The organism is Pseudoxanthomonas sp. P4_B2 (assembly GCF_056402315.1).
In genome coordinates this window covers 115,343-171,809 of sequence record NZ_JBFUHQ010000007.1, presented here as the reverse complement: position 1 = coordinate 171,809, position 56,467 = coordinate 115,343, and the positions used below count along the sequence as shown (strand labels likewise).

General features: G+C 62.0%; 55 protein-coding genes (2 of these 55 cut by a window edge). 40 read left to right on the top strand and 15 right to left on the bottom strand.

Annotation, left to right across the window (positions count from 1 at the left end):
* The 3 genes from AC1DTQ_RS16730 to AC1DTQ_RS16720 all read left to right on the top strand — a co-directional run.
* On the top strand, window positions 1-304 hold the 3' portion of the coding sequence (locus tag AC1DTQ_RS16730; RefSeq protein WP_477851030.1) for a helix-turn-helix domain-containing protein. 26 nt of this gene lie to the left of the window's left edge; 304 of the gene's 330 nt are visible here — the last part of the coding sequence; the start codon falls outside the window, past its left edge; it ends in the stop codon at window positions 302-304.
* Complete coding sequence (locus tag AC1DTQ_RS16725) at window positions 301-1,587, top strand: type II toxin-antitoxin system HipA family toxin (RefSeq protein WP_477851029.1); 1,287 nt, start codon at window positions 301-303, stop codon at window positions 1,585-1,587. The genes AC1DTQ_RS16730 and AC1DTQ_RS16725 overlap by 4 nt, the downstream gene beginning before the upstream one ends.
* Window positions 1,588-1,896: 309 nt before the next feature.
* Window positions 1,897-2,334: a universal stress protein gene (locus AC1DTQ_RS16720; RefSeq protein WP_477851027.1), complete on the top strand. Its 438-nt coding sequence runs from the start codon at window positions 1,897-1,899 to the stop codon at window positions 2,332-2,334.
* 246 nt (window positions 2,335-2,580) lie between these two features.
* Here AC1DTQ_RS16720 and AC1DTQ_RS16715 read toward each other — a convergent pair whose 3' ends face one another.
* Entirely contained in the window at window positions 2,581-4,260 is a 1,680-nt protein-coding gene (locus AC1DTQ_RS16715) for an ABC1 kinase family protein (RefSeq protein WP_477851026.1), read from the bottom strand.
* A 155-nt stretch (window positions 4,261-4,415) separates the two neighbouring features.
* Between AC1DTQ_RS16715 and AC1DTQ_RS16710 the strand changes: the two genes are divergently transcribed.
* On the top strand, window positions 4,416-6,959 hold the full coding sequence (locus AC1DTQ_RS16710) for a cation-translocating P-type ATPase (protein ID WP_477851024.1): 2,544 nt from the start codon (window positions 4,416-4,418) through the stop codon (window positions 6,957-6,959).
* Here the strand turns inward: AC1DTQ_RS16710 and AC1DTQ_RS16705 are convergent.
* From AC1DTQ_RS16705 to AC1DTQ_RS16690, 4 genes are read right to left on the bottom strand one after another with little or no spacing between them, the layout of a single operon-like run.
* Window positions 6,956-8,083, bottom strand: a complete 1,128-nt coding sequence (locus AC1DTQ_RS16705; protein ID WP_477851023.1) for an acetate/propionate family kinase — start codon at window positions 8,081-8,083, stop codon at window positions 6,956-6,958. The two genes, AC1DTQ_RS16710 and AC1DTQ_RS16705, sit on opposite strands and share 4 nt — an antisense overlap.
* Window positions 8,080-10,569, bottom strand: coding sequence for a phosphoketolase family protein (locus AC1DTQ_RS16700; RefSeq protein ID WP_477851021.1), 2,490 nt, complete (start codon window positions 10,567-10,569; stop codon window positions 8,080-8,082). Before AC1DTQ_RS16700 ends, AC1DTQ_RS16705 begins: the two co-directional genes overlap by 4 nt.
* A 12-nt stretch (window positions 10,570-10,581) precedes the next feature.
* Window positions 10,582-11,472 (bottom strand): ribose-phosphate pyrophosphokinase, encoded by an 891-nt coding sequence (locus tag AC1DTQ_RS16695; protein ID WP_477851020.1) that lies wholly within the window; start codon window positions 11,470-11,472, stop codon window positions 10,582-10,584.
* A 5-nt stretch (window positions 11,473-11,477) separates the two neighbouring features.
* Window positions 11,478-13,013: a thymidine phosphorylase family protein gene (locus AC1DTQ_RS16690; RefSeq protein ID WP_477851019.1), complete on the bottom strand. Its 1,536-nt coding sequence runs from the start codon at window positions 13,011-13,013 to the stop codon at window positions 11,478-11,480.
* A gap of 377 nt (window positions 13,014-13,390) precedes the next feature.
* Between AC1DTQ_RS16690 and AC1DTQ_RS16685 the strand changes: the two genes are divergently transcribed.
* From AC1DTQ_RS16685 to AC1DTQ_RS16670, 4 genes are all read left to right on the top strand, one after another.
* The gene (locus tag AC1DTQ_RS16685) at window positions 13,391-14,008 is read left to right on the top strand and encodes an OmpW/AlkL family protein (RefSeq protein ID WP_477851018.1); all 618 of its coding nucleotides are present in this window, start codon (window positions 13,391-13,393) and stop codon (window positions 14,006-14,008) included.
* 313 nt (window positions 14,009-14,321) lie between these two features.
* Complete coding sequence (locus AC1DTQ_RS16680; RefSeq protein ID WP_477851017.1) at window positions 14,322-14,669, top strand: hypothetical protein; 348 nt, start codon at window positions 14,322-14,324, stop codon at window positions 14,667-14,669.
* Window positions 14,666-15,685: a zinc-dependent alcohol dehydrogenase family protein gene (locus AC1DTQ_RS16675; protein WP_477851016.1), complete on the top strand. Its 1,020-nt coding sequence runs from the start codon at window positions 14,666-14,668 to the stop codon at window positions 15,683-15,685. The genes AC1DTQ_RS16680 and AC1DTQ_RS16675 overlap by 4 nt, the downstream gene beginning before the upstream one ends.
* Before the next feature lie 160 nt (window positions 15,686-15,845).
* A complete protein-coding gene (locus AC1DTQ_RS16670) occupies window positions 15,846-16,622 on the top strand; it encodes an SDR family NAD(P)-dependent oxidoreductase (protein ID WP_477851015.1) in 777 nt (258 codons plus the stop codon).
* Between the two features lie 113 nt (window positions 16,623-16,735).
* On the opposite strand, the gene AC1DTQ_RS16665 is transcribed toward AC1DTQ_RS16670, so the two are convergent.
* The 3 genes from AC1DTQ_RS16665 to AC1DTQ_RS16655 form a co-directional block, all read right to left on the bottom strand.
* Entirely contained in the window at window positions 16,736-17,236 is a 501-nt protein-coding gene (locus tag AC1DTQ_RS16665) for a CDP-archaeol synthase (RefSeq protein ID WP_477851014.1), read from the bottom strand.
* 64 nt (window positions 17,237-17,300) lie between these two features.
* Window positions 17,301-17,438: a hypothetical protein gene (locus AC1DTQ_RS16660; RefSeq protein ID WP_477851013.1), complete on the bottom strand. Its 138-nt coding sequence runs from the start codon at window positions 17,436-17,438 to the stop codon at window positions 17,301-17,303.
* Window positions 17,439-17,448: 10 nt separating this feature from the next.
* Window positions 17,449-18,366 (bottom strand): universal stress protein, encoded by a 918-nt coding sequence (locus AC1DTQ_RS16655; RefSeq protein ID WP_477851012.1) that lies wholly within the window; start codon window positions 18,364-18,366, stop codon window positions 17,449-17,451.
* Window positions 18,367-18,401: 35 nt separating this feature from the next.
* Between AC1DTQ_RS16655 and AC1DTQ_RS16650 the strand changes: the two genes are divergently transcribed.
* The 3 genes from AC1DTQ_RS16650 (at window position 18,402) to AC1DTQ_RS16640 (ending at window position 21,640) form a co-directional block, all read left to right on the top strand.
* Window positions 18,402-19,793, top strand: a complete 1,392-nt coding sequence (locus tag AC1DTQ_RS16650; protein WP_477851011.1) for an MBL fold metallo-hydrolase — start codon at window positions 18,402-18,404, stop codon at window positions 19,791-19,793.
* Window positions 19,794-20,325: 532 nt separating this feature from the next.
* Entirely contained in the window at window positions 20,326-20,928 is a 603-nt protein-coding gene (locus AC1DTQ_RS16645; protein ID WP_477851010.1) for an N-acetyltransferase family protein, read from the top strand.
* A 46-nt stretch (window positions 20,929-20,974) separates the two neighbouring features.
* Window positions 20,975-21,640 carry a DUF2238 domain-containing protein gene (locus AC1DTQ_RS16640; protein ID WP_477851009.1) on the top strand — a complete coding sequence of 222 codons (666 nt, stop codon included), beginning with the start codon at window positions 20,975-20,977 and terminating at the stop codon, window positions 21,638-21,640.
* Here the strand turns inward: AC1DTQ_RS16640 and AC1DTQ_RS16635 are convergent.
* Both AC1DTQ_RS16635 and AC1DTQ_RS16630 read right to left on the bottom strand, forming a co-directional pair.
* On the bottom strand, window positions 21,630-22,916 hold the full coding sequence (locus tag AC1DTQ_RS16635) for an MgtC/SapB family protein (RefSeq protein ID WP_477851008.1): 1,287 nt from the start codon (window positions 22,914-22,916) through the stop codon (window positions 21,630-21,632). The genes AC1DTQ_RS16640 and AC1DTQ_RS16635 overlap by 11 nt on opposite strands.
* 183 nt (window positions 22,917-23,099) lie before the next feature.
* Complete coding sequence (locus tag AC1DTQ_RS16630; protein WP_477851007.1) at window positions 23,100-23,552, bottom strand: hypothetical protein; 453 nt, start codon at window positions 23,550-23,552, stop codon at window positions 23,100-23,102.
* 299 nt (window positions 23,553-23,851) lie between these two features.
* Here AC1DTQ_RS16630 and AC1DTQ_RS16625 point away from each other — a divergent pair, with 299 nt between their 5' ends.
* Window positions 23,852-24,598: a response regulator gene (locus AC1DTQ_RS16625; protein WP_477851006.1), complete on the top strand. Its 747-nt coding sequence runs from the start codon at window positions 23,852-23,854 to the stop codon at window positions 24,596-24,598.
* Between the two features lie 7 nt (window positions 24,599-24,605).
* A complete protein-coding gene (locus tag AC1DTQ_RS16620) occupies window positions 24,606-26,621 on the top strand; it encodes an ATP-binding protein (protein WP_477851004.1) in 2,016 nt (671 codons plus the stop codon).
* Here the strand turns inward: AC1DTQ_RS16620 and AC1DTQ_RS16615 are convergent.
* Entirely contained in the window at window positions 26,618-27,247 is a 630-nt protein-coding gene (locus tag AC1DTQ_RS16615; RefSeq protein ID WP_477851003.1) for a helix-turn-helix domain-containing protein, read from the bottom strand. The two genes, AC1DTQ_RS16620 and AC1DTQ_RS16615, sit on opposite strands and share 4 nt — an antisense overlap.
* Before the next feature lie 263 nt (window positions 27,248-27,510).
* Between AC1DTQ_RS16615 and AC1DTQ_RS16610 the strand changes: the two genes are divergently transcribed.
* Both AC1DTQ_RS16610 and AC1DTQ_RS16605 read left to right on the top strand, forming a co-directional pair.
* The gene (locus tag AC1DTQ_RS16610; protein ID WP_477851002.1) at window positions 27,511-28,512 is read left to right on the top strand and encodes a hypothetical protein; all 1,002 of its coding nucleotides are present in this window, start codon (window positions 27,511-27,513) and stop codon (window positions 28,510-28,512) included.
* 110 nt (window positions 28,513-28,622) lie between these two features.
* On the top strand, window positions 28,623-29,027 hold the full coding sequence (locus tag AC1DTQ_RS16605; RefSeq protein WP_477851000.1) for a low affinity iron permease family protein: 405 nt from the start codon (window positions 28,623-28,625) through the stop codon (window positions 29,025-29,027).
* Here the strand turns inward: AC1DTQ_RS16605 and AC1DTQ_RS16600 are convergent.
* Together AC1DTQ_RS16600 and AC1DTQ_RS16595 are read right to left on the bottom strand one after the other, a co-directional pair.
* Window positions 29,024-29,443 carry a hypothetical protein gene (locus AC1DTQ_RS16600; RefSeq protein ID WP_477850999.1) on the bottom strand — a complete coding sequence of 140 codons (420 nt, stop codon included), beginning with the start codon at window positions 29,441-29,443 and terminating at the stop codon, window positions 29,024-29,026. The genes AC1DTQ_RS16605 and AC1DTQ_RS16600 overlap by 4 nt on opposite strands.
* Window positions 29,443-30,288 carry a universal stress protein gene (locus AC1DTQ_RS16595; protein WP_477850997.1) on the bottom strand — a complete coding sequence of 282 codons (846 nt, stop codon included), beginning with the start codon at window positions 30,286-30,288 and terminating at the stop codon, window positions 29,443-29,445. The genes AC1DTQ_RS16600 and AC1DTQ_RS16595 overlap by 1 nt, the downstream gene beginning before the upstream one ends.
* 195 nt (window positions 30,289-30,483) lie before the next feature.
* Here AC1DTQ_RS16595 and AC1DTQ_RS16590 point away from each other — a divergent pair, with 195 nt between their 5' ends.
* The 11 genes from AC1DTQ_RS16590 to AC1DTQ_RS16540 all read left to right on the top strand — a co-directional run bounded on the left by AC1DTQ_RS16590 (window position 30,484) and on the right by AC1DTQ_RS16540 (window position 42,668).
* Window positions 30,484-31,140 carry a BON domain-containing protein gene (locus tag AC1DTQ_RS16590; RefSeq protein WP_477850996.1) on the top strand — a complete coding sequence of 219 codons (657 nt, stop codon included), beginning with the start codon at window positions 30,484-30,486 and terminating at the stop codon, window positions 31,138-31,140.
* 889 nt (window positions 31,141-32,029) lie between these two features.
* Window positions 32,030-32,335, top strand: a complete 306-nt coding sequence (locus AC1DTQ_RS16585) for a phosphate acyltransferase (protein ID WP_477850994.1) — start codon at window positions 32,030-32,032, stop codon at window positions 32,333-32,335.
* Window positions 32,336-32,647: 312 nt separating this feature from the next.
* Window positions 32,648-34,171, top strand: a complete 1,524-nt coding sequence (locus tag AC1DTQ_RS16580) for an aldehyde dehydrogenase family protein (protein WP_477850993.1) — start codon at window positions 32,648-32,650, stop codon at window positions 34,169-34,171.
* A gap of 52 nt (window positions 34,172-34,223) precedes the next feature.
* Window positions 34,224-34,625 carry a DUF779 domain-containing protein gene (locus AC1DTQ_RS16575; protein WP_477850992.1) on the top strand — a complete coding sequence of 134 codons (402 nt, stop codon included), beginning with the start codon at window positions 34,224-34,226 and terminating at the stop codon, window positions 34,623-34,625.
* Window positions 34,626-34,754: 129 nt separating this feature from the next.
* Window positions 34,755-35,780: an alcohol dehydrogenase AdhP gene (gene adhP, locus AC1DTQ_RS16570; protein ID WP_477850991.1), complete on the top strand. Its 1,026-nt coding sequence runs from the start codon at window positions 34,755-34,757 to the stop codon at window positions 35,778-35,780.
* A gap of 221 nt (window positions 35,781-36,001) precedes the next feature.
* A complete protein-coding gene (gene hemN, locus AC1DTQ_RS16565) occupies window positions 36,002-37,417 on the top strand; it encodes an oxygen-independent coproporphyrinogen III oxidase (RefSeq protein WP_477850990.1) in 1,416 nt (471 codons plus the stop codon).
* Window positions 37,418-37,436: 19 nt separating this feature from the next.
* Complete coding sequence (locus tag AC1DTQ_RS16560; RefSeq protein ID WP_477850989.1) at window positions 37,437-38,189, top strand: helix-turn-helix domain-containing protein; 753 nt, start codon at window positions 37,437-37,439, stop codon at window positions 38,187-38,189.
* 185 nt (window positions 38,190-38,374) lie between these two features.
* The gene (locus AC1DTQ_RS16555; protein WP_477850987.1) at window positions 38,375-40,711 is read left to right on the top strand and encodes a nitric-oxide reductase large subunit; all 2,337 of its coding nucleotides are present in this window, start codon (window positions 38,375-38,377) and stop codon (window positions 40,709-40,711) included.
* 70 nt (window positions 40,712-40,781) lie between these two features.
* Window positions 40,782-41,018, top strand: coding sequence for a hypothetical protein (locus AC1DTQ_RS16550; protein WP_477850986.1), 237 nt, complete (start codon window positions 40,782-40,784; stop codon window positions 41,016-41,018).
* A gap of 4 nt (window positions 41,019-41,022) precedes the next feature.
* The gene (locus AC1DTQ_RS16545; RefSeq protein WP_477850985.1) at window positions 41,023-42,249 is read left to right on the top strand and encodes an NnrS family protein; all 1,227 of its coding nucleotides are present in this window, start codon (window positions 41,023-41,025) and stop codon (window positions 42,247-42,249) included.
* 17 nt (window positions 42,250-42,266) lie between these two features.
* The gene (locus AC1DTQ_RS16540) at window positions 42,267-42,668 is read left to right on the top strand and encodes a SirB2 family protein (protein WP_477850984.1); all 402 of its coding nucleotides are present in this window, start codon (window positions 42,267-42,269) and stop codon (window positions 42,666-42,668) included.
* Between the two features lie 15 nt (window positions 42,669-42,683).
* Here AC1DTQ_RS16540 and AC1DTQ_RS16535 read toward each other — a convergent pair whose 3' ends face one another.
* Window positions 42,684-42,968 (bottom strand): DUF6522 family protein, encoded by a 285-nt coding sequence (locus AC1DTQ_RS16535; RefSeq protein WP_477850982.1) that lies wholly within the window; start codon window positions 42,966-42,968, stop codon window positions 42,684-42,686.
* A gap of 493 nt (window positions 42,969-43,461) precedes the next feature.
* On the opposite strand from AC1DTQ_RS16535, the gene nirK reads away from it, so the two are divergent.
* From nirK to AC1DTQ_RS16465, 14 genes are all read left to right on the top strand, one after another.
* The gene (gene nirK / locus AC1DTQ_RS16530; RefSeq protein WP_477850981.1) at window positions 43,462-44,970 is read left to right on the top strand and encodes a copper-containing nitrite reductase; all 1,509 of its coding nucleotides are present in this window, start codon (window positions 43,462-43,464) and stop codon (window positions 44,968-44,970) included.
* A gap of 3 nt (window positions 44,971-44,973) precedes the next feature.
* Window positions 44,974-45,744 (top strand): formylglycine-generating enzyme family protein, encoded by a 771-nt coding sequence (locus AC1DTQ_RS16525; RefSeq protein WP_477850979.1) that lies wholly within the window; start codon window positions 44,974-44,976, stop codon window positions 45,742-45,744.
* Entirely contained in the window at window positions 45,741-46,319 is a 579-nt protein-coding gene (locus AC1DTQ_RS16520; protein ID WP_477850977.1) for an SCO family protein, read from the top strand. Before AC1DTQ_RS16525 ends, AC1DTQ_RS16520 begins: the two co-directional genes overlap by 4 nt.
* A gap of 25 nt (window positions 46,320-46,344) precedes the next feature.
* Window positions 46,345-46,803 carry an azurin gene (gene azu / locus AC1DTQ_RS16515; RefSeq protein ID WP_477850976.1) on the top strand — a complete coding sequence of 153 codons (459 nt, stop codon included), beginning with the start codon at window positions 46,345-46,347 and terminating at the stop codon, window positions 46,801-46,803.
* Window positions 46,804-46,887: 84 nt separating this feature from the next.
* Entirely contained in the window at window positions 46,888-48,363 is a 1,476-nt protein-coding gene (ccoN, locus tag AC1DTQ_RS16510; RefSeq protein ID WP_477850974.1) for a cytochrome-c oxidase, cbb3-type subunit I, read from the top strand.
* A gap of 10 nt (window positions 48,364-48,373) precedes the next feature.
* Entirely contained in the window at window positions 48,374-48,988 is a 615-nt protein-coding gene (gene ccoO / locus AC1DTQ_RS16505; RefSeq protein ID WP_477850973.1) for a cytochrome-c oxidase, cbb3-type subunit II, read from the top strand.
* Between the two features lie 3 nt (window positions 48,989-48,991).
* A complete protein-coding gene (locus tag AC1DTQ_RS16500; RefSeq protein WP_477850971.1) occupies window positions 48,992-49,147 on the top strand; it encodes a cbb3-type cytochrome oxidase subunit 3 in 156 nt (51 codons plus the stop codon).
* Window positions 49,144-50,082 carry a cytochrome-c oxidase, cbb3-type subunit III gene (ccoP, locus tag AC1DTQ_RS16495; protein ID WP_477850969.1) on the top strand — a complete coding sequence of 313 codons (939 nt, stop codon included), beginning with the start codon at window positions 49,144-49,146 and terminating at the stop codon, window positions 50,080-50,082. Before AC1DTQ_RS16500 ends, ccoP begins: the two co-directional genes overlap by 4 nt.
* Window positions 50,079-50,375: a hypothetical protein gene (locus AC1DTQ_RS16490; protein WP_477850968.1), complete on the top strand. Its 297-nt coding sequence runs from the start codon at window positions 50,079-50,081 to the stop codon at window positions 50,373-50,375. Before ccoP ends, AC1DTQ_RS16490 begins: the two co-directional genes overlap by 4 nt.
* 9 nt (window positions 50,376-50,384) lie before the next feature.
* Window positions 50,385-51,935 carry a 4Fe-4S dicluster domain-containing protein gene (locus tag AC1DTQ_RS16485; RefSeq protein ID WP_477850966.1) on the top strand — a complete coding sequence of 517 codons (1,551 nt, stop codon included), beginning with the start codon at window positions 50,385-50,387 and terminating at the stop codon, window positions 51,933-51,935.
* Window positions 51,935-52,459: a FixH family protein gene (locus AC1DTQ_RS16480; RefSeq protein WP_477850965.1), complete on the top strand. Its 525-nt coding sequence runs from the start codon at window positions 51,935-51,937 to the stop codon at window positions 52,457-52,459. Before AC1DTQ_RS16485 ends, AC1DTQ_RS16480 begins: the two co-directional genes overlap by 1 nt.
* 32 nt (window positions 52,460-52,491) lie before the next feature.
* Complete coding sequence (locus tag AC1DTQ_RS16475; protein WP_477850964.1) at window positions 52,492-54,903, top strand: heavy metal translocating P-type ATPase; 2,412 nt, start codon at window positions 52,492-52,494, stop codon at window positions 54,901-54,903.
* The gene (ccoS, locus tag AC1DTQ_RS16470; RefSeq protein ID WP_477850963.1) at window positions 54,900-55,160 is read left to right on the top strand and encodes a cbb3-type cytochrome oxidase assembly protein CcoS; all 261 of its coding nucleotides are present in this window, start codon (window positions 54,900-54,902) and stop codon (window positions 55,158-55,160) included. The genes AC1DTQ_RS16475 and ccoS overlap by 4 nt, the downstream gene beginning before the upstream one ends.
* Window positions 55,150-55,875, top strand: a complete 726-nt coding sequence (locus tag AC1DTQ_RS16465; protein WP_477850962.1) for a sulfite exporter TauE/SafE family protein — start codon at window positions 55,150-55,152, stop codon at window positions 55,873-55,875. Before ccoS ends, AC1DTQ_RS16465 begins: the two co-directional genes overlap by 11 nt.
* 413 nt (window positions 55,876-56,288) lie before the next feature.
* Here AC1DTQ_RS16465 and AC1DTQ_RS16460 read toward each other — a convergent pair whose 3' ends face one another.
* Window positions 56,289-56,467: the final stretch of a GFA family protein gene (locus AC1DTQ_RS16460; protein WP_477850960.1), read on the bottom strand. Its footprint extends 214 nt past the window's final position; only the last 179 of its 393 coding nucleotides appear in the window; its start codon lies off the right edge, out of view — the gene reads right to left on this strand; the stop codon is at window positions 56,289-56,291.

Below are 56,467 nucleotides of genomic sequence, written 5' to 3'. Positions count from 1 at the left end.
GCCCCCCAGGGTCCGCCGCTCCCTGGCCAAGCTCGGCAAGGACCTCAAGGATGCCCGCCGCAAGCGCAGCCTGACCGTGGAAATGATGGTCGAGCGGGTCGGTGTTTCCAAGGCGACCTACCTGAAGGTCGAGAAAGGAGATCCCAGCGTATCCATGGGCGTGTACGCGATGACCTTGTTCACGCTCGGATTCTCTGCCGGCCTGGCCGAGATCGCCGACAGCCGCAGCGACGACACCGGGATGCTGATGGACAGCAGCCGCCTGCCGCAACGGGTACGACCCAAGAAAGCCAAATCGCTATGAGAAGGGTCCTCGACGTTTTCCTGGGCGAAACCGCCCTCCAGGTCGGCACCCTCCGATTCGAAGCCCAAGGCGCACGCCAAAGCGCGGGCTTTGAATATCACCCCGACTGGCTGGCAGCCGAAGACCGCTTCGCGCTCGAACCCGGGCTGCCCCTGGTTTCAGGCATGCAGTTCCATCAGCAGATCCGTGACGGCTCACTATTCCACGGCGCCATCGCTGACACCGAACCCGACGGCTGGGGTCGCAAGATCGTTCTGCGTGATTACGCCAAGCAGCGCCAGCGCGCGCGCGCGGAAGGGGGAGCAGCCGAATCCCCCGCATTGAACCACCTGGATTTCCTGCTCGCTGTCGACGACACCAGCCGGGTCGGAGCCCTGCGCTTTCGGGATGAGGACGGAACCTTCCAGCGGGCACCGGAACCCGACCGGCGCACCACCCCTCCCCTGATCGAACTTAACCAGCTCCTCAACGCCTCACGGGCCGTGGAGCAGCACACCGAAACAGCAGCCGACCTCGCATACCTGAGAGGCCGCGGCACCTCCTTGGGTGGCCTGCGCCCCAAGTGCACGGTGATAGATGAAGACGGAAGATTGTCCATCGGCAAATTCCCGAGCGTCCAGGACGACCGCCCCGTCACCAAAGGCGAGGTCCTGGCACTCCTGCTGGCGCGACAAAGCGGCATCAACGCCGCCGAGGCAAGACTCATCGATAGCGATGGAAGTCCGGTCGCACTCATCCGTCGATTCGATCGGCCGGATGACGGCGGCCGCCTGATGTATATCTCGGCAGCGACCATGCTCGGGGTGGACACCAGCGATGGCAGCGAGCACAGCTACACCGAAATCGTCGATGCCCTGAGACAGCATGGCGCCCAACCCCAGACCGATATCGAAGAACTCTGGCGACGCATCGCCTTCTCCATCCTCATCACCAACGTGGACGATCACCTGCACAACCACGGGTTCCTGCATACCCAGTTGGGCCAATGGACCCTGGCGCCGGCTTTCGACGTCAATCCTTTCCCCGAGCGCGTCCGCGAACTGAAAACCTGGCTATCCGAAGACACAGGACCGGCCGCATCCATCGAAGCACTCGTGTCGGTCGCGCCTTACTTCCGAATAGATCGTGACGCTGCCATACGGATCCTGGGTGAAGTGGAACAGGCGACCAGGCGATGGCGTCAGGTTGGCCACTCCATCGGCATGAGCAATCGCGAGCTTGACCAGTTCGTCGATGCCTTTGAGCACCGTGAACGCGACGTCGCTCGGAATATCATCGGCTGATGCCCCGCACTGGAAACTGGAGCCCGCCAATACACCAAGTGCCGCACCGCCTCGATCCCAGGTTGTTCGCCTGCCTGCCACAGCACAATTGACGCACGAAGCCAGCGTAGCCCCGGGTAAGCGAAGGGCACCCGGGGCGCCTCACACTGAAACTCCGCGTGTCCCGGGTGCGGCCTCTGACCTTTCCCGGGCTACTGGCCCGGCTGGCTCATCACTTGTAGCGAAGTTGACCTGGATCAAGTCCCTGACCGTCGGATATGCAATGTTGATGCCCAGCGGGCATTGAGCCGACTGTGAGGAGAACCGAGTATGTTCAAGCACATTCTATTGCCTACCGACGGCTCGGATCTGTCGTTGCGCGCGATCGAACGCGGCGTCGCACTGGCCAAGGCCATGGGCGCCCAGGTGACCGGCTTCCATGCGGCACCGCCGTTCCATGTCTTTGCTTACGAGACGCCGCAACTGGAATACACGCGCGAGCAATACCTGCGGGTGAGTGCGGAGCAGGCGGCGAACATGCTCGGCACGATCGAGGCCGCGGCCCGGACCGCTGGCGTTCCTTTTGAATCGGTGTCGACCGTCAGCGACCATCCTTACGAAGACATCCTGCAGACCGCTACCGAGCGGGGCTGCGACCTTATCGTGATGGCGTCGCACGGGCGTCGCGGCGTAAAGGGCCTGCTGTTGGGCAGCGAGACCCAGAAAGTGCTCACGCACGGCACCGTGCCGGTACTGGTCTATCGCTAGCCAGCGTAGCCCGGGTACGGGAATAAGGGGCAGGGTACGTTTTCTAAGTAAGGGAAAAGCTAAAGGGGACGAAGGCAATTAGGTCACCTAGTTGTCTCCGTCCCCTTTCTCGGCCACTTCCGACCCAGATAACGCGCGTCAGGCCAGGCCTGTTCGCGATCGTCAACCACTACCGCGACGCGACCATTTCAGCCAGAACCTTGCAACTCTCTGGAATCAGAATTGCCTTGTTCTTGGTAAAGCCAGTCATCGCCCTCCGCCGCTGCGGAAGATCGACCACAGCAACCATAGCCCCGCCAAGGAGGCGCCAACGAATCCAAGCAGCCCAAAGAATGGCAGACCCAGCAAAGTCGGTCCGCCCTTCACTGTCATGGCGATCGAAGAGCCGATGATGAGCGCCGCAATCACCAAGCCGCCTGCCAGGCGATTGGCCGAATGGCTCACCTGACGACCTAACTCGGGCAACTGATCCATTTGCAGATGCAGTCTGGCGTTGCCGCCACGGACCGAACGCAGGAGCCGTCGCAACTCCTGCGGTAGTGCAGTGAGCAAGCCAGTGGCTTCGATCAAAGCACGGGTGCCACGTCGCGCCACCGCCCGAGGACCGAGTTGTGCGGTCATTGCGCGACGCAGGAAAGGTTGCGCCTGACGTGCCATATCGAAATCCGGGTCGAGGCTGCGCCCCAATCCTTCCAATGTCAGACAGACCTTGATCAGCAAGGCGAGGTCGGCCGGAAGCGCAAGGCGGTGTGAACGCAGCAGTACGGTTACTTCCAGCAGCATGCCCGCCAGATCGAGTTGTCCCAGCGGCACGCCGTGGTAGCGGTCCACGAACGCGTCGATATCGGCAGTCAGTTGCGCCTCGTCGACGTCCGACTGCTGGGTCCATTCAAGCAGAACCTCGGTAACGCGCCCGGAATCATGCTCGACCAACCCGAACAATAAGTTCACAACTTCCGCACGGCGTGCCGGCGACAGCCGTCCCACCATGCCAAAGTCGATAATGGCAATGCGTCCATTAGGCAGCACGAATACATTGCCCGGATGGGGGTCGGCGTGGAAGAAGCCATCCTCCAGCATCATTTTCAGTACGGCTTGCGCCCCGGTACGTGCGATTTGCTTACGATCCACCCCCGCCGCGTCCAACCCAGCGATATCGGCAACGGGAATTCCGTCGACGAAGTCCTGAACATTCATGCGCTCGCTGGTGAATTTCCAATGCACTGAAGGAACAAGAATGCGAGCATCATCGACGAAGCTCGTCGCGATGCGCTCGGCGTGCCGGCACTCCGCGGCCAGGTCGAGCTCGCACAACAACGAGGCGCGAAACTGACGCACTACGCCCACGGGGTGGAAGCGACGCAGATCCGGAAACTTCTTTTCCGCCTGGCTCGCCGCATATTGCAGCAGCCTCAGATCGGCCTCGATCATGGGGCGGATGCCGGGACGCCGAACCTTCGCCACCACTTCGCTACCGTCATGAAGGCGAGCGCGATGAACCTGCGCGATCGATGCGGCAGCCAGCGGTTCCGGATCTAGCCAGAGAAAAGCCGAATCGAAGTTGATTCCCAGCGCCTGGATCATTTCGGTGCGAATGTCGTCGAACGCGACCGGCGGCACTGCGTTCTGCAGCTTGCTGAACTCGGCTATCCAGTCCGGCGGAAACAGATCCACTCGTGTCGCCAGGACCTGCCCCAACTTGACGAAGCAGGGGCCCATTTCCTCCAGGGCACGCCGCACCCGCACGTGGGCCGGCAGCGCGACGAGTTCTTCCAGATCGCTCAACGGCAAGACTTTGCCGACCCTAGTCAATGCTTGCGCCAATCCCAATCGACGCACCATATCGCCGAAGCCGTACCGCATCAGAATCGCCGCCAGTGTTTGAAGCCGGCCCAGGTCATGCGTTGCGATCAACGTTTCCCACATAGCCGTCGGACTCCTCCCGCTACTGAGTTGGAATTCAACCCGCTTCTCCACCTGTTAAGGACAAGTGGAGCGTAGGCTTCTGTCGGCCCAAGTGCTTGACCTGGGTCAACTCGCGAAGATGGTACGGGGTCCATGCTTCGACGCATGGTGCACCAATGAATGCGATCGACCAGAACTCCAATGTTCGGCAGCAAGGTCTCTCGAGCACAGAAGCGAGCCGTCGCCTGCAGCAGGACGGCCCCAATCTGCTGCCCCAACCGGACCGCCGCAACTGGCTGCGCATCGTCTGGAGCGTATTGCGCGAGCCGATGCTACTGCTGCTGGTGGGCGCTGCCGGTATCTACCTGCTGCTTGGCGATCCGCAGGAAGCCTCTATCCTGGGGGCGTCCGTTGTGCTCGTCATCGCGCTCACTGTCTATCAGGAGCACAAGTCCGAACGTGCCCTTCAGGCATTGCGCGATCTAAGCAGTCCACGTGCATGCGTGCTGCGCGACGGTCAAATGCGATGGGTTGCGGCGCGTGAACTCGTGGTCGGTGATGTGATCCTGGTGGCCGAGGGCGATCGGGTGCCGGCCGATGCACGCGTTCTCGAAGCGAACGACATGATGCTCGACGAGTCCATGCTCACCGGGGAATCGGTACCCGTGCACCGTTCGGCTTCAGTTGCAGGCCAGCGCGAAGACAACGTGATACGTGCCAGCACTCTGCTAGTCGGCGGCCACGGCTCGGCCGAAGTTACCGCCATCGGCACGGATACGGCCGTGGGCCAGATTGGCATGGCATTGCGTACGTTACGCTCGCCGGCGACGCCGATGCAGTTGGAAATCCGGCGCGCAGTTGTCCTGTTTGCGGTCCTCGGATTGGGCTCAAGCCTGCTGATGACCTTGCTGTACGTCGCAGTCCATGGTGGCTGGCTACAAGGTTTGTTGGCGGGCGTCACGCTTGCAATGGCTAATATTCCTGAAGAATTCCCGGTCGTCCTGACGGTATTCCTGGCGCTGGGAGCGTGGCGCATGGCCAAGCACAAGGCATTGGTCCGCCGCGCGCCAGCGATCGAGGCGCTGGGCTCGGTCACGGTGCTATGCACGGACAAGACCGGCACGCTGACTGAAAACCGGATGTCGGTGGCCGAATTGGTTATTGGTGAGGAGCGGACCGCTCCGATAGAAACCCTTTCCCCCGCCATGCGAGCCCTGCTCGCCTGTGCCGACTTGGCCAGTCCGGACCAGCCGTTCGATCCGATGGAACGGGCAATCCATGGGGCAGCATTGAAGCTTTCCGACCCGCTTCCCCGAGAGGGTTGGCAGCACGTCCGGGAGTACCCTCTTTCCCGCGAGTTGTTGGCCGTGACCCATGTCTGGTCCCGGCCTGGCGCATCGGCGTTTCAGGTCATGTGCAAGGGGGCTCCCGAGGCCATTGCCGACCTGTGCGGCCTCGAAGCTGCACAGCGAGCCGCTGTCCTGGCGCAAGTCGACGAGATGGCTCGGCGAGGTCTGCGGGTGCTCGCAGCGGCGGCGGCGGTTTGGAACGAAGACGCGAACAGGCTTCCGTTGAAGGCACACGGTTTCGGCTTCGAATGGCGCGGTTTGCTCGGGTTCGCCGATCCGCTGCGCGCTGGCGTTCGTGAAGCGGTGGCCGAGGCTCAGGCGGCCGGTGTTCGCGTGATCATGTTGACCGGTGATCATCTGGAAACCGCCCGTGCAATCGCTAAGCAAGCGGGTCTGGCGAACTCCGAGGAAGTAGTACTGGGGAGCGAGTTGGCGCTTGATGGAGCCGCTTTGACTCAGCGTGCCCGCGAAATAAACGTCTTCGCTCGCGTGCAACCCGATCACAAGCTGCGATTGGTCGATGCTATGAAACGCGATGGACAGGTCGTTGCCATGACCGGCGATGGTGTGAACGACGCGCCCGCGTTGATGGCTGCCCACGTAGGGGTAGCAATGGGGGAACGCGGAACCGATGTCGCGCGCGAAGCGGCGTCAATCGTGTTGCTCGACGACAACTTCGTCACTGTGGTGCGCGCAATCCAGCAGGGTCGGGTCATCTACGACAACATCGTTCGTGCCATCCGCTACATTCTGGCGGTGCACGTACCCATCACCGGATTGGCGGTACTTCCACTGCTTTTCGGTGGACCCCTGATGCTGCTGCCACTGCATGTGGTTTTTCTGGAGCTGATCATCGATCCAGCATCGACGTTGGTGTTCGAACGCGAGCCGGCAGCAGCCAACGTCATGCAGCGGCCGCCCCGGCCGCCTTCCCAACGGCTGCTTGATGCACAGACCCTGTTCGGCAGTCTCGGCCAGGGTCTGGCGGTGTTTGCAGCGGTGGCGGCCATCTATGCGCTGGGGCGTGCCAGCGAAGTATCCACCCCCCAACTGGCCGCGCTCTCATTCACGGCATTGGTGGTTGGAAATCTGGGCTTGATCGTCGTCAATCGCGCGGGTGCCGCGCATAGTCGCTGGTGGCAGCAATCCAACCCAGCGTTCTGGATAGTGACGCTATCGGCACTGAGTCTGTTGTTCCTGGTCACCCGCTTTGAGGGACCAGGGCTCCCATTCCGTTTCGCACCGCCACCGCTGGACCTGTCCCTGGCAGCGTTGTTGTTGCCCTTGCTGGTATTAAGTCTGATCGAAGGCTGGCGCGGAATGCGCGCACGGAGGACGCAAATCAGCAGCACAACAGCGCAAGCTCGCTAGTTCCCGCTTGTTGCGAGATGCGCGCAGGCAGTTGCGATTTCGCTCTCCTCGTCGATTTTGACACGCCAGATGCGGATCGGGCTTGCGGGCGTATCCAAACGTGTTGCTTCCCGGTGGTTGGCATCATTGTCCAACTGCATATCGAGCCAGGCTAGATACTTCACGATTGCGCTTCGCACATCGGCTGCGTTAGCGCCGATGCCACCGGAGAAAACAAGGTCGTCAATGCCACCCAGCCGTGTGGCCATCGCGGCAATCCCTTGTGCGACCCGTAGCGCGAATATATCCCGCGCCAGTTCGGCCGCCGGACTATTGGAGGCTAGCAACTCGCGCATGTCGCCCGACTGGCCTGAGATTCCCCGCATCCCGCATTCGTGATACAGCGCCTGCTCAAGAGAATCCACGGTGAAGCCCTCCTGGCGCAGGAGGAAAAGCAGCGCCCCGGGATCGAGACTTCCACTTCGGGTCGACATCGGCACCCCATCCAATGGCGTCATCGTCATCGTGGTGTCGACGCTACGGCCATCTTGCGCGGCGCATAGGCTGGCTCCACCGCCCAGATGCGCCAGCACTACCCTGCCCCCGGCTGTTCCAACTCCCTCGCTCGTCAGCAACCGCATCGCAGAGGCGAATGCCAGCCCATGAAAACCGTACCGCCTGATCCCGAGTGCATCCCAACTTTGCGGCACCGGCAGACGCCGCGTGCTGGCTGGCAGTGCTGCATGCCAGACCGTATCGTAGACCCCGCACTGAACGGCATGCGGCCATAGCTTTGCAGCGCTTTCCACCAATGCCAGCGTAGCCGGTTGATGCATTGGCGCCAGGTTTGCCAGTGCTTGCAACCGGTCGATCTCAGCCCCATCGAGGATTCGTGCTGCCTCGGCGTCGCCGCCGTGGACGATCCGGTGCCCTATCCATGTCGGTGCTGCGACAAATCCAAGCGCCTCGGTTGCCTGCACCAGCAAAGTCCGCGGATCGCTGGCAGATTTATCGAGTGCCAGCTCAATCCTCTGCGACAGTCGCGGCTTTCCGGCAATGGGGCCAAGTCCGTCGAAGCGCGCAGCTTTCAATGTGGCCGAGCCAAGATTCAATACTAATAGCGACCCTTCGCTGGACGCCGTCATGCGGGTTCCTTTTGCCACAACACTGCTGGCAGCCCTTGCCCCAAGACAGCGTCGTACTCGGCGGATGAGAGCCAGGCAGCCGGTTGCTGTCCCAGCAGGTTGGCGGCAGCCTCGACCGCATGGGCCCAGGTGCAACGGTTGGCGAACATCAGTCCCTCGACGTCGAGCGTGCCGCCGCGGTTCCTGTATCCCAGCGCGTGGGTAAGACCAGGGCCATCGTCCAGTCGACGCAATGCACCCAGGAATGGCTCGGGGCGCATATGCGTTACGAACAGGCGCGGCTGGGTGGGCTTGAAGCAGCGGCGCAAGATTTCGTCACCGTGGACATGCTCAGATTCCACTTCATCGCGTGGGGCCCGGAAGCGACCGGGTTCGCCCAGGTAAATCAGGTTGGCGACTACGCCGTGTTCGCGCAGCCGCTCCCACGCACGGCGCAACGCAACGAGTTGATATGCACCTGTGGCGACCAGGTCGATCACGGCGTTGGGGTCGTGTGCGAGGAACAGCGCGCCGTCACGCACCAGGGCCATGGCTTGTCCGGCATCCAGCACCACGGGCAGTTCGCGTTTGGGTACCACCAACGCGAAGATGCGCCCGTACTCGCTGTAGACCGCTTTCAGCGCGGCTTGCGCGGTGTTTGCATCCGGTGGGAATATCACGCGCACCCCATCCTGCATCTCGCCGAGCAAGGCTTCCGTCAACGTCGGATCTTGGTGCGACTGTTCGTTCTTGGCGTTCTCCCAGGTGTGCGAGGTCAACACAAGCGGCATCGATAGCCAGCCAGGCGTACGGCCTGCCCGGCGCAGCTGCCGGGCGAAGATCAGCTCTTGACGCAGCGCACCCAGCATCTTCACGGCGAAGGCCTCGTAGGTGACCACGAGGTTGATACCGCCCTTGTTCGCCAGCGCGGCGCAAACCACGGCCTCTTCATTGAGTGCGGTGATGACGGCGCCATCGCAGGCTTCGGCCACGCCCGGTTCCGGTACCTGCACACGGTGCTTGAGGCGATCGAGAGTGCGGTCCAGGCGATTGCTGCGCAGTTCGTCCGGATTGCCAACTCGCGGCCGCAAATCGGGGTTGGCGGCTACCGTCGCAACGAAATATTCGTCGAGCGCCGCCATCGGTGCGACGGTTTCGCCCGGGGTTCGCCACTCGGGTTCCGGGAGTCGCGGCAACGGCACCTGGCGCACCGCCAGCGCATGGTCCCGTTCCAGTGGCCGGTGTTGCGCGTCGTGCGTGGCCAAGAGGGACACTGCTTCACGCAACTCGGCTTCAGGAACATGTAGGCGCCTGCAGGCCGTGTTGAACTCGTTGCGGGCGGCTTCGTTGCTGGACGGGTTTCCTGCCAATGGCAGATTGTGTGCGCGGTTGCTGCCGGCGCCCGGAAGGCCGTAGCCTTTCGGCGCCTGAGCGACTCCGTATCGCAACGGCATCCCGCTATCGGACCCGGCAGCGAGATGAGCATCGAGTCTGGCCTGCTGTCCCAGTTCGATGGCGTGTATGCCCCAGACAAAACTCGCCGGGTCGCGCCCATCGATGCCGAGGGGTTGGAAACCATTGAGCTGAAGGTGCGCATACAGCCAACGTTCGCCGCCCTGCTGAGCGATCTGCGTACGTTGCTCGATACGGCGACCGTTGAGGATCATGATAGGCGCGATGAATCCGCAGTCTTCCGGCCGCCACCATCGCGGCGCCCAATCGCTGCCTCGCTGCTCTTCGAAAGCACCATCGCTGAGAAACGCGACAAGCCGTTCGCCTGGCAGCGGCGCGTGAGCGTAGTGCAGTTCGGCGAATCCGAGGTAGCCGCCCTCCTGAAGGCTGCCTGCAGTATGCGCATTGACGTGAGAGCCCAACGGCGAATCAGGATGGCCGTCGGCATGCACGGCGTACGAGTAGAAATCGCCGACGAAGCGGGAAAGCCGTGCGTCGTCCAAGCCGTAACGCTCCGCGTGCGCGGGACCCATGTTGCCCACAAGCAGGTTGATCGCGTCGACCGCAGCCACACAATGCCCCTGCCCCATCAGCCAGCTCCGGGTATGTCCGGTCAGGGCGTTGAGCGCCAGATAGGCCGCGTAAGCCGGCACCATGTTCAGCGAACCGCCCGTATGTCCCTCGGGCTGTGGCTTGAAATCACTGGCAGCCAATTCCCCACCATCCAGCTTGACTTGGCAGACATAGGTCATGTGCGTAACCAGCCACATGGCGGCGCTGGCGAGACGATCGACCGCGGCCAGACGGCGATACGCCGTAGCCGCGTCCGGCACTGACCCTTCCGCCACCAGCGTCTTCACTAATGCATGGATGCGCGTCTGGGTCAGCGGCTCGTGGATGATGACGCCATAACCCGCGGCCCACTGGGCAAATGCCGGGTCCGCCGCGCGATAGCCGGCGGCGGCGGCTTCGATCCGCCGCCGCATGGGCGGATCCAGTTCGCTTCCGATTCCGTAGGCAAGGAGGCCTTCTTCCGGTATTTCGTCGTAGGTCATAGCGAAATCTCTTCAGCTTGCGGCCAAATGCGTAGCAACTGCGACCGCGATCGGTTCGGCCAATCTGATCGCATTGCTGGGGTGGATGATGCTATCGGTGCTCACGACTCGCCCCACGCCGGCCCGTTGCAAGGCCTCCCACGCGTTGCCGGCGAAGATCGCGTGAATCACTACGCACACAGCCGGCGGCAACTGCAACCGATGCAAGTGTTCAAGCGCGGCGATCAGAGTACGCCCGGTGGACACGATGTCATCCACAAGTACCGGCGTGTAGCCGCGCAAGCGCTCAATGTCGGGGAGGCTCACCTCGACTTCATGATCGCCACGACGGGTCTTTCGCAACACCTCATACGGAACGCCCGCAGCATGCGCCACGTCGGACACCCACTGAGCGCTCTCACTATCGGGTCCGATCAGTATTGGTCGGGCGACCTCATTACGAATCCAGCTCGCCAACTGAGGCGCCGCAGCGACGGCTGTAGATGGTATTCGCAACACATTGTCGAGCGCCGATATGCGATGCAGATGCGGATCCACCGTCACCAGCCAATCCACGCTCTCGTCAAGAAACTTCGCAAATGCATTCGCACTGATGCTTTCGCCGGCATGAAAGCGGGCATCTTGGCGCATGTAGGCCAGATACGGTGCCACCAAACCCACTCTGCGGGCACCGAGTTCCCGCGCGGTCTGTGCGGCGAACCACAGCGGCAGTGCTTTGTGGTCGGGATTATTGAGGCTGGCGAATAGCACAACCTCGGCGTCGGCAATCTCTTCGTCGATCGCGATCAGGGATTCGCCATCAGGGAAATGCCGCCACTCCAGGCGACCTATACGTGCACCGATTCGGCTGGCGACGGCCGTGGCCAGCGATTGATCGTCCGGAAAGGAAAGCAGAACCGGCATCATGACTATTCAGGCCCTATGGTCAGGATGTCCGGATGCGCAAAGGCATAGTCCAGCGCATATGCCAGTTCCCCTCGCGTCGCGGCGTGCACATCGAATAGCGCAGCTCCGCGCTCGATCAGATCGCCTTCGCGCAACATGCACATTACCCCCGCTACAGCGTCATGTGGCGCACCGGCCAGCTTGGCGACGCGCGCCAAATGTCGGTTGTTGATACGTATGATTCGCCCGCTGATTGGGGCAGGAAAAGGTTTGATGAACTGCGCTGTCCGAGGTTCCTGGAAACCTCCCTGCGCCGCACAGATAGCCAGGAACTTGCGAAAGGCGGCGCCGGAGCAGAGAACTTCGCTGGCTAGCGCAAGTCCATTGCCTTGCGTTGTTCCGGGCAACAGATCGAGTACGGCACCCGCTACGGCGAGTGCTCGTTCGCACAGATCGCTAGGTGCATCTGCCTTGTTGCGTAGGACGGCCAGGACATCATGTGCCTCCAGCGCAGGTCCGATCCCCCACCCAACCGGCTGCCGCCCATCGGAGAGGTGAATACCCACTCGTAGCCCCAACGCTTCGCCCACGAATACAAGGCGACGTGCGATTGCATCGGCTGCCGCAGGCGTCCGGATCTTGGCAGTGGGTCCGACGGGGATATCGATCAGTACATGTGTCGATCCGGCAGCCACCTTCTTCGACAGGATACTTGCGACCATTTGACCATCGCTGTCGAAGTCCAGCGGCCGCTCGATCTGGATCAGTATGTCGTCGGCTGGACTCAACCGCATCCTCCCGCCTGACGCCAGGCAACCGCCCTCTCGCTCCACCACGCGTCGCAAGGCGCCGGGCTCCAGGTCGACCTTCGTCATCGTCGCCATGACGTCGGCGGTCCCGGCAGGTGACGTGATGGCACGCGAGGAGGTCTTGGGAATGCGATGACCAAGCGCGGCAACGATGGAGACGACAATCGGCGTAGTGCGATTTCCGGGAAGACCACCTACGCAATGTTTGTCTAGGACCGGCCCCGGCCCCCAGTCGAGCCGCTCGCCTACTGAGATCATTGCGCGCGTCAGCGCCACGGACTCATCCAGATCCATCCGGTCGCCGGCGCAAGCGGTGACGAACGCGGCAAGTTCTATGTCCGACAGACGGGCCGCCATTACGTCCTTCAGCACGGCCTCAAATTCAGCTTCTCCTAGGCGTGCGCCAAAGACTTTGGCTCGTAACGCGCCGGTGGATCCGGGTGGTTCGGCGTGAGCGAACTCGGCGAGCGCACCTGGGCCGGGACTCAGCGCCTGCCATGCCGCTTCCGAAAGCGCGGCTTCGTCTTCGCTTAGCCAGTCGCCTATTACGACGTTCAATATGGCGACAATCTCGCGATCGCCGCACTTCACCCTGATCCGCGTCAGTGCGGCAAACCCCTCCGCGCGGCACACCAGGCAGCCCTGGTGCAGGTAAAGCACAGGTTGCCGATAAGTATCGATGCCAGCGCGACGTACTGGCAGTCGGATACCGGGCTCCACGGTGTCATGAATGGGGTTGGTAGCGTGCATCCGGGGCGCCTATGGGTCCGCACACCACCCTACTCCATGGATCGGATGCAAGTTTGACCTTGGTCAATGCTTGAGGGATCAGGTTCCGGACTCGGCCTGGGGCCAAGCCCGACGCAGCTCCGCGCCGCTACTGATGATCAGGACGCCCTACAGCGGCTTCGTACTCTGCATACGCTGCTGAAGATCAGAAATGACATCGGTCTATCAGGCGATGCAAACGAATTGCTCACGCGCCGGCCTCGAAACTCTTGTCGCCGAGCAGCACACGGCCATGCATGTCTTTCATCGCTATTCTTTAACTTCCTTCGCAATTGATTTCAATCAATGCGCGCTCCACGGATTGCACCGAACATCCACGCATCCTCTGGAGATGTCACATGAAAAAAAACCGTGCGCTACTTCCCCTGATGCTCGTCTTCCTAGCCGTGCCCGCCGCTGCCCAGTCCCGTGGAGAGTGGACCCTGGGAATCGGGCTGCATACGGTTAATCCGACTTCCGACAATGGGAGTCTTGCCGGTGGAACGCTCGACTTGGACGTTAGCAGCGACTCGAAGCCATCGGTAACCGCCGAATACTTCATCAGGGACAATCTGGGAATCGAAGTACTCGCGGCCTGGCCGTTTGAGCATGACATTTCCATCGATGGACTGGGCAAAGTAGGTTCGACCAAGCACCTGCCGCCGACGGTTTCTCTCCAGTACCATTTCAATACGAGCGGCAAGGTGTCGCCATTTCTTGGCGCAGGCCTGAACTACACGGCGTTCTTCAGCGAAAAAACCAGCGGCGCCTTAGCCGGCAGCGAACTGAAGCTGGATAATTCATGGGGCCTAGCGGCGCATGCTGGGCTGGACGTCTGGTTCTCGGACAAGAATGCCTTGCGCATCGATGCTCGTTGGATCGACATCGACAGCGACGTCAGTTTGGACGGTGCAGGCCTTGGCACAGCTCATATCGATCCGATGGTCTACGGGGCGGCGTGGATACATAAATTCTGATGCTTCTTGATAGAGGGGTCCACCAGTCTGGTTGACCGCACTGCTTTCCGACCGCCATTCCGGCCGACGGAAATACGGCACTCAGTCGGGTCTTCCGGCATGCTTCGATAAACCAAGACGCGCGAAGTGCGAGCTTCAGCTCCTGTCAGGCCTCAAACTTCTACCTATTCAGACGGGTGAATAGCGGCCAATACGGTTTCCCCATGCTAAAAAACCGATAGCCGACCCGTCATCGGCAGGATGCTGACCTGGATCAAGAACAGCCGACCTTCATCATGTATTTTCTGGGCAACATTTCCCGCGGGAGCCCGCGATGAGTCTGCCTGTCACCATCGTTTTTCAGGACATGACGCCGTCGCTGCGCGGTTGCCATGTGGCGCTTCGACATAACGAAGGCAGGCAGCGCCAGGACAACCGTTATCTCGCCCACGTGCGAGTCACGTTGCCGGGCGGCGAACTTGAAGCCGGTCGCGCCGCAGAGCCAAATCACAGCTATGGGATGCCTAAGTTGCCGTACGCGACGCCTTCGATGCGTTGCGTCGGCAGTTGGAAGACTTCGCGCGCCTCCGCAATGGCAACGTCAAAACCCATAATCCGAGAAGTGCGCGTTCGCCAGCGCGTCGCGACGTTTTTTTCCGGCACTGGGAGGACGATCGCATGAACCCGTCAACCGAGATTCCAGTCGAGCTGCGTGCGATGCTACTGGAGCGCCCGAATTCTTCGCTAGTCGAGACTCGCCGCCCCCTGCCCCTTCCACAAGTTGGCGAGATCCGGATCCGAGTGGAGGCCTGCGGCGTCTGCCGCACCGATCTGCATATCGTCGACGGTGAATTACCTCAGGCTGTCTATCCAATCGTGCCGGGTCATGAAGTCGTCGGCGTGGTCGATGCATGTGGGCCGGGTGTGGTCGCGTTAGAACTTGGCGAGCGCGTCGGCGTGCCCTGGTTGGCGCGGACTTGCGGCCGCTGCGAATACTGCAGACGAGGCCTCGAGAACCTCTGCGACTTCGCTGAGTTCACCGGTTGCACGCGCGATGGCGGATATGCGACGCACCTGATCGCGGACGCGGCGTTCTGTGTACGCATGGGCTCGCAATGGACGGACCCTGTGACCGCCGCGCCGCTGTTGTGCGCCGGCCTGATCGGCTGGAGAGCGCTAAAGACCGCAGGGCCTTGCGGACGTTTAGGAATTTTCGGATTCGGTGCCGCTGCGCATATCGTCGCCCAGCTCGCCCGATGGCGTGGAACCGAGATATATGCCTTCACCAGACCCGGCGACCGCTCGGCGCAAGCATTCGCGACATCACTGGGAGCCTGCTGGGCCGGCGATTCAGACCAGCGGGCGCCGGAACTCCTAGATGCTGCGATTATCTTCGCTCCCGTCGGCGATTTGGTCCCGATCGCCCTCGGCTCCGTGCGCAAGGGTGGACGCGTAATCTGCGCGGGCATCCATATGAGCGACATCCCGCGTTTCCCGTATCGTCTGTTATGGGAGGAGCGCCAGCTCGTATCGATCGCCAATCTGACTCGCCACGATGCAGAAGCATTCTTCGATGCGGCGGCCGGCGCTGGCGTGCACACACAGGTGCAGCGTTACCCGCTCGACGAGGCGAATCTTGCATTGGACGCGTTGCGCGAAGGCCGGATCCTGGGAGCTGCGGTACTGGTGCCGAACTGATCCCAGCGGGCTATTGGCTTCCCCATCGGCGACCGCACAAAGACGACCGGTTGACCTGGATCAATACCGCGCGATCGCCGCTGATTCCTACTGCCGATCGATTACTGGCCACGGATATGGCAATGGCCACAATCGGCCTGCAACCGTAAGGAGTTCGGCCATGAACCGAGTCAAGAATAAAACCTGCATCGTTACAGGGGCATCGCTCGGGATTGGCAATGCCTGCGCCCAGCGTCTCGCCGATGAGGGAGCGAACCTTGCCTTGTTCGACGTGCTCGACGAGGCTGGGAAAATTTTGGCCGCCGAGCTGCAAGCACGTGGCGTAAAGGCCCGCTACTGGCATGTGGACGTTTCCAGAGAGAGCGCAGTATGCGAAGCCATCGATGAGGTCGCCGCGCAGTTCGGCGCAGTACACGTACTGGTGAACAACGCCGGAATTGCCGGCGCCAACAAGCCCACGCACGAGATCACCGAGGAAGAGTGGGATCGGGTGCAGGCGATTAACGTCAAGGGCGTGTTCTTCTGCATCAAGCACGCCATTCCGCATCTGCGCCGCGCCGGCGGCGGCAGCATCATCATCAATCTGTCGTCGATCTACGGATTGGTGGGCGCGCCGGACGTGCCTCCCTATCACGCCGCCAAGGGCGCCGTGCGGCTGATGACCAAGACCGACGCGATGATCTACGCTACAGACGGCATCCGCGTGAACTCGGTGCACCCGGGTTATATCTGGACGCCGATGGTAAAGGACCATCTGGCTGCTAGCGGAGCCGTGGATCTCGAGGCTGCGCGCAGCGAAGTGGGCCGCCTGCACCCGCTCGGCCACATGGGCGAGCCGGACGACATCGCCTGGGGCGTGGTCTACCTTGCCTCGGACGAGTCGAAATTCATGACCGGTGCCGAACTGGTGATCGACGGCGGTTATACGGCCCGCTGACAGGCTATTCCCGACCATAGCGGACGACGTTAACCGGCATGTACGCGCTTCGATACGGAACTCGTCGACGTATTCGATGCGGCACAAATTTGTTCTGCCGATTCCCATCATAGTCACCACGCACTGTCCTTGATCCCCATCCGGAAGGCAATGCGGTTCACCACCAAATCGCCGACGAAAGTGACGGCGAGGATAAGCAATACGTCGAGCCACGATAACCTGGCCCAGAACCCAGTCAACAACAGTGCACCAATCGGAAAATCGAGCTGATCAAAGGGAACCCATGATGTCCCTGGTGCGGCGCCCAAGCGCCGCTTGAGTAGGCTCTTCAGGCAATCGCCGGCCATCGCTCCGACACCGAAACCCAATCCCTGCAACGGCCAGTACGCATAGTCGACAAGGCCGAACGGTGCATCGATCGCCGCCTGCGCAGCGGTGGCGAGGACGCCGGCAGCTACACCCATCATCACGCCAACCACCGTCTTATGGCTGCCGAGCAAACGTTCATGGATCGCTCTATTCGGCCCCGGCCAGTAGCGCGAGAACGGCGGCGCCATGTTCGCCAGATAGGCGGGCGTCATAAAGTAAAGTAGCTCAAGCAGTCTGATAGTCAATTTGAGAGGTGTGCCAGAATGGTCTGCGCGTCCGTGCGGGTTAGGTTCTCGGATCGTTCGGCGGTTATGCAGGCAGGACGAGTTTGTTCAATGCGCCGTTGAGCGTGCCCAGAAAATGCGCCAGCGCAATCAGCATGACGTCCCTACGGCAGTGGTCCAGCCGGCCTCCGGAATCCCAAACTATGCTGACCTTCGTCAACATGTCCCGGAAATCATCGGGACATCAGCAGCGGCACCTCCACGCCGTCGAATATCGTTCGCGTAGCTCCGCCCAACAAGAGATCACTGATGTGCGGATGAGCACGGCCGCCGGCCACCAGCATGTCCGCGTTAAGATCCCTGCATCGCTGAAGGAGCACCGACCCGGCATCGACACCCGCGTGCTGTTCAAGTATCACCTGCACGCCATGCCGCGCCAGGTGCGCAGCCATGTCTGCACCGGGTTCCGATCCGTACGAGCCCCGCAAGCGCCCTTCCGGTACGACGACCAGATGCACCGATTCGGCTAGGGCCAGGAACAGCACAGCGTCGGCAATCGACCGCGCCGCTTCCCGCCCCCCATTCCAACCGACGACTATGCGCCGTGCGGTCCGGTCTTCCGGCCAATGCTCGGGCAAGAGCAAGCAGGGACGGCCCGACTCAAAGATCAAGCGTTCCGATAAGCCGAGTCGTGTGGCTCTGTTCTGCTGACGAGCGGGAGGGCCGAGGATCGCCAAGCTCGCATGTCGCGCGTGCAGCATCAATACCTCGCTGTCTTCATTGTCTGAAACGCGCCACTCCGAACTGAAGCTTCGGTTATGCACAAGCGCATCAAAGTCTTCCCGCGCTCTAGAGAGCGATTCCGCCGCTGCCTTCGAATGCTCGGCTAGCATGCTCTTCAGAGCGGCGCCGACCGCGAAACCCGCATATGGCTCCAATGCGAGCTCACGAACGACAAAAGTGGCGATCAGATGTGCTTGCCACTGTTTCGCCAGGGAAGCTGCATAGCGTAGCCGCGAGTCGCGCTCCCGAGCAGGCTCAAGAAAGACAACCAGATCCCTTGGCGCTGCGACGTCTACCATGGCGAACTCTCCGTCATAAGAGACTGCAGGATCGTCCCACTCGTCTTGAGAAGAATTGACATGGATCAACGAAGGTTTTGTTGCTCAGACCAATATTGATTCCCATGACGACGGCTTCCCTAAACCCAAAAAGTGGATTTCGAGTGCAGTTTCTCGGCGCCAACGGGACCGTGACGGGTTCTCGCTATCTGGTGGAGGCAGGCGGCCGCCGGATCCTGGTCGACTGCGGACTGTTCCAGGGTTACAAGCCGTTGCGACTTAGGAACTGGGCGCCCTTCCCGGTCGATCCGGCGTCGATCGACGCGGTGATCCTGACCCATGCCCATCTCGATCATAGCGGCTACCTGCCACGTCTAGTGCGCTCCGGCTTCAGCGGCTCGGCGTGGTGCACCCACGCGACCAGTAGCCTGTGCGGCATTCTGCTGCCCGATTCGGGGCGTTTGTTGGAAGAGGAAGCCGGATACGCCAACCGGGCTGGTTCGTCCAAACATCACCCGGCGGAACCGCTTTACAGCGAACAAGACGCGAACCGAAGCTTGCGGCAGCTGCGCGGCGTACCGTTCGACGAGATCTTCGAGCCGGTGCCTGGAGTTAAAGCCAGTCTGCGTCTGCAGGGTCATATTCTCGGCGCCGCAGCGGTAACGCTCGAATACCAGGGTAAACGCATCACCTTTAGCGGAGACCTGGGCCGGCCGCATGATCCGGTCATGCTTGCACCTTTACCTCCATCCGATTCGGACTGGATTGTTACTGAATCCACTTATGGTGACCGCACGCATCCACCGGAAACTCTCAAGGAAGAGCTGGGCAAGGTGCTGTCTCGCGTCGCTGCCCGTGGCGGCATCGTCGTGATTCCGGCATTCGCCGTGGGCCGTGCGCAACTTTTGCTGCATATCATCGCCCAGTTGCAAAGCGCAGGCCAGGCCCCGGCGGTGCCGGTGTACTTGAACAGTCCCATGGCGACCGGTGTTACCGATCTGTATCGGCAATATCCCGATCTTCATCGCATCGACAGCCCCGGCCTGGACGCGCTCGAGCGGATGACCCGGGTGGTCAGCAGCGCGGAGGAATCCAAGGCGCTCAATCGGCGTAAGGGACCCATGGTGATCGTTTCGGCCAGCGGAATGGTTACCGGAGGACGAGTCCTGCATCACCTCATCGCGTTCGCGCCAGACCCGAAAAACGCCATAATTCTATGCGGATTCCAGGCCGGTGGAACCCGAGGGGCCGCCATCGCATCGGGCGCCTCAACGGTTCGAATTTATGGGCAGGATGTCCCGATCCGCGCCGAGGTAGTCCAACTCTCCGCAGCCTCGGCGCATGCCGATGCAGGCGAGATTCTTGATTGGTTGCGTTTGGCTCCACGCCAACCCCGCGGCGTGTTCGTGACCCATGGCGAACCCGATGCGGCCGATGCCCTACGTGTGCGTATTCAACGCGAGCTCGGTTGGACCGTGCATGTGCCCGAATACTTGGAATACGTCGATCTGACGTGATCCTTCAATGGGGCCGCGGGCCGCGCCGCCTCCGGCGCGCCGCTCTCACGACTGCTGGCTGCCGCACCGACGTCGATCGCACTGCTTCGTTATCGCGCCAAATCCACCCAGGTAAAAATACGCACTTCATCAGAGGTGGGACCAACACCAGGCGTGATGGCTTCTGATACGTAACGGTATCCGTTTCTAATCAAGCATCCCTGCGTCCACTCCTCCTTTGAGACGACGATATCCTGTCCGTCGTAGGGGCCGCCCATTAGCAACACGATCAAATTGCGCGCCGGACCGCCCAAACTTTGCACAACCCATCTCCAATGAAAGTGACAGGATTACCGGGACCGCACTGATGCTGTTTACTCCAAAAGAGGGACCCGGGGCGTAAGTGATTCTCAGTCCGGAGGTGCCATGAGCCCGAAGACGAGTCTAACTCCCCTGAAAAGAGCAGCCAGATAGCGCCCAAAGATTGACCCAGGTCAAACCGGCGGTGCCCTCCAGCGGCCACGCTGCGCATAACGAACTGGAGGACGCTTTCATGATCGACAAACCTTCTTACGCTGCATATTTGGGTCCGGACTATCCGCATTGGAATACGACATTGACCGACGGCTCCGAGGTTCTAATCCGTCCTATCGGCCCGCAAGATGCGGCGGCGGAAAAGGCTTTCATCGAGTCTCTTTCTCCGGAAAGTCGGCGAAACCGCTTTCTCGGCCAAATCGCACACCCCAGCGATGAATTTATCCACCAGTTGACCGACATCGATTACATCAATGACGTAGCGCTGGTGGCCATCGCGCCTGAGGGCACGGGATACAGGATTGTCGGGGTAAGCCGATACGCGGTGGATTCTTCGCGCAAGTCTTGCGAGTGCGCAGTGGTGGTGGCCGATAACTGGCAAGGCAAGGGCCTGGGCACGGCCCTGATGGAATGCCTGATAACCTTGGCCACTGAGCGCGGCCTACTCAGCATGAGATCGGTCGACTTGGCGGAGAACTGGGAGATGCGGGACCTGGCTTCCGCGCTTGGCTTCCACTCCAACCCTGACCCTACGGATCCGCATCAGGTAATCCACACGATTTCTCTCGTTCGCGATGTGGCGCCGGTAGTCACACCAATCCGATCAGACCTAGCTATCTGAGGGCGCACCACTAGCGTGCGGAAGTTCGACAGCCTGCGAGACAGTCATGCCATCACACCAGCAGGCGTCGTTTCCGCTGTTCCTCTTGTTGGCGTTCCTGGTCATCGCCGGTTTGCTGGCGATCCATCCGCTATACCCTCGGGACTGGGCGCTCGAGAATCTCATCGTGCTGGTGACCTTGCCAGTGCTGGGGTACGGCTATCGCCACCTGCGCTTCTCCAACGTCTCTTACTTTGCATTGTTCGTGCTCTACGTGGCGCACGAGGTCGGCGCGCACTACACCTACGCCGAAGTTCCCTTCGATCTTTGGACAATGAAGCTGTTCGGATTCTCTATTACCGAGCACTTCGGCTTCTCGCGGAACCACTACGATCGCCTGGTGCATTTTCTATACGGGTTGCTGGTCACCCCTGCCGTCATGGAACTGTTGGCAGCCCGCTCGCAACCGCACGGTATCTGGCGCTGGATCTTGCCGGCAAGTTTCATCCTCTCCCATGCCGCACTTTATGAGCTGCTCGAATGGGCCGCGGCAATCCTCTTCGGCGGTGACCTAGGGCAAGCCTATCTCGGAACGCAGGGTGATCCGTGGGATGCGCATCAGGACATCTTCCTTGCACTGCTGGGGAGCATGGCAGCGATGCCATTGCTATGGGTGTCACGCAAACCATCGCCTACGGTGTCGCAAGGCACCGTCCGTACATTCATGTCGTGAAGACCGCCACAGCGAATGCCACCAGCATCAGTACGATACCGGGAACTACTCTGAGCACATACGCGCTCCCGCCCTTCAGCCAGGCCATCAAACACTTGAGTAGAGAATTTGCGCAGAATGCGGCCAACATCCCGTATTCGGCCTGCGTTGACGCAATGCTTGCACTAGATTGAAGTTGCGCCGCCGATGCAGCTGCGGCATGTACATCTACCAATCCCGACACCCCAAGAACCCATATCACGCTGCTTTCGCCCAACACGCTGCGTAGCCACGCGGCCACGAGCATAACGCCAGCCAGCAAACCGGCAAAGCCCAACGCACGCAGCGGCTCGAAAACACGCTTTCCGTAGAACTCAGCCAAGTTTACGGACTTGGCAAATGAGCGCTTGTTGGCGACCAGCGCAGCCATCACCGCGACCACGCCTGCCGCTGCCAACGGCCATGCCAATTGCTGCAATAACGCCAACGAAAATGTACCGATCACGACGATCAGCTGGACTATGGTGCCGACATTGGACATCAGCGCCGCACTCGCCGCCGCGGGAACGAGCGCCGGCGTCGCCTTTGCGCGCTCGCCCATGGCGGCTATCGTCGCGGTGCTGGACACGAATCCTCCAGCCAGGCCGACAATGGCAAGGCCAACACGCGAGCCCAATACCTTCAAAGCGAAATAGCCAAGTGCGGTAACGCCCATCATCGCCACTGCGAGCAGCCATAGCCTGCGCGGGTTAAGCGCATTCCAGGGGTCGACCGGATGGTCAGGCAATAATGGGAGGATCACGAAGGCGCACAACGACAGGAACAGCAAGTCGTGTACTTCTTGTCCAGAAAGCAGTCGAGTGGCGAACCTGTGCAGGTGAGCCTTGCTGTAAAGCAGCAGCGTAGCGACGATGGCCAATGCGCCTGCTTGTCCCGGCCTGCTAAGGGCCATGGCACCCAGCAGGAACGTAGCGAACATGGCTACTTCTGTGGTGAGGCCCGGATCGGCGGCGCTCGTGCGCCCATAACTTACGATCATCGCGGCGATGACAAAAATCCCCGCCACCAGCAATGCCGCGTTTCCCATTGAAGCCGCAGATGCGCCTACAAGCGCAAGCAAAGCGAAGGTCCTTATTCCGGCAGCTTTCCTGCGCTGCCCGGCACCCTTAACGCGTTCACGTTCCAGTCCGACCAGCAAGCCTATGCCGAGCGCCACTGCGTAGCCGGCAGCGGTCGTTCCTAGCCAAGTCGACGCGATTGGCGAAGCAGATCCCTCAATCAAGTCGGACAACCTCATTCGAGCACTCCAATGAAGCACTAGCTTGCGCCACGAACACGGCTAGGAGTCGAAAGGTTAGGCCGCTCGCCCCATTCTCTCTTCCGCGACGTGCGCCAGCAATAGCAGCAACAATAGGAAGACAGGTCCCCAGACGCTGGTCACTGCGCACGGATAAGCGAACACAAATGGCATGGCTGCCGATCAGGTGCTGGAGTCGATTGCCGAACGTTCAATTTTGAATTGACTGATGGTCACGCCCAGGTCGAAACCGTCGCCACTGCCCGCGAGCGCCAACGACACCTTCTCGTTGGTAAGCACTTGGACAGTACCGGATTTCACTAGCCCCACGTTCGCGCTCAGAGCCGCATAGGTTCCAAGTACGTCGCGTATCTTTGCGACATGACTGAACTTCCCTGTGCCATGCTCGATCCTCCACTTGCCCGCGGTGAGGCCCACGCCTTTGGCAGAAATATCCACTTCCATTTTCTTCCCGTTGTCACAGGTCACGGTTCCTGTGCCTTCGGCGTGCTCATAAAGCACCGACCACTGAGTCGAAGAGAATTTCAGAGTGCACGACACTTCGCGATCCGCCGATTGTGCAGAGGCTGAAAGGGACAAAGCGGCTGCGAGGCCGAAAATGGCGACGATCTTCATGGCGTACTCCGTTGATGGGGGGCCGGGTAACGGCTGGAACCGCATAGCGGCTTACCAGCACCTCGTCCCGGCCGGGTTGCAGGATGGGCACTTCCCGTATGTCCAGGGGCCTGTGACGGTTATGGCCTCTCTCACGGGGAACGCGACCAGACTGGCGGCCACCGCGCCAACGCACGTTGATCCAGATCAAGCCAACAGGCCCTAATCCACAAAAAACCCAACGCTGAGGCAAGCCCGAGCGACTTGGCATATAGTAAGAACGCGGCTCGTAGCACGGCCTCGGTACAACAGGCGATCGGATGCCAGCAACCAACCCTTCCAACGCATCTCCCAAGGCCGAACAGCGGGTACTCATCGTTGACGACGACCCGGATATTGTCGCGCTGCTCACGCGCTACCTGAGCGGGAATGGATTCCAGGTGTCCGGAGCAGGTAATGGCGCAGAGCTGCGCGCCCATGTCGAGAGCGTAGGCACCGACGTCATCCTCCTTGACCTGGGTCTCCCCGACGAGGATGGCCTGGGCCTGCTGCGCTACTTGCAGGGAACCTGGAACGGACCGGTGATCGTGGTGAGCGGACGCGGCGAACCTGTCGAACGGGTAGTCGGCCTGGAGCTGGGCGCGGACGATTTCGTATCGAAACCATTCGACTTACGTGAACTGCTGGCACGAATCAGGTCGGTATTGCGTCGGACCGCGAAGACGACACCAACGTCGACGGCACAATCCAGCGTATTCGAATTCGCCGGCTTCCGGCTCGACTTGGCCAGCAGGCGGCTGACCGACCCGAAAGGAGACGATGTTGCGCTCACCACCGGGGATTTCCAGCTGCTATGCGCGCTGCTGGACAAGCCAAGACAGGTACTCTCGCGCGATGAACTTATGGATGCCCTGTACAAGCGCGAGGCAGGCCCCTTCGACAGGGCCGTCGATATGGGAATAGGACGGCTACGCCGGAAAATCGAACTGAATCCGGAGGCTCCCGTCTTGATCAAATCGGTGCGCGGAGTCGGTTACCTGTTCGCTTCGGAAGTGGTTAGGAACTGAGAGCCGCATGTACCTGGAGCTCTTCGAGGCCGTACCTGATGCACTCGTCCTGGTGGATGGGAAAGGGCTGATAGTCCAGGCCAATAGCCAGGCCTTGAGTCTGTTCGGCTATCCGGAGAGCGAACTCGTCGGCGCCTCGATCGAAATGCTCGTCCCCGAGGGCGCAAGAGCGCGCCATCGCGCACACCGTGCCGGCTACATGGCGCATCCGCATGTGCGTGCCATGGGTGCGACGGGGCAGACGCTGATGGGACGTCGCAACGACGGCTCCCAGTTCCCGCTGGAGATCGCGCTCAGCCCGATCAACAGCGATGGAACAGTGCAGTATCTGGCCTCCATTCGCGACATCTCCGATAGCCCCCGTGCGCGCCAGATGCTTGTCCGTGCCAGCTACGATGCGCTGGTCGCACGTTTCGGTCAGCTTGCGCTCGAGTCCAAGGAGGAGGAAGACGTCCTAGCCCATGTGCCTTTATTGCTTGCCGAAAGCTTGGGTATTGAATCGGTACTGATCGCATTTGTTTCTGCCGACAACGAGCGCGTGGATGTCCGCGCTTCGACCGGGCTGGACGGACAGGCGCATGTCGACGACCCTCATATCGATCAACAGATGCTCCTCGCCGCCTTGCACAAAGGCCGCGCCTGGATGGTGGAAGACTTCTCGTTGGCGGGCGCGTCCGAACAAGCATTCCCGCTTTCGCAGCCCCCCTCTGGCAGCGCAGCGCTGGTTCCCTTGCTGGATGTGAATCGCCCTATGGGCGCACTGCTCGCGTTCTCGCGTCAGCCGCGGAAGTTCGACCACGACGCGCTGCATCTGCTGCAATCGTTCGCCAACCTTATCGCCGCCCTGGTGCAGCGCCAGCGCACCCAGGACCAGTTGGCCCATGTGCAGCGGCTGGATGCGTTGGGGCAATTGACCGGCGGCATCGCCCACGACTTCAACAACCTGCTCACCATCATGTCCGGCAATCTGCAACTGCTGGAATCGGAGTACGAGGGCACCTCGGAGACGCGCGAACTGATCGACAGCGCGCTTCGCTCGGTTACCCGCGGTGCGGAACTGACCGCGAAACTGCTTTCGTTCGCACGGCGGCAGCGACTGGTTCCCCAGGCGGTGGACCTGAAGGCAATGCTCCATGACCTGAACCAGATGCTCAGGCGGACCCTGGGCGACACAATCCGCTTGCGCATCATTTGCGCGGATGGCCTACCGAGCGCGCATGCGGATCCGGCGCAGTTGGACACGGCCCTGGTGAATCTGGCTCTCAATGCGCGCGATGCGATGCCTCGCGGCGGCGAGATCGCCATCGAAGTGGGCAGGATGACCGGAGGCGGCAGCACTCCGGCGGATTTTCCGGCTGGCGACTACCTATTGGTCACCGTGTCCGATACAGGGCGTGGAATGAGCCAGTCCACGCTCGACCATGCGATGGAACCCTTTTTCACCACCAAAGAAGCCGGACGCGGCAGTGGGCTTGGATTGAGCATGGTGCATGGGTTCGCCAAGCAGAGCGGTGGCGACCTGTGGATCGACAGCACGCTTGGATACGGCACCCATGTCCACCTTTGCCTTCCTGTCGACAACGGTGGCGGTACGCCAAAGACCCTGCAAACGGCGGCGAATCCGCATGGAACCGGCGAAACCATCCTGGTGGTGGAAGATGAGGACTCTGTCCGTCGCATCGCCGTGGCTTTCCTGCGCAAGGCGGGCTACCGAGTCACGGAAGTGGCCAGTGCAAATGCTGCCTTGCGCGAGCTTGATACCGATGACCGCATCGCCTTGCTGTTCACCGATGTGCTACTGGGCGAAGGTGGCAATGGCAAAGAACTAGCGGCGGCCGCGCTGCGATTACGGCCAGGTTTGCCGATTTTGCTCACGTCGGGGTTCGAACAGCAGCCTTCCCCGTCCTCGCATGCAGAAATCGAGTCTATTTCCTTCGATTTGTTGCGCAAGCCCTACCGCCGCGAACAATTGTTAGATGCGGTCCGGCACTCATTGCTGCAAGATGGCGCCGGCCAGGGCTAATCACAAGCGGCGGTCTGCAATAGATCGTTCATCGAGGCCGGGTCGCGCAGAATAATTTCTTTGCCTTGCACTGCGATGAGTCCCTTGTCCTGCAGACGCGATAATGCGCGCGTCACAGTTTCCAGCTTGAGCGCAAGGAAACTGCCCAGATCGGCACGGCTCATCCGAAGGATCATGTGTTGCCGACTGAATCCGAGCGAGCCCAACCTTGTGGCCATATCCAGCAAGAATGACACTACCCGCTGATCCGCCGACAGCGTCGCCAAAGTCAGCATCCAGCTCCAGTCACGCCGGATTTCGGCCGCCAGGAACGAGGTGATGCGCTGTTCGAACTCCGGCAGGGAGCCGCAGAGATCCGAGTACGGCAGTTCCCAAACTTCGCCGGTGTCTAGGGCGATAGCGTCGCAGGCATAGGTTCCGATACCGAGGGAGTCCAGACCCAGCATGTCACCACGCATCCTGAAGCCAGTGATCTTTTCACGGCCATCGGCGCTGGCCAGGCAGGTCTTGAAGAAGCCCGCGTGCACCAAAAACAAAGAGTGACGCGGCTGTCCTGCACGGAAGACATACTCCTTGGCCTTCAGGGTGCGATGACGCAAGGGGATTCCCCGCAGCAACTCCTCCATGTCACGAGTGACCTCCCTGGTCTCCAAGTAGTCAGGGGCCCCGCCAGATAGGAAATCGCCGGATTGATGGAGTGATTCTCGAATCTGCAACATGGCCGTGGCCTCGAAGGATGTGGCGGAAGGCTATCCCGCGCGACGCCCGGCAGAAGTTCATTCGTGTAACCCTCTGTAACGGTTTGTAACCTCATCCAATTGACCTCGATCAACGGGCCGAACTATCAGGCGGCGCACCCTATCAGGACCAGACCCAGGGACCCTTGCGCTTGTCCTTTCCGACCAAATTCACCACGGCTATCGCGGTCGACACGTGGGACGCGAACTTCCGCTGGCGCGTGGGCGATGATCTGCGTGATCGCACCATCGATGCGACCTGGCGTCGCGTCGCTTCTGCTGTCGCAGGCGTAGAAGACGGCAACGCTGAAGAATGGGAACAGCGCTTCGTGGACGCCTTCCGGGACTGGCGGATAGTCCCCGATGCCCGCCTGCTCAAATGGGCGGGAACCGGGGTGCCCAGCATTAGGCTCGACAATCCCCAGGCCACGCTCAACCTGGGAACATTCGTCGTTCGTCCGCAGGCGTCGGAGCCCTATTTCGATTATGAGGCATTCAGCTATATGGCGGCTCTTGCTGTCCGACTCCTCGACGACGCCTGGCTGACCTACGGGGATAAACCCTCAACCTCAGCCATCTGCGTAGGCGTCATGGGATTCGCCGATGCCCTGGCCGCCTTGGGCTATTCCTATGCAGACGAGCGAGCGTGCGAATTCGCGTCCGTTCTCGGCAAGACGCTTTCCGCTGCGTGTCTGGAGTCCTCATTGCGACTGATGCAAGAACGTGGAGCCTGCCGGTTGGCAGCCGGAACAATCGAATGCAAAGCAACACATGGTTCTTGCCGCGCGCCATGTTGCATGTCGCGGCACCCACGAACGACGGCGATCCACTCGCAGCACCTGATCGCTATGTTCGCCAACAATGCCAGTGACGCGCTCGACCCTTTGTTTGGAACCGCCTGGGGTCAGACGGTGCATCGGGAATTCCCGATGCAGACAGATCCAATTGACACGGCGCAGATGCTTATACAACAGCTCAAGCTGCGTGGTCGCTTCCAGTCTTGGATCGATGCACCCATCGACTACCCGCTGGTATACAACGGCGAACGTCCGGCACAGAAGGTTATATCGGCATGCAGGCGATTCGCCGCCCAGCATCACCTGCCGGAGCCGCGATTCCGAAAATCCGAACAAGCGATCTCGAGCTTGGCATGAAGTGGATAGTTCCCCTGTCAGCACGAAGGCTGCAAATTGATCCATGTCATGGTCTGATCGCATGCATACAACCAAGATGTCGCCGCGACCCTTCTAACGAGAAAATCGAAATGCAGCCTTCCTTCAATCGTTTCGCTAAAGTCGTCGCGCGATTCACTGGCCGGCCAGTGAGTTTCGGACTTGCTATGCTGGTCATCGCGCTATGGCTGATCACAGGACCGATGTTTTATTTCAGCGATACATGGCAGCTGGTTATCAATACCGGAACCACGGTGGTGACCTTTCTGATGGTGTTCCTGATCCAGAACACGCAGATGCGCGACACCGAGGCGATGCAGATCAAGCTCGACGAGTTGATCCGGGTGACCGAGGCCGCAAGCAATGCGTTGCTGGATTTGGAAGAGTTGGATGAGGTCACGTTGGATCGTTATCGCGAAACCTACGAAGTTCTTGCACGCAAGTCGCGCTCCGACGAGCTGATAAAGCTGCCGGTCGATAGTAGTAAGCAGAGCTAGTTTCCGTCGGTAACCGGCAAACTGCACAGGGGCCGATTTCCGTTAGAAGACGGGTTACTTACCGAACAAAGCACACCGCCATTGCGCGAGTCCATCCTCGCCGCGCCGACTGCAGCCAGAAATTGGTCATAAGCAAGGATGAAGGCTTTCAGCATCCCGCCCTCCTGGAGGAAAGGCAAGGTGACCATTTTTTTGTACGCGGCAGACAGGCAGGCCTGCCGATGCTCAAGATCTGACAGCGCACAGTGCAATTCCAGCCGGCGGAGGCCCCTGACCCCTGGTTCTTGGTCAAGCTCCTCGCGCAGCATCGCTAGGAGCCAGGTACTTCTGTCGACCGCATCCTTGGCGTGCCTGAGCGCCTGCGCTTGGCCTTCGGCCGCAAGCTGTTCCGCTTCGAGGAAGACATTCCTGCCCATCAGTGCGAATAGAACACGGGTATGTTGGCTTCGAACAAGAGCTCGCGGGTCACGCCGCCCAGGGCCCATTCGCGGAAGCGCGAATGCCCATAACCGCCAACGACGAGCATGTTGGCATGCATATCCCTGACATGATCCAGCAACACAGAGGCAATCCGATTGTCGTGCGCCTGACGCACCTGCACGTTGACTTTGACGCCATGGCGCGCCAAGTGAGTCGCGATGTCCGCCCCCGGCTGCTCGCCGTGACCAAGCTCTCCTCCGACAGGATCCACGATGAGGATATCCACCGACTCTGCGGTTATCAGCAATGGCAATGCATCGTGAAAAGCCCGGGCGCACTCGCGCGTGGGTCGCCAGGCGGCCACTATCCGCTTCGGGGGTACCGGCACTTTACAGCGCGGCGGAATGACCAATACCGGACGTCCCGATTCAATCAGCAAACCACCGAAGTAGGTTCGGGAAATGTCGCCCTCCTTACTGTCCCCTAGAACGCCGGCGATGACGGTCAGGTCGGCGTAGTGCGCGCAATGAGCCGCCAGTTGGGAAGGATCGCTAAACAGAGCCTCGACCATCCGCACTTCCGTCGAGACGGTTTCCTTCTCTAGCCTTTTCGTCAAAGCCACTACGTTCACCTTACCTTGCTCGCGTAGCTGCTGATAAAGGTCGCCCACGGACGGATCCGGGATCAGACCCCACGGACCCTCTGCAACAGGCATAGGCAGATTGACCATCTCCATAACGGTGAGGTGGGCCTCATGAGCCAGGGCCAGATCAAGCGCCATATTGAGCGCATAACTGTCGCCCGAAGTTCCGGTGATGGGTATGACAATATCTTTAAACATATTCCTGCTCCCTTGGCATCGCGGTGTCGTGCAGACGAACTACGCGGCAAATCGAAGCGATGGGATTTGATCTGCGTCAATATCCAGTCGATTTCCGGATATTGAAATAAGGAACATCCCCGGCATCCGATTGATCCAGATCAAGTATGGCCCCCAGGTGATCCTTTAGATTGAAAATCCTGCCTAATCGGGGCAATGCGCGTGAACAGCGAAAGGCTGTGCAGGTATGTACTTGAAGAACTGGCATTCGATCCACGCGCCGATGCTTCCGGAATCGGAGTCACGGTGGAGAACCGCGTTGTCGCCCTCACGGGGCATGTGCACTCGGCAGTCGAAAAAACGGTCGTGGTGAATGCGGTCAAGCGACTCAAGGGAGTCAGGGGAATAGTGGTTAACATCGACATTCTCCCGACAACCGAACTCAAAATGGAAGACGGGGAAATCGCCAAGCGCGCGGCAGCGGTACTTGCATGGCACCGCTCCGTCTCACCCGATTCAATCACGGTCACCGTGAAGAACGGCTGCGCAACCCTGTCTGGAATTGTCGATTGGCAATTCCAGAGATTGGCCGCCGAAGAGGGCATTCTCAGTCTCTCCGGTGTCACTGGTATTAGCAACGAGATTTCCATTCGTAGCACTTCGCAGAAAACCGATATCCGGAAGGCAATCGAGGAGGCGATGCATCGTCTCGCCGATGTTCATGCCTCGCAAATCAATGTGGCCGTGGATGAGATAGGCCACGTCAAGCTGGAAGGTCGCGTCGTTGGCTGGCAGGCCAGAAACACCGTCGAAGATGTCGCATGGATGGTGCCCGGCGTGCGTGATGTGGACAATCAGGTCAGAATTTGCTGAAGCAGATATCGCTTTCCATGAGAGCTACATTGATGCTCGCGGTGGCGCTTTCTCTATATGACGTCGTACAAAAGACCAGGTCACTTCCATAGCATCGCCGAATCCTAGATCGGCGACGTCACCGCCCGATTGACTAGTCTATCCCTGATCAGAGTAGTCATTGATGCAATCAGTGCAAATGATTGGTGGCTGCAAAGGCTGCTGGTGTTAACCAGCCTAAGCTCTGATGCGGTCGGCAATGGTTGGATTTCACCTGAATCGGGAGGGCTTACTTGCAGCTCCGATACAAATCCTCAAAAACATGATCAGGCATCCATGTCTCGTACTGGTCCGGAGTGCCCAATTTCCGGACCACCACGTAACCAGCAAAGATCCTGCCGCAGCTAGGAGGGGGGTTCATGCTCTGGCTTGAGCTGAGTTTGCTAAAGCGGATCTTGTAGTCAACATTTGAGATCCCAGCGGCCTTGACCTTGGGGCCGAACCTACGTGACGCATCACGGTCGATCGCATCAAACAGCGCCATCTGCTCTTGCGGTGTGAACGGCCGATCTGAGCTATATGGATCCACTTACACGCTCCGCGCAAGCTGGTGATGTCGTTCGTACCAATTCATCCATTTATCGGGCGGGCGCACAGCAGATCAATCGCGGAAGATCGACCGTCCCGTGAACTCGGCAACCAAAGCAGTCCAAAGAGCCTTAAGCAACTTCACTGGCGCGCTTCCCCTAAGCGTGACCACCAAGACGCAACCATAGTCCCTATGGCGCGAGCAGATTGAAATGGCCTTTCCTCAGGACCACAGCACCCTATTGTTGCGCGGCCCTTCCAGTGACAACAACGTAAATAGTTCACACACTCTGCCGCCCCTTCGATGTGTATACGATGCATCGTGCGTAAGTCGCGGAACGGACCGCTGGCATTCGACAACGCGGTCCCCGTCGCGGCAGCCAGGATCAAGGGCATCGATTCGCCAGTTGCCAGCCAGGCCGATGTGCTGGTGGTGCCGGACCTGGAAAGCGGCAACCCGCTGGCTAAGCAGCTCGAATACCTTGGCGGTGCGGTCAGCGCCGGCATCGTGCTCGGGGCCAAGGCGCCGATCGTGCTGGTCAGCCGGGCCGATTCAGGGCAATCGCGGATCGCCTCCTGCGCGATCGCGGTACTGGCCGCGCGCCACTACCGGCGCCATCCGCCATGACCATGCGCGTTTACGTACCGCATCCGGACGCATTGAAGCACTTCAGGCACGTATCGACGCGAAATTGGCCATTGCTTGATGATGCCATCCGCTTTGATCCGTGTTTATGCCTGAAAAAAGCACTCCCAACCGCAACTGGACCGCGGGGAGCGCATGGGATCGATACGCCTCGCACTTGACCTCGATCAATATCCGGCTCTCGGACTCGTCGCACGATCGGCAACCATGAAGGCACCAGGGACGGTTCTCGATTGCGGCGCTTCTCTCACGCCGCTGTTTGTCACCCTTCCCCGACCGATCCGGAGCACGACCATGCCATACGAGGCGCAAAAGCAGACCGCCGCCGACGAGAACCGCCTACGGACCCGCTACGACAATTTCATTGGCGGTGAATGGAAGGTGCCGGTGAGGGGGCGCTACTTCAAGGACATCAGTCCGATCGATGGCACCACGCTGTGCGAATTCGCGCGTTCGGACGCCGACGATGTCGAGCATGCGTTGGATGCCGCGCACGCGGCACGCCGCGCTTGGGCACGGGTCTCGCCCGCCGAGCGCGCCGCCATCCTCAATCGCATCGCCGACCGCATCCAGTCCAATGTGGCGTTGCTGGCGCGGGTCGAAACCCTCGACAACGGCAAGCCGATCCGCGAAACGCTCAACGCCGACGTCCCGCTTGCGGCCGACCACTTCCGTTACTTCGCCGGCTGCATCCGCGCGGAGGAAGGCAGCATCGGGGAAATCGATCACGACACCATCGCCTACCATTTCAAGGAACCGATGGGCGTGGTCGGCCAGATCATCCCCTGGAATTTCCCGCTGCTGATGGCGGCTTGGAAAATGGCGCCGGCGCTGGCGGCGGGCAACTGCGTCGTGATCAAGCCGGCATCGGATACGCCGATGAGCCTAGCCGTGCTGATGGACCTGATCGGTGATCTGCTGCCGCCAGGCGTGCTCAACGTGGTGTTCGGGCACGGCTCGGAGGTCGGCACGCCGTTGGCGCGCAGCCCGCGCATCGCCAAGATCTCCTTCACGGGTGAAACCAGCACCGGCAGGCAGATCATGCAGTACGCCGCCGAGACCATCATTCCGCAGACCATGGAGTTGGGCGGAAAGTCGCCGAATATCTTCTTCGCCGACGTCATGGAGCATGACGACGATTTCCTCGACAAGGCGCTGGAGGGCTTCGCGATGTTCGCCTTCAACAAGGGCGAAGTGTGCACCTGTCCGTCCCGCGCACTGGTGCACGAGTCGATCTTCGACGAGTTCGTCGAACGCGCCGTGGCCCGCGTGGCCATGATCAAGGTCGGCGATCCGCTGGACCCCGCCACGCAGATGGGGCCGCAGTGCTCGGCCGGCCAACTGGAGAAAATTCTCGGTTACGTAGACGTCGGCCGGCAGGAAGGCGCCAAATGCCTCACCGGCGGCGCGCGGGCGCAGCCTGGCGGCAGGCTGGACAACGGCTTCTTCATGCAGCCGACGGTGTTTTCCGGCGACAACAGCATGCGCATCTTCCAGGAGGAAATCTTCGGGCCGGTGCTTTCGGTGACCCGCTTCAAGGACCTGGACGATGCCATCGCGATCGGCAACGACACCGTGTACGGCCTGGGCGCCGGCGTCTGGTCGCGCAGCGTCCACAACACGTATCGCGTCGGCCGGGCCATCGAGGCCGGCCGCGTGTGGACCAACTGCTACCACCAGTATCCGGCGCACGCGGCCTTCGGCGGCTACAAGCTGTCGGGCTTCGGCCGCGAGACGCACAAGATGATCCTCGATCATTACCAGCAGACCAAGAACCTACTGGTCAGCTACGACACGCATGCTGCGGGGCTGTTCTGAGAGGCTCGTCGCTCGCATACCGGTCCGGCCGCCGTGGCCGGGCCGGACCTCCATGGAGAATGTGGTGTTGTCCGATCGGGTCGTCTTCACCGACAGAGCGCTCGAACTGCTGCGGCAACTGCGCGCGCAACACGGCGAGTTGATCTTTCATCTCTCTGGCGGTTGTTGCGAGGGCAGCGCGCCGATGTGTTTTCGCGCGGCGGACTTCCGCGTCGGCCAGCAGGACGTGCTGCTGGGCGTGGTGGACGGGTGTCCGTTCCATGTCGCCGCAGCACATTTCCGGTACGTGGCTCCTTTCCAGCTATGCATCGACGTTGTCGACGGCGGCGGCGACAGCTTCTCGCTCGAGGCAGTGGACGGCGTGCGCTTTATTGCGCACTCGCGCCTGTTCACCGATGCGGGACAGTCTCCCGTCTTCGATGACGTGTACGGCTCCAGCTTTAAGGAGAACTGAATTCCGACGCGCCGCAAGCGACGGTTATAGGAACCGAAAGAAGGCGAATGGCTGGGGCTTGATCGAGGTCAATATCCATAGGTCGGCTTCGCATAACCTCAAAACCATCAGATCGAAGGAGAATCTTCTATGACCAAGACCATGCGAGCCGCAGTCGTACACGCGTTCGGGCAGCCACTGGTGCTCGAGGAGGTACCTATCCCGGTCCCGGGACCTGGCGAAGTGCTAGTGAAGATCATTTCGACCGGCGTGTGTCATACCGATCTTCACGCCGCCGACGGAGACTGGCCGGTCAAGCCGACGCCTTCATTCATTCCAGGCCATGAAGGCGCTGGCATCGTCGCGGCGGTGGGGCCCGGCGTGAATAATCTGAAGGAAGGCGATCCGGTCGGGATCGCGTGGCTGCACGATGCTTGCGGCGGCTGCGAGTATTGCGTCGGCGGATGGGAGACCCTATGCGAATCCCAACACGACAGTGGCTACAGCGTGAACGGCACGTTCGCCGAGTACGCCATCGGATCGGCCGCCTATGTCGCACGCTTGCCCGACAATCCGGATTTCGCGGCCTTGGCTCCGATACTTTGTGCCGGTGTCACGACCTACAAAGGCATCAAGGAAACGGAGGCCAAGCCTGGCGAGTGGATCGCGATCTCTGGTATTGGTGGATTGGGTCACATCGCCATTCAGTACGCCAAGGCCATGGGCTTGCACGTCGCGGCACTCGATGTCTCCGAAGAGAAGCTGGCATTGGCCAGGCAACTGGGCGCAGAAATCGCGCTCGATGCAAGATCGCCCGACGCGGTAGCACAAATCGTGAAGCAGACAGGCGGCGGCGCGCACGGCGTGCTGGTCACGGCCGTGTCGCCGCCCGCTTTCAGCCAGGCGCTTCGCCTGGTGCGGCGCAAGGGCACGGTAAGCCTGGTGGGCTTGCCACCAGGCGATTTCCAGACTCCGATCTTCGATGTGGTGCTGAAACGGATCACATTGCGCGGCTCGATCGTTGGCACGCGCAATGACCTCGCCGAGGCGCTGGCTTTCGCCGCGGATGGGAAGGTTCGCGCCCACATCCACAAGGCGAAACTGGATGACATTAATCAGGTGTTTGCGGATCTCAAGGCCGGCAAGGTCGATGGCCGCATTGTGATCGATCTGTGATCTTGGCTGATCTCGAAACTGGCTTCAATCGTGAGGTTACCTCCGGATCGCCTACCCTCTCCCGCTCGGCCTACGACATCCACCGCTTAGCGTCTCGGATGTGCGGCCGATCTTGCTCTCTTGCGGCTCGATCCCCTAAGGGAAGGAGCCTCGGGGGACCTGGGCAGTTCATTTGATCTTAGTCAAGGCGGAGCTGCCGCACGTACCGTACCTTCCGGATCATGGCAACCAACACCATGACCATGATCACCAACGCCGACTTGCTGCGTCGTTACGACCGGCCAGGCCCGCGCTATACGTCCTATCCGACCGCGCCGCAGTTCAGCGAAAGCTTCGGCGAGGCCGAATTGCGCGAGGCAGCTCAGCTCAGCAACGGCGACCCGATCCCGCGCCGCTTGTCGCTTTATCTCCATGTCCCGTTCTGCATGAGCCCATGCTTCTATTGCGGCTGCAATCGCATCATTACCCGTGACACGGCCCGCGGTGAGGTCTACCTGACCCGCCTGTACCGCGAGATCGAACTGACCTCGGCCCTATTCGACCGCGACCGCGAGGTGATCCAGCTGCATTTTGGCGGCGGCACCCCGAACTTCCTTTCACCAGCGCAATTGGGCGAAGTGGTGGATGTGCTGCGCGGCCAATTCCGCTTCAGCAATGCGGTCAATCGCGATATTTCGATCGAGCTCGACCCTCGCTTCCTGAAACCCGACGATGTGGGCGAACTGGCCGCGGCCGGTTTCAACCGTGCCAGCCTCGGCGTACAAGATTTCGACCCCGCCGTGCAGGAAGCGGTGAATCGCATCCAGGGCGTGGACGAGACTCTGGCGATCATCGAGGCCTGCCGTACGCATGGCCTGCGCTCTGTCAACGTCGACCTAATCTACGGCCTGCCAAAGCAGACCCTGCATGGCTTCGCGCGCACCCTGGATACGATTATCGATGCGCGCCCCAGTCGCTTGGCAGTGTATGGTTACGCGCACCTGCCGGCCATGTTCAAGGCCCAGCGCCAGCTCAATGCAGACGACCTGCCACCAGCGGAAGTGAGGCTGCAGTTGCTGTGCCTGGCGATCGACAAGCTCACCACTGCCGGTTATGTGTACATCGGCATGGATCATTTCGCCCTGCCCGACGACGAGCTTGCGCTCGCCCAACAACGTGGCGGTCTGCATCGCAATTTCATGGGCTACACCACACACGCCGACACCGACCTGGTCGGCATGGGAGTCAGCGCGATCAGCCACATAGGCGACAGCTTCAGCCAGAATCCGCGCGACCTCCCCGGCTGGCAGGCCGCACTGGACGAAGGCCGCCTGCCGGTGTTCCGCGGCATGCGCCTGTCCGAGGACGACATCCTGCGCGCCGATCTGATCCAGCAACTGATGTGCCAGGGCGAAATACCGATCGGCGCGCTCGAACGCCGTCATGCGATCGACTTCCAAACGTATTTCGCCGACGCGCTGGTCCGGTTGCAGCCTCTGCGCGAAGACGGCCTGGTGCACTTCGAACCCGGGCGCATCGTGGTGACGAGACAGGGCCGGCTGTTGTTGCGTAACATCGCCATGTGCTTCGATCATTACTTACAAGTTCCGACCGATCACGCGGGTGTCGTCCCGACGCGCTTCTCGCGCGCAATCTGATCGCACCGGAGTCGCTGGCGTGAGCGCGACCACATTCCCGCGGCTCGACCACGGCATCCTTGCTGACGACGGCGACGCGCTGAAGTTCTGCTCGACCTGCGCGTTCTCCCAAGCCTGCCTGGCGCAGGGCATGGACAAGATCGCGTTGATGGACCTGCACATGCTGGTCGAACACGTCGGCCCCTTGCATGCCGGCGATCATGTGTTCCGCGAAGGCGATCCGTTCGAGGCCATCGCGGCGGTGCGCGCGGGCACGGTCAAGACCTACATGATCGACCGCAACGGCCACGAGCACGTTCTCGGCTTCCATCTGCCCGGCGAGGTGATCGGGTTGAACGCGATCGATGGCGACCGTTACCCATGCAATGCGGTCGCGTTGGACACAGTAATGCTGTGCCGGTTCTCGTTCCCGAAGATCTCGGTGCTGGCCGCGCGCCTGCCAGGGTTGCAGCAGCACCTGTTCCGGCTGATGAGCCGCGACATCGGCAATGCGATCCAGCTGGCCGGCGACTGGTCGGCCGACCAGCGCATGGCGGCGTTTCTGCTCGGGCTTTCGCGCCGGCTGGCGGCACGTGGGTTTTCGCCCGACCGCTTCCAGCTGACCATGGCCCGCACCGACATCGCCAACTACCTGCGCCTGGCGCCGGAAACCGTAAGCCGCGTGCTCAAGCGCTTCCAGGACGCGGGCCTGCTCAAGATCGATCGGCGCGAAGTGGAACTGGCCGAACGCGAACAGCTACAGGAACTGGCTGCGCCGGTACTGCGGAGCTAGACATTGAAGCGGAACCTGCTTCACGACCCCACCTGATCCAGGCATTCGCGCCTCCCTCTCGCAAGAGGGAGCGAATCGGTCGCCGACGGCTGCTGGACGATGCTGATCCCCCTTAACTTGATCCAGATCAGGGCGGACCCGGCGGAAGGAAACGAACATGCCGCGAACCTAATGGGAGAGCGGCAATGGGCAATACCCGCAAGCTTTGGCTGGGCCTGGCGGTCCTGCTAGTCGCGTCCTTCAGTGTGCTGCTGTGGGCCGGGGGCGAGATTTTCCGCGCCGCGCCGCCGATGCCGGAGAAAGTCCTGGCCGAGGATGGCAACGTGGTCTTCACCCGCACCGACATCGAGACCGGACGTCAGGTCTGGCAATCGATTGGCGGCATGCAGCTGGGCTCCATCTGGGGCCACGGCGGCTATGTCGCTCCCGACTGGAGCGCCGACTGGCTGCATCGCGAAGCGACCGGAGTGCTTGATATCTGGGCGCGTCGCGATGGCGGCATGGCCAGTTACGCCGACCTGCCGGCCGAGGAACAGGGTGCATTGCGCAGCCGTCTGCAGCAGATGATGCGGGCCAACACCTACGACCCTGCGACCAAGACGATCACCCTGAGCCACGACCGCGTCGCCGCGATCTCCAACGTCGCCGCGCACTACGAGAGCTTGTTCGGCAACGACCCGGCGACGCTCGAACTGCGCGAAGCCTATGCGATGAAACAGGACACGGTCGATACCCTGGAACACCGACGCGCGCTGATCGCGTTCTTCTGGTGGACCGCGTGGGCCGCGACCACCGAGCGCGCCAACGACAACGACAGCCAGGCCTTGGCCCCCGCTCGGGGCGGCATCGCCAACAAGAAGGTCACCTACACCAACAACTGGCCCAGCGAACCGTTGGTGGGCAACACCCCGCCGCCGGCTTTGTGGGTATGGTCGGCTTTCAGCGTGATGTTCCTGATCGCCGGTATCGCCATCCTCGGCTGGCACCATGCGGTCACCCATGAACGTGGCGAACAAGCGCACACGATCCCGGCCAGCGATCCCTTCGCCGCGTTGCGGATCACTCCGTCGATGCGCGCGGTGGCGAAATATTTCTGGGTGGTGCTGGCGTTGTTCCTGGCCCAGATCCTGCTGGGTGCGATCACCGCGCACTACCAGGTCGAGGGACAGCAGGCCTATGGCTTCGCTCTTTCCGACTACCTGCCGTACTCGCTGTCGCGGACCTGGCACACGCAGCTCGCGGTGCTGTGGATCGCGGTGGCGTGGCTGGGCACCGGCCTGTACATCGCCCCGGCTTTGTCCGGGCATGAGCCTAAATTTCAGCGCTTCGGGGTCAACTTCCTGTTCGTCTCGCTGTTGATCATCGTGGTCGGTTCGTTCACCGGCCAATGGTTCGCGGTGATGCAGAAGATGGGGTTGAAGTACAACTTCTGGTTCGGTCACCAGGGCTGGGAATACGCCGACATGGGCCGCTTCTGGCAGTGGTTCCTGTTCGTCGGCCTGCTGCTCTGGGTGACCCTGGTCGGGCGCGCGCTGTGGCCGGTGCTGCGCGGGCCGGCTAATGCTTCGAGGTCGATCATCGCTCTGCTGTTCGCTTCCACCGCTGCCATCGGCCTGTTCTTCGGCGCCGCGCTGATGTGGGGCGAGCACACCCACATCTCCGAAGTCGAATACTGGCGCTGGTGGCTGGTGCACCTGTGGGTCGAAGGCTTCTTCGAAGTGTTCGCGACCGCGGTGATGTCGCTGATCTTCACCCGCCTGGGTCTGATCAAAGCCTCCACGGCCGCCGCCGCGGTGCTGTTCGCGACCATCGTGTTCATGGCCGGTGGCGTGCTTGGCACCCTGCACCATCTGTACTTCGTCGGCACGCCGATCTCGGTGGTGGCGTTGGGCGCGAGCTTCAGCGCGATGGAAGTGGTGCCGCTGGCCTACATCGGCTTCGAGGCCTACCACACCTGGAAACTGGGCAAATCGACGCCGTGGATGGCCCGTTACCGCTGGCCGGTGATGTTCTTCATCGCGGTGTCGTTCTGGAACCTGGTCGGCGCCGGACTGTTCGGCTTCCTGATCAATCCGCCGCTGTCGCTGTACTACATGCAGGGTCTCAACCTGACCCCGCTGCATGGCCACACCGCACTGTTCGGCGTGTACGGCATGCTCGGCATCGCCCTGGTGCTGTTCTGCCTGCGCGGCTTGCGCGGACAAATGGTATGGGACACCAAGCCACTGAAGGTGGCGTTCTGGTGCCTCAACATCGGCCTGGTCTTGATGGCGCTGCTGACCTTGTTGCCGTTGGGCACGATGCAGTTGCTGGCGGCGATAGAACATGGCTACGCCCATGCGCGCTCGGCCGAGTTCATGCAGCAGCCGATCGTGGAGATGCTGGTGTGGATGCGGGTGCCGGGCGACACCATCTTCAGCATCGGCGCGGTGGCCCTGGCCTGGTTCGTGCTGCGGCTGTGGATCGCACCACGGCGCGAACCTGCCCTGGTTGGCCAGGCTACCGAAGGCGCCGATCGCTGAACGAGCGACGGCCTGGCACCTGCCGGGCCGTTGAACCTATCCGCCCTCCCTCCTTCGGAACATTCATGCCATGCGATACACACTCAGCACCTACGGCACGCCGGATATCACCGCGATAGAACAGGCCATCGCCGGATGCGATCCCGCGGTGGTTCTCGATTTCGACATCGTTGCCTCGATGGTCAGGATTTCGTCGGTGGCGACGGAAGCGGAACTGATCGACTGTCTGCGGCAAGCGGGCGTCACCACTGGAGCGGATCAACTCGTCCGCCTGCCTTCGGAATGCTGCGGCGGTTGCGGTGGCTGAAACGATGACGAGCCCGCTGTCGCCGAGCACGCTGTCGCCACGCCTGCTGGCCGACGCGCCACATCGGCTGATGTTTTTCGTCGGCGCCAGCAACGTGCTGCTGGCCATGTTGTGGTGGGCCGCGTGGCTGGTCGCCGCGCGCTGGTCACTGCCAGCGATGCCGCAGCCCACTCCCTACGCCGGCTGGCTGCATGCCTTGGTCGTGCAGTACCAAGTGTTCCCCAGTTTCATCTTCGGATTCCTGCTGACCACTTTTCCGCGCTGGATGGGCCAACCGGAATTTAGCCGCTGGCGTTATCTGCCGGTCGGCATCGGCATCTTCGGTGGCCAGATCATGGTGTTGCTGGGTGCGCTGGGTTGGGAAGCGGGGATCGTGGTCGGTCTGTTGATGACGATCGGTGGTTGGAGTGCGGGATTGGCGACCCTGGCACCGTTATTGTGGCGGGAAAAAGGCACCACCTGGCACGCACGCTCGTGCTTCGCGGCGCTGCTGCTGGGCTATGCGGGTCTGCTCGGCTTCCTGGTGTTCGTGCTCGGCGGCTCGCCGTTGTGGGTGTTCGCCAGCATCAAGCTGGGCACGTTCGGTCTGCTGCTGCCGATCTATATGACCGTTGCCCATCGCATGTTTCCGTTCTTCGCAGGTAACGTGGTCTCCGGCTACCAGCCATGGCGGCCACTATGGCTGTTGGCGGTGTTCTGGCCGCTGTGCCTGGGGCACTTGTTGCTGGAACTGACCCATGCCTACGCCTGGTCGTGGCTGGTCGACGCGCCTCTGCTGATCCTGTTCGCGACGATGCTGTGGCGCTGGTGGCCGCGCGGCCCCAAGCCGGGCCTGTTGACGGTGCTGTTCATCGGTCTGGCGTGGCTGCCGTTGGCTTTCGCGCTGTATTCGGTGCAGAGCGTCGCCTACACGATGACCGGGGTGTACTGGCTGGGTCGCGGCCCGGCGCATGCGCTGTTCGTCGGTTTCTTCGGCAGTCTGCTGATCGCGATGGTGACACGGGTGACCCAGGGCCATTCCGGACGGCCGCTGGTGATGCCTGCGGTGGCTTGGTTCGCGTTCCTGGCCATCCAGGTGGTGGCGGTGATGCGGGTCGCCGCCGAAGTCCTGCCCGACGCGGGGATGTGGCAGGCGCTGGCCGCGTGCGGCTGGCTGCTTGCATTCGCGCCATGGCTGCTGCGTATCGGCCGCATCTACCTAAGCCCGCGCACGGACGGCAAGCCCGGCTGAGGCATGAAGAAAACACGATGATCGAGTTCTACCCGCAGATCAAATACGCGCACGTGTTGATGGTGCTGCTGAGCGGAGCGCTGTTCGCATTGCGCGGCGTCGGCGTACTGGCCGGCGCGCGTTGGCCGCAGTCGTTGCCGGTGCGCTGGACCAGCTATGCCATCGACACCACGCTGCTGACCGCGGCGATGATGCTGCTGACGATCCTGCCATGGGCGATGTTCGGCAACGGCTGGTTGGGCACCAAGCTGGTGTTGCTGGTGGCGTATGTGGTGCTGGGCAGCCTGGCGTTGAAACGCGGCCGCAGCGCGCGCATGCGCGGCTGGTGCTATGGGGGCGCCATGCTGATCTATCTGGCCATCATCGGCATCGCCCGCGCTCATCATCCGCTCGGCTGGTTGCACTACGGGCTGGGCTGAGCGACGGCAACAGGATCATGTTTCCTCGAGCATGCGCCCTGACCGGTCGATCAGGATCCGGAAGCGTCGGCCCGCGTAATAGAACGTCACCCGGTACCATCCCTGGTCCTCGTCGGTACCGCGTTCGCACAAGGTGGAGATCTTCCCGGCCTGCATGAGGGCCTGGATCTGCGCGGGTGCGATACCGAGACCGGTGGCGATCACGGCGGCATCGATTTCCACCTCACGCGCACCAGGTAACGACTGGATTTGCCCCAACAAGGAACGTTCAATGGATCGGTTGGGCATATCGTTGGGCATATCGCGGACATTCCAGGAACTGGACGATCGCGTCGGGCTCCGGTGACGCGGGCATGGCGCAATCCACGCCCGCCGCATAAAGCGCTTCACGCACCCGGGACTCCGTAAACGACGCGAATCTTTGCCATTCCGGTTCGTCTGCCATCGCCTCGCCCTCGTTGCCGCTCCGCTATCGATGCATGGCCTCCAGCAGATCACCCTGCGCGAACGGTGGCCACGATCCAGATCAAGCCGCGCGCCATGCACAGATGGCAATGTGCGTGCTTTGCCGCGCATACGGCTTGACCTGGATCAAGCCGCCCACAGAAACCTACGCGTAGCGGGTACGCGCCGACCACCGGTTGATCCAGATCAATGGCCACCCCGAACCGTGCCCGTAACGTGGCTCCCGTGGCCAGTGAGCGGCTGCGCTGGGCAACAAGCCGATCCGCCTGTACCTCGCGCCCCGGCAAGGCGACGCCGCGACACACCACGAATACCTAAGGGAGTCCGCATGAAGCACGTCACCCGCTATCTGGTCCTGTTCCTCGCCGCCGCCGTATTGACCCTGTCGGCGTGTCGCGGCGACGACAAGCCCGCGGCATCCGTCACGGCCGACTCCGGCGGTTCGAGCAAGGGCGATTTCGGCCCGCCGCAGGGCAAGCCTGTCGATGCGATCCTGACTTCGCCACCGCACGTACCGCCGGCCACCGGGCGTACCGCGCCGGCCAAGGTCATCGTCACCCTGGACGTGATCGAAAAGGAGATGCCGATTTCCGAAGGTGTCACCTATACGTTCTGGACCTTCGGCGGCACCGTGCCTGGCAGCTTCATCCGTGTGCGCCAGGGCGACACCGTGGAATTTCACCTGCGCAACATGCCCGAATCCAAGATGCCGCATAACATCGACCTGCATGGCGTCACCGGCCCGGGTGGCGGTGCGGCATCCAGCTTCACCGCGCCGGGGCATTCCTCGCGCTTCACCTTCAAGGCGCTCAATGCCGGCCTTTACGTGTACCACTGTGCCACCGCGCCGGTCGGCATGCACATCGCCAACGGCATGTACGGCCTGATCCTGATCGAACCGCCCGAAGGCCTGCCGCCGGTCGACAAGGAGTACTACGTGATGCAGGGCGATTTCTACACCCTGGGCAAGTACCGCGAGAAGGGCTTGCAGGGCTTCGACATGGAAAAGGCGATCGACGAAAACCCGAGCTACGTGCTGTTCAACGGCAAGGAAGGCGCATTGACCGGCGACAACGCATTGACCGCCCATGTCGGCGACAACGTGCGTCTGTATGTGGGCAACGGCGGCCCGAACCTGGTGTCGAGCTTCCATGTCATCGGCGAGATCTTCGACAAGGTCTGGTACGAGGGTGGCCGGCACTACCAGGAGAACGTGCAAACCACGCTGATCCCTTCCGGTGGCGCGGCGATGATGGAATTCCATCTGGAAGTGCCTGGCAGCTACGTGATCGTCGACCACAGCATCTTCCGTGCGTTCAACAAGGGCGCACTGGCCATCCTCAAAGCCGATGGCGCCGAGAACAAGGCGATCTATTCCGGCAAGGAAGTCGACTATGTGTATCTGGGTAACCGCGCGCAGCCGAACATGACGGCAGTGGCGACGGCGGCGAAATCCGCGCACACCGGCGACCTCACCATCGAAGAGCAGGTTGCCGCCGGCAAGGAACTGTTCAACGGCACCTGCGCCACCTGCCACCAACCCAATGGCGACGGTTTGCCCGGGGTATTCCCGCCGCTGGCCAAGTCCGATTACATCGCCGCCGACCGGAAGCGCCTGACCAGCGTGATGCTGCATGGCTTGCAGGGCCCGGTGACGGTTAACGGCAAGGAATACGACTCAATCATGCCGCCGATGAACCAGCTCACCGACGACGAAGTCGCGCAACTGGCTACTTATGTCCTCAACAGCTGGGGCAATCCGGGCGGGCATGTGACCAAGGCCGAAGCGGCCGAGACGCGCAAGGCCAAACCCGCCAACGGTTCGGAAGGACACTGAACGATGCGTCGCCTGGCAGCCCTGCTGTTGCTGGTTCCGTTCGCCGGTCTGGCTGCCGGCGCGGTGGAATACGCAAGGCTGCCGGGCGGCAATTTCCGCACCGCGCTGAAGTACGAGGACCGCAAGGGCGATACTCGCATCGCCCCGTTCGCGTTGATGCGCAAGCCGGTGACCAATGCGGAATTCCTGGCCTTCGTCCAGTTCCGCCCGCAATGGCGCCGCGATCGCGTCGCAGGCGTGTTCGCCGAACCGCGTTACCTCTCGCATTGGGCCGGCGCCGACACGCTTGGCGCCAAGGCCTTGCCGCAGCAACCGGTGGTCCAGGTCAGCTGGTTCGCCGCACAGGCCTATTGCGAGTCGCAGGGCGGACGCTTGCCGACCTGGGACGAGTGGGAATATGCAGCGGCAGCCGATGAAACCCGTCGCGACGCACGCCGCGACCCAGCCTGGCGCGAACGCATCCTGCGCTGGTATTCGCGTCCATCCAACCAGGCGCTGGCGCGTACCGGACTACAGGCGCCCAACGTCTATGGCGTGCAGGACTTGCATGGCCTGGTCTGGGAATGGACTGAGGATTTCTCCTCGCTGTTGGTCTCCGCCGACAACCGCAACCAGGGCGACGCCGACAAGGCGAAGTTCTGCGGGGCCGGCGCCCTGTCGATGAACGATCGCGAGAACTACGCGGTGCTGATGCGGGTGGCGATGCTGTCCTCGCTCGAGGCCGAAGACACCACCGCCAACCTCGGTTTCCGTTGCGCAAAGGACCTGAAATGAAACGACCACTGCGCCTGTTCGCGATCCTCGCGCTGTGCGCACCGGCCTTCGCCGCACCCGCACCCAAGCCGTTGCCGCGCGATTCGGTCTATCAACTTCCGGTGCAGCTCACCGACCAGGACGGCAAGCGCTTCGAATGGAGCAGCCGTCGCGGCAAGGTGCAATTGGTGTCGATGTTCTACACCTCGTGCCAGTACATCTGCCCGTTGATCGTGGAAAGCGGCAAGGCGGTGGAAAGGCAACTGGCACCGGCCGAACGCGTACGCCTGGGCATCCTGCTGGTCAGCATGGACCCCAAACGCGATACACCCACGGCGCTGATGTCGGTCATCAACCAGCGCAAGTTGGACCGTGCACGCTGGACCCTGGCCAGTCCCGCGTCCAACGACGTGCGCGAAATCGCCGGCGTGCTCGGTATCCGCTACCGCGCGCTAGCCGACGGTGAGTTCAACCATACCAGCGCGCTGGTCCTGCTGGACGGCGACGGCCGCATCCTCGCCCGCACGGAACAGATGGGCAGCAAGCCCGATCCCGAATTCATCGCCGCCGTGCGTCGCGCGACGGCGAAGCCCTGAACTACAATCTACGGAGTCCCAAAGCATGAAAAACCTGCACGCCCTCACCCTCGGCCTGGCTCTGCTCGGCTGCGCCGCCCATGCCAACGCCGCGGCCAATTGCACGCTCAAGCTCAAAGCCGATGACCGCATGCAATTCGATCTGAAGACCGCGACCGTTTCCTCCTCGTGCGCGACGATCAACATCGAGCTGGCGCATACCGGCAAATTGCCGGTCACCGCGATGGGCCACAACGTGGTGATCAGCACGACCCAGGACGTAAGCGCCATCAGCACGGCCGGGATGAAGGCCGGCGCCGGCGCCAATTACGTACCCAGGGGCGACGCGCGCGTGCTTGCTTCCACGCCGATGGTCGGCGGCGGCGGCAAGACCGCGGCGAAATTCGCCGGCAGCAAACTCAAGGCCGGTGGCGACTACAGCTTCTTCTGCTCGTTCCCGGGCCACTCGGGAATCATGAAGGGCAAGCTCATCGTCGGTAAGTGATCCAAATCGATCCGGTTTGATCCAGATCAAGTCGCTCTGCAGCCAGGTCCGGAAAATGGGCCGCAGCACAGCAGGGGCACACGCATGAGCGAACAAGCAATCCGGTCCACAACCGGCGGGGATACCGGCACGTCCGGTTTCTACAACGACAAGGTGGTGCGCCAGTTCACGATCGCCTCGATCGTCTGGGGCATCGTCGGCATGGCGGTGGGGGCCCTGATCGCCGCGCAGCTGTACTGGCCGGCATTGAACTTCGACACCGCCTGGCTGAGTTTCGGCCGACTGCGTCCTATCCATACCAATGGCGTGATCTTCGCCTTCGGCGGCTCGGCGTTGTTCGCCACCAGCCTGTATGTGGTCCAGCGCACCTGCCATGTCCGCCTGATTTCCGACAAGCTCGCTTCGCTGGTGTTCTGGGGCTGGCAACTGTGCCTGGTGGCGACCGTGGTGACCCTGGCCGCGGGCATGAGCCAGGGCAAGGAATACGCGGAGATGGAATGGCCGGTCGATCTGCTGATCACCGTCGTCTGGGTGGCCTATGCCTGGCTGTTCTTCGGCACCATCGCCAAGCGCAAGGTCAAGCACATCTATGTGGCCAACTGGTTCTTCGGCGCGTACATCGTCGCCATCGCCTTGTTGCACATCGTCAACAACCTGGCGGTGCCGGTCAGCCTGACCAAGTCGTATTCTGTCTACACCGGCGCGGTCGATGCGATGGCGCAATGGTGGTACGGGCACAACGCGGTCGGCTTCATGCTGACCACCAGCTACCTGGGCATGATGTATTACTTCGTGCCCAAGCAGGCCGGGCGCCCGATCTATTCCTACCGCCTGTCGATCGTGCACTTCTGGGCGCTGATCTCGGTGTACATGTGGGCCGGCCCACACCATCTGCACTACACCGCCCTGCCGGACTGGGTGCAGTCGGTGGGCATGGTGTTCTCAATCGTGCTGCTGGCGCCGTCGTGGGGCGGCGCGATCAACGGCATCATGACCCTGTCCGGGGTCTGGCATAAGCTGCGCACCGATCCGATCCTCAAGTTCCTGATCGTTGCGTTGAGCTTCTACATGATCGCAACCTTCGAAGGCCCGATGCTTTCGATCAAGACGGTCAACTCACTGAGCCACTACACCGATTGGACCATCGGCCACGTGCATGCCGGCGCGCTGGGCTGGGTGGCGATGATCACCATCGGTTCGCTGTATTCGATGTACCCGCGCACGCTGGGGCTGAAGGGCATGTATTCGACCCGGCTGATCGACACGCACTTCTGGATGCACACCATCGGCGTGGTCTTCTACATCTGCGCGATGTGGATCGCCGGCATCACCCAGGGTCTGATGTGGCGCGCGACCAATGCCGACGGCACCCTCACCTACGCCTTCGTCGAATCGCTCAACGCCACCTATCCCTATTACCTGGGCCGCTTGCTCGGCGGGCTGCTGGTGCTGGCCGGCATGGTGGTGATGGCGTGGAACTTCTGGCGCACCTGGCAGCTGGGCCACGCGGCCGCACCGCAGCCGGTGCTGGTGCCGGATATCGCCGAAGCGCGGGCATGAGGAAATACTGATGAGTCTTGGACACGAAAAAATAGAGAAGAACGTCGGCTTGCTGATTGCGCTGATCGCGGTGGCGCTGTCGCTGGGCGGGCTGGCTGAAATCGTGCCGCTGATGCACCAGGCGGAGGCCATCACGCCTCTGCCAGGCGTCAAACCGTATCCGGCACTGCAACTGGCCGGTCGCGACGTCTATGTGCGCGAAGGCTGCGGCAACTGCCATACCCAGATGATCCGTACGCTCCGCTTCGAGACCGAACGCTACGGCCACTATTCGCTGGCCGGCGAATCGGTCTACGACCGGCCGTTCCTGTGGGGCTCCAAGCGCACCGGACCGGATCTGGCGCGCATCGGCGGCCGCTATTCGGACGACTGGCACCGCGTGCACCTGACCGACCCGCGTGCAGTGGTGCCGGAATCGAACATGCCGTCGTTCCCCTGGCTGGCTGGATCCTCCATCGATGGCGCCGACCTTTCCGCGCGCATGCGCACGCTGCAGCGCATGGGCGATCCGTACACCGATGCGCAGATCGCGCAGGCAGCCAAGGACGTATCGGACAGTTCCGAACTCGACGCCGTGATCGCCTATCTGCAAGGCCTCGGCAAGCACGCACCGAAGGGAGGTTGAGGAATGCTTTCCGGAATCATCACCACTGTGCTGTTGCTGTTGTTCGTGGGCGGCTGGATCTGGGCCTGGCGGCCGGCACGCAAGACCGGCTTCGACGCCGCCGCGCGGCTGCCGCTGGATGAGAACGAACGCGCGCAAGTCAAGGGAGACCAGCGATGATCGCAACCGGATGGTCGTGGTACGTCATTGCGCTGGCGGTGCTGAACATCTTCGTGCTGGTATGGCTGCTCTGGTATACGGCCAAACGGCGCCCGGGCGATCCCAGGCCGGAGGACACCAGCCACTACTGGGACGGCGACCTCACCGAATACAACAAGCCGATGCCGCGCTGGTGGATCCAGGGTTTCTATCTGACCATCGTCTTCGCCATCGGCTACGTGCTCTGGTACGGCGGCCTGGGCAAATACGCGGGCATCAGCGGCTGGAGTTCCCAGCAGGAGCATGCGCTGGACAAAGCGGCCTCGGACGCCAACCTGGCAGAGACCTTCCGTCCATACGCCGGCCAATCGATCGACCGCCTGGCCGGCGATCCGCAGGCGTTGAAGTTGGGACGCTCGATCTTCGCCAATACCTGCGCCACCTGCCATGGCTCCTCCGCGCAGGGCGCGATCGGCTACCCCAACCTGGCCGACGACATTTGGCACTGGGGCGGCGAACCCGACCAGGTCCTGCAGACCGTGCTCGATGGCCGCGATGGGGTAATGCCCGAGTGGGGTCCGGTACTGACCAGCATGGGTGGCGACAATGCGATCGACTACACCGTCGCCTATGTGCGCGTATTGAACACGCCCGGCCAATCGGTGCAGAACGACTACCTGGCCGCGCAAGGCAAGAAGCTTTACGACGGCGTTTGCGTGGCTTGCCATGGCGCCAACGGCAAGGGTAACCAGGAACTGGGCGCCCCCGATCTGACCGACGATTACTGGCTGTACGGCAGCAGCAAAGAAAGCCTGCGCCAGACCATCGCCAAGGGTCGTCACGGGGTGATGCCGGCGCACCGCGAACTGCTGGGTGAAACCCGTGCGCGTCTGGCTGCGGCCTATGCCTGGTCGTTGTCGCGCAAGACCGAACAAGCCGCGGCAGCTGCCCCATGAGTTGGCCGGCGCCGGCGCCGGCGGACTATCCGTTGCGTCCCTTGGTGCAGCGGGTCGGGGCGATCCTGTGGCCGAGCTTCTTCGCCGCCGGGGTGGCGACCATGGTGTTCTTCGCTCTGGTCGATCCGTTGGAACTGCGCGACATGACCTTCCCGGATATCCAGATCAGCCGCGGCGTGGGTTACACCATCGGCTTCTTCATGTTCTGGCTGGCGACTGCATCTTCGAGCCTGTTCACCTGGCTGCTGCTGCGTCCGGCCAGCCGATTCAACAAGACGCTGCCTCTGGAATAAGCAAACGCGGTGAACAGAAAAATCGACATTGACCTGCTGGATGACGGCGGCGGTTCGCATTACGTCAAGGAACGCAAGGTCTATCCGCGCGACATTTCCGGCCGCCTGGACCGTCTGCGCAAGCTGGCGGTGGCTTGGCTGCTGGGCATGTATTACGTGTTCCCATGGCTGCGCTGGGACGGCCGCCAGGCGGTACTGTTCGATCTGCCGGCGCGCAAGTTCCATGTATTCGGGCTGACTTTCTGGCCACAGGATTTCACTTTCCTGGCCATGCTGCTGGTGATCCTGGCGCTGCTGCTGTTCTTCATCACCGCGTTGGCCGGACGCCTGTGGTGCGGCTATGCCTGCCCGCAGACGGTGTGGACGGAAGTGTTCCTGTGGATGGAACGCTGGACCGAAGGCGATCGCAACAAGCGCATGAAACTGGACGCGGGCCCCTGGAACCGCGAGAAAATCCTGCGCAAGGGCGGCAAGCACGTGCTATGGCTGCTGTTCGCGTTGTGGACCGGTTTCACCTTCGTCGGCTTCTTCACTTCCATCGTCGATCTCGGCGCGCGCCTCTGGCCGCTCGCCTGGAACGGCTGGGAAAGTTTCTGGGTGTTCTTCTATGCACTTGCCACCTGGGGCAACGCCGGCTTCCTGCGCGAGCAGGTGTGCAAGTACATGTGCCCGTATGCGCGCTTCCAGAGCGCGATGTTCGATCGCAACACCCTGATCATCGCCTACGACCCGATGCGCGGCGAACCGCGCGGTCCGCGCAAGCGCGGTCTCGGCGATATCGTGGCGCGCGGCCGTAGCCTGCTCGACAAGATCACTGCCTACGATTACGTGTTTCGCGCCAGCAGCCATCCCAGCGCCGCCGACGCACGGGCCCAGGCGCGCGGTACGATCAGTTTCGCCGAAGCCGGAGTCGCGGCCGAACCGCTACCGAAATTCCAGGCTCAGGAACTCGGCGACTGCATCGACTGCACCATGTGCGTGCAGGTCTGCCCGACCGGCATCGACATCCGTAACGGCCTGCAATACGAATGCATCGCCTGCGGCCTGTGCATCGACGCCTGCGACGAGGTGATGGACAAGATGGGCTTCGCCCGCGGCCTGATCCGCTATTCCACGCAGAACGCGATCGACGGCAAGCCCTCGCGGATACTGCGCCCGCGCGTGCTGGTGTACGGCGCGCTCCTGCTGACGCTGGCGACGGCCTGGGTCTGGGGTATCGGCGCACGCACTCCGTTGATCGCCGAGGTCCTGCGAGACCGCAACGCGCTGTACCGGATGGATGGGGATGGCATCGACAACGGTTATACGCTGAAGCTGGTCAACAAGACCGATGCTGCGCAGGAATACCGCATCACTCTGGAATCGGCCGACGCCGCCATCGTCCTCGGTCAGCGCATGCCCAGCGTGGTAAAGGCCGATGCCGAACAGGTCGTGTCGCTGCCGATCGAGGTCACTGCACCGGAAACACTGAAGGGGCGTCATGAAATCCGCTTCGTGATCGAGTCGACCGATCGCAAGATCCGCAAGACCGTCGACAGCAGCTTCTTCGGACCTCTCTGATGAACCCGCAAACGCCGCCGCCTGAAAGTAAATCATCGCCCTGGAACCAACCGGTGATGTGGTTGGTGCTGGGCATGCCGGCGGCGGTGGTGATCGCCGGGATCATCATGATCGTGATCGCCGGTCGCGGCGACAGCATCGACACGGTACCCGACCAGGTCCGGCGCACTGCGCAGATCCAGACCGCCGATCTGAGTCCCGATCAGTTCGCCAGCGACAAGAAGCTCAGCGGGATCATGCGCATCGATCCGGAGCGGAACCTGGTGGAAGTGCTGCCGGTCACCGGCGACTTCGACCATTCCGCGCCGCTGCGCCTGCAACTGGTGCACCCGGCCCGCCAGGAACATGATCGGGATCTGCTGCTTCAGCCGACTGAACTGGGTTGGCGCATCGACGCCCGCGTCGACGTCAGCCACGACTGGGATGTGCGCCTGGGGCCCGGCGATGCGCATTGGCGGTTGCAGGGCCATCTGCCCAAAGGCCAACTTGCGACTCACCTGCATCCGCGGTTGCAGACGCAGTAGGCCATGCGATGGCGATCATGATGAACCCCGCCGTGTCCGCGAATGATGACCCGCGCCTGGCCACCGGCGATGGTTGCCATCATTGCGGTGAAGTCCTGCCCGTTCTGCCTGCGCGGCTGGTACTGGATGGCATGCCGCGCCTGTTCTGCTGCCAGGGCTGTGCGGCCGCCGCGCAATGGATCGGCGAAGCCGACCTGGGCGACTACTACCGCCTGCGCAGCGAGCACGCCACCCGGGTCGGCACCGAAACGCTCGACCTCGGGGTATGGGACCGCGACGAAGTACTGGCCGAACACGCGCACAACGTTGAAGGCGGCCGCGAAATCACCCTGCTCACCGACGGCATGCATTGCGCGGCGTGCGCGTGGTTGATCGATCGCGCCCTGGCGCGTGAGCCGGGAGTGATCGACGCCGGCGCCAACGCGGTCACCGGACGCATCCGCCTAGCCTGGAACCCGCGCGTGACCTCGCTGTCGCAACCACTGCGGCGCCTGGTCGCACTGGGCTACCGCCCCTATCTGGCCAGCGGCGAGGCCCGTGAACAGGCGCGCCGCAGCGAGCGCAACCGCGATCTGATCCGCCTCGGTATCGCCGGACTCGGTTCGATGCAGGCGATGATGTTCGCCGAGGCGTTGTACCTGGATTTCGGCAACACCATGGCGTTACCGACCCGCGATTTCTTTCGCTGGATCACTTTCCTGGTCTCAACCCCGGTGGTGTTCTACGCCGGCGGGCCGTTCCTGACGGGAGCCTGGCGCGAACTGCGCCTGCGCCAACCGGGAATGGACACGTTGGTCGCCGGCTCGACCCTGTTGGCCTATATCGCCAGCGTGTTCGAAACCCTGCGCGGCGGCGCCCACGTCTGGTACGACGCGGCGGTGATGTTCGTGTTCCTGCTGTTGTGCGCGCGCATGCTGGAACGGCGTGCACGCAACATCGCCAGTGCGCAGGTCGATGCACTGGCCCGGGCACGACCCGCGTTCGCCACCCGGCAACGCAGCGACGGCAGTCGCGAGACCGTGCCGATCAGTGCGCTGGTGCACGACGACATCGCCTGCGTGGCGATTGGCGAAGTGGTCCCGGCCGATGGCGTGCTGCTGGAACCGGCGCGTTTCGAGGAAGCCCTGCTGACCGGCGAATCGCATCCCATCGACAAGATCGCCGGCGATCGGGTCTTCGCCGGGACCGTATGCCGCGAGCAACCGGCGCGGCTGCGGGTTGCCGAAACCGGCAGCGCCACGCGTCTATCGCAATTGACGCGGCTGGTCGAACAGGCGCAAGCGCAGCGTCCGGCCCTGGCACGCGGCGCCGAACGCATCGCCCGCCATTTCGTCGTCGCCTTGTTGCTGGTGTCGCTGGTCGTGTACCTGGGCTGGCGCGCGTACGATCCCACGCGCGCCTTCGAGGTCACCTTGGCTCTGCTGGTGATCAGTTGTCCGTGCGCGTTGTCGCTGGCGGTGCCGGCGGCGCTGGCCGCCGCGCATGGCGCACTGGCCAAGTTGGGCGTGTTGCCGCTGCGCGACAATGCGCTGGAACGGTTGGCGCAGGCGACCGACATCGTGTTCGACAAGACCGGCACGCTCAGCGATGGATGTCCGCAGTTGGCCAAGGTCGAAGTGTTCCCGGGGATGGACGAAGATCGCGCGTTGCGTATCGCCACCGCGCTGGAGCGCGACAGCGGCCATCCGATCGCCCGCGCGTTCGCCGGCCGCGCCATCACCGATGCCGCGCAAGCACAGGAGATCCGCGCGGTCCCGGGACACGGCGTCGAGGGTGTCGTCGATGGCCGATATTGGCGCCTCGGCCAAGCCGGTTTCGCCGCCGCGGCCGACGACGATGGCCGCGTATGGCTCGGCGACGGTCAACAGGTCGCCGCCTGCTTCACCCTGCAGGAATCCGAACGCGATGGTGCCCGCGCAGCGATCGACGCGCTGCATGCGCAAGGGCTGGTCGTGCATCTGTCCAGCGGCGATGGTGAAGCGGCGGTGCGCGGTTTCGCCCAGCAGGTCGGCATCGACAAGGCGCATGCGCGGCAATCGCCGGAGGACAAGCTCGCCTTCGTCCATGGCTTGCAGCGCCAAGGTCGAGTGGTTGCGATGGTTGGCGACGGCCTCAATGACGCTCCGGTGCTGGCCGGTGCCGATGTCTCATTGGCTGTGGCCGAAGGAGCGGCGCTAGCCCAACGCGTCGCCGACCTGGTCCTGACCGGGCGCTCGCTGCAACGGGTACCGCAGGCGATCAACGTCGCGCGGCGCACGCGGAGGGTGATCCGGCAGAATCTGGGTTGGGCGCTGGCTTACAACCTGCTGGCCCTGCCCTTGGCTGCGGCTGGTTTGGTAACACCGTGGCTGGCTGCACTGGGCATGGCCATGTCCTCGCTCGCCGTGACGATCAACGCCCTGCGCCTGACCCGCGTGCCGACGAGCGGGATCTCATTGCGATGAACATCTTGCTGTTCCTGATTCCGCTCAGCCTGTTGCTGCTGGTCGCCGCGGGCTGGGCCTTCGTCTGGGCGGTCAAGCGTGGCCAGTTCGAGGATTTGGACACGCCGGCGATCGACATACTGCGCAACGATCTGCACGAGCAACCGCAAACAACTGCAGGCGCCGACGCGGGTGTGGGTGCGGATGCGGTCAATCGCGCGATAGCCGACAAGACCGAAGCATGCGACGACAAGGCACGCGACGACCATGCCGATTGACTGGCTGACCTTGGGCGCGGCGGCGTTGACCGGATTGATGGGCGGGGCCCATTGCGCCGCGATGTGCGGCGGTATCGCTACCGGGTTTTCGGCGATGGCGCCGCGCGGCGGCTGGATCACCGCTCTGGAACCCAACCTGGGTCGCGTGCTCGGCTACACGTTGGCGGGCGTCATTGTCGGGGCCTTCGGTCACGGCATTCTCGGTCTGGCCCAGCTCGATTGGCTGAGCACCGGTTTGCGTGCAGCGGTGGGATTGGTGCTGATCGTCGCCGCGTTGCGTCTGCTCGATCGCCGCGGTCGACTCGGTTTTCTGTCACGCCCCGATGCAGGACTGTGGCGAACACTACGGCCGCTGCAGCGTGTGCTGCTACCTGCCGACAGTCGCGGTAAACGCGTCGCTCTGGGCATGCTGTGGGGCTGGATGCCATGTGGGCTCAGCACCACTCTGTTGGCCGCGGCCTGGCTGCAGGCCGATGCGATCAATGGCGGCCTGACCATGGCTGCGTTCGGCCTTGCTACCCTGCCGGTGATGCTGCCGCTGACTTGGTCCGGGGCACGCTTGGGGCGTTGGCTGCAACGGCCGGCGTGGCGAAACGCGGCGGCGGGAATAATCCTCCTGGCCGGCTTGCTGACTCTGGCCTCGCCCTGGCTGATCCACGTGCCTGGCACGCATGCGCTGCTTAGCGCGCTAGGCTGCGCCAGCCCGCCCTCCTGAACGCGGTCAGCCGCCGACAGCGCCTAGAGCAAGTGTTCGATCAATTGATCGAGTCGCCCTAAGTCTCTTCTTCGTCAAGCAACCTTCGTTTTCCACTCCTGAAACGACGGCTCGATTCCCAAGAAATATTTCATCTCGTCAACTGCCGAGTTGGCACATGTCCGCTATGGGTCGGAAGCCGACTCCCGCAGTTCGTCACTGGAGTTGTGACGACACTGCTCCTCAAGTCGTAGCCATTCCTTCCGTTGGCGCACAACCTAGCATTCGGGCACGAGCGAAAACACGTGTGCGGCGGTCGGACCGCAAGCCCTTCAGCCATCCAAGTCGGCGAGGTGCAGTGTCGATGCGGCGAGTCTAAGCTTTGCGTGTCACTTCCGGCCCACTGCCAAACTCACCCTTTCGAGGACCCATACCTAGCGTTCCGCGAACTGTGGCAAGTCGTCGTGTATCTCGTACCACTCAGCCTTCGAGGCGACGAAATAATGCGCGGTCGGCGGCGCTGGCAGCGGCGTATCGAGTGTCCCCACCCGCAAGCGCACGACATCCGGCATTGCGTCGCGGCGACTGATGATCGGCGAACCGCAGTTGGAAC

Coding starts and splice junctions, on each gene's coding strand:
- AC1DTQ_RS16725 (WP_477851029.1), top strand. CDS start 301: ATGAGAAGGGTCCTCGACGTTTTCCTGGGCGAAACCGCCCTCCAGGTC.
- AC1DTQ_RS16720 (WP_477851027.1), top strand. CDS start 1,897: ATGTTCAAGCACATTCTATTGCCTACCGACGGCTCGGATCTGTCGTTG.
- AC1DTQ_RS16715 (WP_477851026.1), bottom strand. CDS start 4,260: ATGTGGGAAACGTTGATCGCAACGCATGACCTGGGCCGGCTTCAAACA.
- AC1DTQ_RS16710 (WP_477851024.1), top strand. CDS start 4,416: ATGAATGCGATCGACCAGAACTCCAATGTTCGGCAGCAAGGTCTCTCG.
- AC1DTQ_RS16705 (WP_477851023.1), bottom strand. CDS start 8,083: ATGACGGCGTCCAGCGAAGGGTCGCTATTAGTATTGAATCTTGGCTCG.
- AC1DTQ_RS16700 (WP_477851021.1), bottom strand. CDS start 10,569: ATGACCTACGACGAAATACCGGAAGAAGGCCTCCTTGCCTACGGAATC.
- AC1DTQ_RS16695 (WP_477851020.1), bottom strand. CDS start 11,472: ATGCCGGTTCTGCTTTCCTTTCCGGACGATCAATCGCTGGCCACGGCC.
- AC1DTQ_RS16690 (WP_477851019.1), bottom strand. CDS start 13,013: ATGCACGCTACCAACCCCATTCATGACACCGTGGAGCCCGGTATCCGA.
- AC1DTQ_RS16685 (WP_477851018.1), top strand. CDS start 13,391: ATGAAAAAAAACCGTGCGCTACTTCCCCTGATGCTCGTCTTCCTAGCC.
- AC1DTQ_RS16680 (WP_477851017.1), top strand. CDS start 14,322: ATGAGTCTGCCTGTCACCATCGTTTTTCAGGACATGACGCCGTCGCTG.
- AC1DTQ_RS16675 (WP_477851016.1), top strand. CDS start 14,666: ATGAACCCGTCAACCGAGATTCCAGTCGAGCTGCGTGCGATGCTACTG.
- AC1DTQ_RS16670 (WP_477851015.1), top strand. CDS start 15,846: ATGAACCGAGTCAAGAATAAAACCTGCATCGTTACAGGGGCATCGCTC.
- AC1DTQ_RS16660 (WP_477851013.1), bottom strand. CDS start 17,438: ATGTTGACGAAGGTCAGCATAGTTTGGGATTCCGGAGGCCGGCTGGAC.
- AC1DTQ_RS16650 (WP_477851011.1), top strand. CDS start 18,402: ATGACGACGGCTTCCCTAAACCCAAAAAGTGGATTTCGAGTGCAGTTT.
- AC1DTQ_RS16645 (WP_477851010.1), top strand. CDS start 20,326: ATGATCGACAAACCTTCTTACGCTGCATATTTGGGTCCGGACTATCCG.
- AC1DTQ_RS16640 (WP_477851009.1), top strand. CDS start 20,975: ATGCCATCACACCAGCAGGCGTCGTTTCCGCTGTTCCTCTTGTTGGCG.
- AC1DTQ_RS16635 (WP_477851008.1), bottom strand. CDS start 22,916: ATGAGGTTGTCCGACTTGATTGAGGGATCTGCTTCGCCAATCGCGTCG.
- AC1DTQ_RS16630 (WP_477851007.1), bottom strand. CDS start 23,552: ATGAAGATCGTCGCCATTTTCGGCCTCGCAGCCGCTTTGTCCCTTTCA.
- AC1DTQ_RS16625 (WP_477851006.1), top strand. CDS start 23,852: ATGCCAGCAACCAACCCTTCCAACGCATCTCCCAAGGCCGAACAGCGG.
- AC1DTQ_RS16620 (WP_477851004.1), top strand. CDS start 24,606: ATGTACCTGGAGCTCTTCGAGGCCGTACCTGATGCACTCGTCCTGGTG.
- AC1DTQ_RS16615 (WP_477851003.1), bottom strand. CDS start 27,247: ATGGAGGAGTTGCTGCGGGGAATCCCCTTGCGTCATCGCACCCTGAAG.
- AC1DTQ_RS16605 (WP_477851000.1), top strand. CDS start 28,623: ATGCAGCCTTCCTTCAATCGTTTCGCTAAAGTCGTCGCGCGATTCACT.
- AC1DTQ_RS16600 (WP_477850999.1), bottom strand. CDS start 29,443: ATGGGCAGGAATGTCTTCCTCGAAGCGGAACAGCTTGCGGCCGAAGGC.
- AC1DTQ_RS16595 (WP_477850997.1), bottom strand. CDS start 30,288: ATGTTTAAAGATATTGTCATACCCATCACCGGAACTTCGGGCGACAGT.
- AC1DTQ_RS16590 (WP_477850996.1), top strand. CDS start 30,484: ATGCGCGTGAACAGCGAAAGGCTGTGCAGGTATGTACTTGAAGAACTG.
- AC1DTQ_RS16580 (WP_477850993.1), top strand. CDS start 32,648: ATGCCATACGAGGCGCAAAAGCAGACCGCCGCCGACGAGAACCGCCTA.
- AC1DTQ_RS16575 (WP_477850992.1), top strand. CDS start 34,224: ATGGAGAATGTGGTGTTGTCCGATCGGGTCGTCTTCACCGACAGAGCG.
- adhP (WP_477850991.1), top strand. CDS start 34,755: ATGACCAAGACCATGCGAGCCGCAGTCGTACACGCGTTCGGGCAGCCA.
- hemN (WP_477850990.1), top strand. CDS start 36,002: ATGGCAACCAACACCATGACCATGATCACCAACGCCGACTTGCTGCGT.
- AC1DTQ_RS16555 (WP_477850987.1), top strand. CDS start 38,375: ATGGGCAATACCCGCAAGCTTTGGCTGGGCCTGGCGGTCCTGCTAGTC.
- AC1DTQ_RS16550 (WP_477850986.1), top strand. CDS start 40,782: ATGCGATACACACTCAGCACCTACGGCACGCCGGATATCACCGCGATA.
- AC1DTQ_RS16545 (WP_477850985.1), top strand. CDS start 41,023: ATGACGAGCCCGCTGTCGCCGAGCACGCTGTCGCCACGCCTGCTGGCC.
- AC1DTQ_RS16540 (WP_477850984.1), top strand. CDS start 42,267: ATGATCGAGTTCTACCCGCAGATCAAATACGCGCACGTGTTGATGGTG.
- AC1DTQ_RS16535 (WP_477850982.1), bottom strand. CDS start 42,968: ATGCCCAACGATATGCCCAACCGATCCATTGAACGTTCCTTGTTGGGG.
- nirK (WP_477850981.1), top strand. CDS start 43,462: ATGAAGCACGTCACCCGCTATCTGGTCCTGTTCCTCGCCGCCGCCGTA.
- AC1DTQ_RS16525 (WP_477850979.1), top strand. CDS start 44,974: ATGCGTCGCCTGGCAGCCCTGCTGTTGCTGGTTCCGTTCGCCGGTCTG.
- AC1DTQ_RS16520 (WP_477850977.1), top strand. CDS start 45,741: ATGAAACGACCACTGCGCCTGTTCGCGATCCTCGCGCTGTGCGCACCG.
- azu (WP_477850976.1), top strand. CDS start 46,345: ATGAAAAACCTGCACGCCCTCACCCTCGGCCTGGCTCTGCTCGGCTGC.
- ccoN (WP_477850974.1), top strand. CDS start 46,888: ATGAGCGAACAAGCAATCCGGTCCACAACCGGCGGGGATACCGGCACG.
- ccoO (WP_477850973.1), top strand. CDS start 48,374: ATGAGTCTTGGACACGAAAAAATAGAGAAGAACGTCGGCTTGCTGATT.
- AC1DTQ_RS16500 (WP_477850971.1), top strand. CDS start 48,992: ATGCTTTCCGGAATCATCACCACTGTGCTGTTGCTGTTGTTCGTGGGC.
- ccoP (WP_477850969.1), top strand. CDS start 49,144: ATGATCGCAACCGGATGGTCGTGGTACGTCATTGCGCTGGCGGTGCTG.
- AC1DTQ_RS16490 (WP_477850968.1), top strand. CDS start 50,079: ATGAGTTGGCCGGCGCCGGCGCCGGCGGACTATCCGTTGCGTCCCTTG.
- AC1DTQ_RS16480 (WP_477850965.1), top strand. CDS start 51,935: ATGAACCCGCAAACGCCGCCGCCTGAAAGTAAATCATCGCCCTGGAAC.
- ccoS (WP_477850963.1), top strand. CDS start 54,900: ATGAACATCTTGCTGTTCCTGATTCCGCTCAGCCTGTTGCTGCTGGTC.
- AC1DTQ_RS16465 (WP_477850962.1), top strand. CDS start 55,150: ATGCCGATTGACTGGCTGACCTTGGGCGCGGCGGCGTTGACCGGATTG.